The 56749-nt window shown below is 59.8% G+C and carries 52 protein-coding genes and 1 other RNA gene (2 of these 53 running past the window's edge); 28 read left to right on the top strand and 25 right to left on the bottom strand.

Annotated elements, in window-relative coordinates; all coding sequences use genetic code 11:
• A protein-coding gene (nthA, locus tag ACSV9I_RS01565) for a nitrile hydratase subunit alpha (protein ID WP_054159445.1) crosses the window boundary here: on the bottom strand, positions 1 to 139 show its beginning. 500 nt of this gene lie to the left of the window's left edge; only the first 139 of its 639 coding nucleotides appear in the window; it begins with the start codon at positions 137 to 139; the stop codon falls past the left edge of the window.
• A gap of 9 nt (positions 140 to 148) precedes the next feature.
• A complete protein-coding gene (locus ACSV9I_RS01560) occupies positions 149 to 742 on the bottom strand; it encodes a LysE family translocator (RefSeq protein ID WP_438326704.1) in 594 nt (197 codons plus the stop codon).
• Between the two features lie 167 nt (positions 743 to 909).
• Between ACSV9I_RS01560 and ACSV9I_RS01555 the strand changes: the two genes are divergently transcribed.
• The 4 genes from ACSV9I_RS01555 to ACSV9I_RS01540 all read left to right on the top strand — a co-directional run bounded on the left by ACSV9I_RS01555 (position 910) and on the right by ACSV9I_RS01540 (position 4231).
• On the top strand, positions 910 to 1755 hold the full coding sequence (locus ACSV9I_RS01555) for an aldo/keto reductase (RefSeq protein ID WP_438326702.1): 846 nt from the start codon (positions 910 to 912) through the stop codon (positions 1753 to 1755).
• 31 nt (positions 1756 to 1786) lie between these two features.
• Entirely contained in the window at positions 1787 to 3085 is a 1299-nt protein-coding gene (locus ACSV9I_RS01550) for an SDR family oxidoreductase (protein ID WP_438326700.1), read from the top strand.
• 3 nt (positions 3086 to 3088) lie between these two features.
• The gene (locus tag ACSV9I_RS01545) at positions 3089 to 3568 is read left to right on the top strand and encodes a DUF2269 family protein (RefSeq protein WP_438326699.1); all 480 of its coding nucleotides are present in this window, start codon (positions 3089 to 3091) and stop codon (positions 3566 to 3568) included.
• A gap of 132 nt (positions 3569 to 3700) precedes the next feature.
• The gene (locus ACSV9I_RS01540; protein ID WP_438326697.1) at positions 3701 to 4231 is read left to right on the top strand and encodes a metalloregulator ArsR/SmtB family transcription factor; all 531 of its coding nucleotides are present in this window, start codon (positions 3701 to 3703) and stop codon (positions 4229 to 4231) included.
• 64 nt (positions 4232 to 4295) lie between these two features.
• Here ACSV9I_RS01540 and ilvN read toward each other — a convergent pair whose 3' ends face one another.
• Together ilvN and ACSV9I_RS01530 are read right to left on the bottom strand one after the other, a co-directional pair.
• Positions 4296 to 4868 (bottom strand): acetolactate synthase small subunit, encoded by a 573-nt coding sequence (gene ilvN, locus ACSV9I_RS01535; protein ID WP_054159451.1) that lies wholly within the window; start codon positions 4866 to 4868, stop codon positions 4296 to 4298.
• A gap of 16 nt (positions 4869 to 4884) precedes the next feature.
• Positions 4885 to 6663: an acetolactate synthase 3 large subunit gene (locus ACSV9I_RS01530; protein WP_438326694.1), complete on the bottom strand. Its 1779-nt coding sequence runs from the start codon at positions 6661 to 6663 to the stop codon at positions 4885 to 4887.
• Positions 6664 to 7006: 343 nt separating this feature from the next.
• On the opposite strand from ACSV9I_RS01530, the gene ACSV9I_RS01525 reads away from it, so the two are divergent.
• Positions 7007 to 9049, top strand: a complete 2043-nt coding sequence (locus tag ACSV9I_RS01525; RefSeq protein ID WP_438326693.1) for an ATP-binding protein — start codon at positions 7007 to 7009, stop codon at positions 9047 to 9049.
• A gap of 4 nt (positions 9050 to 9053) precedes the next feature.
• Here the strand turns inward: ACSV9I_RS01525 and miaA are convergent, their stop codons facing one another.
• Positions 9054 to 9968, bottom strand: coding sequence for a tRNA (adenosine(37)-N6)-dimethylallyltransferase MiaA (miaA, locus tag ACSV9I_RS01520; protein WP_438327657.1), 915 nt, complete (start codon positions 9966 to 9968; stop codon positions 9054 to 9056).
• Between miaA and serB the strand changes: the two genes are divergently transcribed.
• The 3 genes from serB to ACSV9I_RS01505 all read left to right on the top strand — a co-directional run bounded on the left by serB (position 9967) and on the right by ACSV9I_RS01505 (position 13874).
• Positions 9967 to 10857 carry a phosphoserine phosphatase SerB gene (gene serB / locus ACSV9I_RS01515; protein WP_438326691.1) on the top strand — a complete coding sequence of 297 codons (891 nt, stop codon included), beginning with the start codon at positions 9967 to 9969 and terminating at the stop codon, positions 10855 to 10857. The two genes, miaA and serB, sit on opposite strands and share 2 nt — an antisense overlap.
• 8 nt (positions 10858 to 10865) lie before the next feature.
• The gene (locus ACSV9I_RS01510; protein WP_438326689.1) at positions 10866 to 11411 is read left to right on the top strand and encodes a GNAT family N-acetyltransferase; all 546 of its coding nucleotides are present in this window, start codon (positions 10866 to 10868) and stop codon (positions 11409 to 11411) included.
• A gap of 87 nt (positions 11412 to 11498) precedes the next feature.
• Entirely contained in the window at positions 11499 to 13874 is a 2376-nt protein-coding gene (locus tag ACSV9I_RS01505; RefSeq protein WP_438326688.1) for a putative bifunctional diguanylate cyclase/phosphodiesterase, read from the top strand.
• A 3-nt stretch (positions 13875 to 13877) separates the two neighbouring features.
• Here ACSV9I_RS01505 and ACSV9I_RS01500 read toward each other — a convergent pair whose 3' ends face one another.
• The 5 genes from ACSV9I_RS01500 to ACSV9I_RS01480 form a co-directional block, all read right to left on the bottom strand.
• The gene (locus ACSV9I_RS01500) at positions 13878 to 15488 is read right to left on the bottom strand and encodes a Do family serine endopeptidase (protein ID WP_054159458.1); all 1611 of its coding nucleotides are present in this window, start codon (positions 15486 to 15488) and stop codon (positions 13878 to 13880) included.
• Positions 15489 to 15790: 302 nt separating this feature from the next.
• Positions 15791 to 16744 carry a protease modulator HflC gene (gene hflC / locus ACSV9I_RS01495; RefSeq protein WP_438326685.1) on the bottom strand — a complete coding sequence of 318 codons (954 nt, stop codon included), beginning with the start codon at positions 16742 to 16744 and terminating at the stop codon, positions 15791 to 15793.
• 1 nt (position 16745) lies between these two features.
• Positions 16746 to 17870 carry an FtsH protease activity modulator HflK gene (gene hflK / locus ACSV9I_RS01490; RefSeq protein ID WP_054159460.1) on the bottom strand — a complete coding sequence of 375 codons (1125 nt, stop codon included), beginning with the start codon at positions 17868 to 17870 and terminating at the stop codon, positions 16746 to 16748.
• Positions 17871 to 18027: 157 nt separating this feature from the next.
• The gene (locus tag ACSV9I_RS01485) at positions 18028 to 18552 is read right to left on the bottom strand and encodes a dihydrofolate reductase (protein WP_438326684.1); all 525 of its coding nucleotides are present in this window, start codon (positions 18550 to 18552) and stop codon (positions 18028 to 18030) included.
• A 22-nt stretch (positions 18553 to 18574) separates the two neighbouring features.
• Positions 18575 to 19369, bottom strand: coding sequence for a thymidylate synthase (locus ACSV9I_RS01480; protein ID WP_054159462.1), 795 nt, complete (start codon positions 19367 to 19369; stop codon positions 18575 to 18577).
• Between the two features lie 115 nt (positions 19370 to 19484).
• Between ACSV9I_RS01480 and ssrA the strand changes: the two genes are divergently transcribed.
• From ssrA to ACSV9I_RS01460, 4 genes are all read left to right on the top strand, one after another.
• Positions 19485 to 19861: a transfer-messenger RNA gene (gene ssrA / locus ACSV9I_RS01475) on the top strand.
• Between the two features lie 165 nt (positions 19862 to 20026).
• Positions 20027 to 20530 carry an SspB family protein gene (locus ACSV9I_RS01470; RefSeq protein WP_054159463.1) on the top strand — a complete coding sequence of 168 codons (504 nt, stop codon included), beginning with the start codon at positions 20027 to 20029 and terminating at the stop codon, positions 20528 to 20530.
• A 40-nt stretch (positions 20531 to 20570) separates the two neighbouring features.
• Positions 20571 to 20759: a DUF4169 family protein gene (locus tag ACSV9I_RS01465; protein ID WP_438326681.1), complete on the top strand. Its 189-nt coding sequence runs from the start codon at positions 20571 to 20573 to the stop codon at positions 20757 to 20759.
• A 52-nt stretch (positions 20760 to 20811) separates the two neighbouring features.
• On the top strand, positions 20812 to 21060 hold the full coding sequence (locus ACSV9I_RS01460) for a ribbon-helix-helix domain-containing protein (RefSeq protein WP_438326679.1): 249 nt from the start codon (positions 20812 to 20814) through the stop codon (positions 21058 to 21060).
• On the opposite strand, the gene ACSV9I_RS01455 is transcribed toward ACSV9I_RS01460, so the two are convergent.
• From ACSV9I_RS01455 to ACSV9I_RS01440, 4 genes are all read right to left on the bottom strand, one after another.
• The gene (locus tag ACSV9I_RS01455) at positions 21053 to 24784 is read right to left on the bottom strand and encodes an AsmA family protein (RefSeq protein ID WP_438326678.1); all 3732 of its coding nucleotides are present in this window, start codon (positions 24782 to 24784) and stop codon (positions 21053 to 21055) included. The two genes, ACSV9I_RS01460 and ACSV9I_RS01455, sit on opposite strands and share 8 nt — an antisense overlap.
• A gap of 74 nt (positions 24785 to 24858) precedes the next feature.
• The gene (locus ACSV9I_RS01450) at positions 24859 to 26268 is read right to left on the bottom strand and encodes an FAD-binding oxidoreductase (RefSeq protein ID WP_438326677.1); all 1410 of its coding nucleotides are present in this window, start codon (positions 26266 to 26268) and stop codon (positions 24859 to 24861) included.
• 112 nt (positions 26269 to 26380) lie between these two features.
• Positions 26381 to 29530, bottom strand: a complete 3150-nt coding sequence (locus ACSV9I_RS01445) for an efflux RND transporter permease subunit (RefSeq protein ID WP_438326675.1) — start codon at positions 29528 to 29530, stop codon at positions 26381 to 26383.
• Positions 29527 to 30783: an efflux RND transporter periplasmic adaptor subunit gene (locus tag ACSV9I_RS01440; RefSeq protein ID WP_438326674.1), complete on the bottom strand. Its 1257-nt coding sequence runs from the start codon at positions 30781 to 30783 to the stop codon at positions 29527 to 29529. Before ACSV9I_RS01440 ends, ACSV9I_RS01445 begins: the two co-directional genes overlap by 4 nt.
• A 279-nt stretch (positions 30784 to 31062) precedes the next feature.
• Between ACSV9I_RS01440 and ACSV9I_RS01435 the strand changes: the two genes are divergently transcribed.
• Positions 31063 to 33537 carry an ATP-dependent helicase gene (locus tag ACSV9I_RS01435; RefSeq protein WP_438326673.1) on the top strand — a complete coding sequence of 825 codons (2475 nt, stop codon included), beginning with the start codon at positions 31063 to 31065 and terminating at the stop codon, positions 33535 to 33537.
• 29 nt (positions 33538 to 33566) lie between these two features.
• On the opposite strand, the gene ACSV9I_RS01430 is transcribed toward ACSV9I_RS01435, so the two are convergent.
• The 3 genes from ACSV9I_RS01430 to ACSV9I_RS01420 form a co-directional block, all read right to left on the bottom strand.
• Positions 33567 to 34166 (bottom strand): thymidine kinase, encoded by a 600-nt coding sequence (locus ACSV9I_RS01430; protein WP_054159470.1) that lies wholly within the window; start codon positions 34164 to 34166, stop codon positions 33567 to 33569.
• A gap of 166 nt (positions 34167 to 34332) precedes the next feature.
• Positions 34333 to 34611, bottom strand: a complete 279-nt coding sequence (locus tag ACSV9I_RS01425; RefSeq protein ID WP_054159471.1) for a DUF6074 family protein — start codon at positions 34609 to 34611, stop codon at positions 34333 to 34335.
• A 142-nt stretch (positions 34612 to 34753) separates the two neighbouring features.
• Positions 34754 to 37093 carry a glucose/quinate/shikimate family membrane-bound PQQ-dependent dehydrogenase gene (locus ACSV9I_RS01420; RefSeq protein ID WP_438326671.1) on the bottom strand — a complete coding sequence of 780 codons (2340 nt, stop codon included), beginning with the start codon at positions 37091 to 37093 and terminating at the stop codon, positions 34754 to 34756.
• Between the two features lie 200 nt (positions 37094 to 37293).
• Here ACSV9I_RS01420 and pncA point away from each other — a divergent pair, with 200 nt between their 5' ends.
• The 3 genes from pncA to panB all read left to right on the top strand — a co-directional run bounded on the left by pncA (position 37294) and on the right by panB (position 39712).
• On the top strand, positions 37294 to 37914 hold the full coding sequence (pncA, locus tag ACSV9I_RS01415; RefSeq protein ID WP_438326670.1) for a bifunctional nicotinamidase/pyrazinamidase: 621 nt from the start codon (positions 37294 to 37296) through the stop codon (positions 37912 to 37914).
• A 95-nt stretch (positions 37915 to 38009) separates the two neighbouring features.
• Entirely contained in the window at positions 38010 to 38882 is an 873-nt protein-coding gene (panC, locus tag ACSV9I_RS01410; RefSeq protein WP_438326668.1) for a pantoate--beta-alanine ligase, read from the top strand.
• A gap of 2 nt (positions 38883 to 38884) precedes the next feature.
• Positions 38885 to 39712: a 3-methyl-2-oxobutanoate hydroxymethyltransferase gene (gene panB / locus ACSV9I_RS01405; RefSeq protein WP_438326666.1), complete on the top strand. Its 828-nt coding sequence runs from the start codon at positions 38885 to 38887 to the stop codon at positions 39710 to 39712.
• Positions 39713 to 39727: 15 nt separating this feature from the next.
• Here the strand turns inward: panB and ACSV9I_RS01400 are convergent, their stop codons facing one another.
• On the bottom strand, positions 39728 to 39988 hold the full coding sequence (locus ACSV9I_RS01400) for a DUF2164 domain-containing protein (protein WP_438326664.1): 261 nt from the start codon (positions 39986 to 39988) through the stop codon (positions 39728 to 39730).
• Positions 39989 to 40126: 138 nt separating this feature from the next.
• Here ACSV9I_RS01400 and ACSV9I_RS01395 point away from each other — a divergent pair, with 138 nt between their 5' ends.
• Positions 40127 to 40831 carry an AzlC family ABC transporter permease gene (locus ACSV9I_RS01395; protein WP_438326662.1) on the top strand — a complete coding sequence of 235 codons (705 nt, stop codon included), beginning with the start codon at positions 40127 to 40129 and terminating at the stop codon, positions 40829 to 40831.
• Positions 40828 to 41139: an AzlD family protein gene (locus ACSV9I_RS01390; RefSeq protein ID WP_438326660.1), complete on the top strand. Its 312-nt coding sequence runs from the start codon at positions 40828 to 40830 to the stop codon at positions 41137 to 41139. The genes ACSV9I_RS01395 and ACSV9I_RS01390 overlap by 4 nt, the downstream gene beginning before the upstream one ends.
• A gap of 29 nt (positions 41140 to 41168) precedes the next feature.
• On the opposite strand, the gene ACSV9I_RS01385 is transcribed toward ACSV9I_RS01390, so the two are convergent.
• Positions 41169 to 43004 carry an aminopeptidase P family protein gene (locus ACSV9I_RS01385; RefSeq protein ID WP_438326659.1) on the bottom strand — a complete coding sequence of 612 codons (1836 nt, stop codon included), beginning with the start codon at positions 43002 to 43004 and terminating at the stop codon, positions 41169 to 41171.
• Positions 43005 to 43264: 260 nt separating this feature from the next.
• On the opposite strand from ACSV9I_RS01385, the gene ACSV9I_RS01380 reads away from it, so the two are divergent.
• Positions 43265 to 43438: a hypothetical protein gene (locus ACSV9I_RS01380; RefSeq protein WP_054159546.1), complete on the top strand. Its 174-nt coding sequence runs from the start codon at positions 43265 to 43267 to the stop codon at positions 43436 to 43438.
• A 157-nt stretch (positions 43439 to 43595) separates the two neighbouring features.
• On the opposite strand, the gene ACSV9I_RS01375 is transcribed toward ACSV9I_RS01380, so the two are convergent.
• The 3 genes from ACSV9I_RS01375 to ACSV9I_RS01365 form a co-directional block, all read right to left on the bottom strand.
• A complete protein-coding gene (locus ACSV9I_RS01375; protein ID WP_438326658.1) occupies positions 43596 to 44480 on the bottom strand; it encodes a 50S ribosomal protein L11 methyltransferase in 885 nt (294 codons plus the stop codon).
• Positions 44481 to 44625: 145 nt separating this feature from the next.
• Positions 44626 to 45225: an SCO family protein gene (locus tag ACSV9I_RS01370; protein ID WP_054159480.1), complete on the bottom strand. Its 600-nt coding sequence runs from the start codon at positions 45223 to 45225 to the stop codon at positions 44626 to 44628.
• A gap of 136 nt (positions 45226 to 45361) precedes the next feature.
• Positions 45362 to 45517 carry a hypothetical protein gene (locus ACSV9I_RS01365; RefSeq protein WP_438326657.1) on the bottom strand — a complete coding sequence of 52 codons (156 nt, stop codon included), beginning with the start codon at positions 45515 to 45517 and terminating at the stop codon, positions 45362 to 45364.
• A 133-nt stretch (positions 45518 to 45650) separates the two neighbouring features.
• Between ACSV9I_RS01365 and ACSV9I_RS01360 the strand changes: the two genes are divergently transcribed.
• The 4 genes from ACSV9I_RS01360 (at position 45651) to ACSV9I_RS01345 (ending at position 49675) form a co-directional block, all read left to right on the top strand.
• Positions 45651 to 46442: a DUF2189 domain-containing protein gene (locus ACSV9I_RS01360; RefSeq protein WP_438326656.1), complete on the top strand. Its 792-nt coding sequence runs from the start codon at positions 45651 to 45653 to the stop codon at positions 46440 to 46442.
• 190 nt (positions 46443 to 46632) lie between these two features.
• Positions 46633 to 48597 carry a methyl-accepting chemotaxis protein gene (locus ACSV9I_RS01355; RefSeq protein ID WP_438326655.1) on the top strand — a complete coding sequence of 655 codons (1965 nt, stop codon included), beginning with the start codon at positions 46633 to 46635 and terminating at the stop codon, positions 48595 to 48597.
• A 1-nt stretch (position 48598) separates the two neighbouring features.
• Positions 48599 to 49063 (top strand): chemotaxis protein CheW, encoded by a 465-nt coding sequence (locus ACSV9I_RS01350; protein WP_006725961.1) that lies wholly within the window; start codon positions 48599 to 48601, stop codon positions 49061 to 49063.
• Between the two features lie 243 nt (positions 49064 to 49306).
• Entirely contained in the window at positions 49307 to 49675 is a 369-nt protein-coding gene (locus tag ACSV9I_RS01345; protein WP_054159482.1) for a hypothetical protein, read from the top strand.
• A gap of 66 nt (positions 49676 to 49741) precedes the next feature.
• On the opposite strand, the gene ACSV9I_RS01340 is transcribed toward ACSV9I_RS01345, so the two are convergent.
• Together ACSV9I_RS01340 and ACSV9I_RS01335 are read right to left on the bottom strand one after the other, a co-directional pair.
• Entirely contained in the window at positions 49742 to 50197 is a 456-nt protein-coding gene (locus tag ACSV9I_RS01340) for a CreA family protein (RefSeq protein ID WP_438327655.1), read from the bottom strand.
• An 89-nt stretch (positions 50198 to 50286) separates the two neighbouring features.
• Complete coding sequence (locus tag ACSV9I_RS01335; RefSeq protein WP_054159484.1) at positions 50287 to 50916, bottom strand: 3'-5' exonuclease; 630 nt, start codon at positions 50914 to 50916, stop codon at positions 50287 to 50289.
• 278 nt (positions 50917 to 51194) lie between these two features.
• On the opposite strand from ACSV9I_RS01335, the gene ACSV9I_RS01330 reads away from it, so the two are divergent.
• The 5 genes from ACSV9I_RS01330 (at position 51195) to ACSV9I_RS01310 (ending at position 56488) form a co-directional block, all read left to right on the top strand.
• Positions 51195 to 51737 carry a GNAT family N-acetyltransferase gene (locus ACSV9I_RS01330; RefSeq protein ID WP_438326654.1) on the top strand — a complete coding sequence of 181 codons (543 nt, stop codon included), beginning with the start codon at positions 51195 to 51197 and terminating at the stop codon, positions 51735 to 51737.
• 184 nt (positions 51738 to 51921) lie between these two features.
• A complete protein-coding gene (locus ACSV9I_RS01325; RefSeq protein WP_438326653.1) occupies positions 51922 to 53967 on the top strand; it encodes a DEAD/DEAH box helicase in 2046 nt (681 codons plus the stop codon).
• Positions 53968 to 54105: 138 nt separating this feature from the next.
• Positions 54106 to 54972 (top strand): TIGR02587 family membrane protein, encoded by an 867-nt coding sequence (locus tag ACSV9I_RS01320; RefSeq protein WP_438326652.1) that lies wholly within the window; start codon positions 54106 to 54108, stop codon positions 54970 to 54972.
• An 8-nt stretch (positions 54973 to 54980) separates the two neighbouring features.
• Positions 54981 to 55391: a TIGR02588 family protein gene (locus tag ACSV9I_RS01315; RefSeq protein ID WP_438326651.1), complete on the top strand. Its 411-nt coding sequence runs from the start codon at positions 54981 to 54983 to the stop codon at positions 55389 to 55391.
• Between the two features lie 239 nt (positions 55392 to 55630).
• The gene (locus tag ACSV9I_RS01310) at positions 55631 to 56488 is read left to right on the top strand and encodes a GGDEF domain-containing protein (RefSeq protein ID WP_438326650.1); all 858 of its coding nucleotides are present in this window, start codon (positions 55631 to 55633) and stop codon (positions 56486 to 56488) included.
• Between the two features lies 1 nt (position 56489).
• On the opposite strand, the gene ligA is transcribed toward ACSV9I_RS01310, so the two are convergent.
• A protein-coding gene (gene ligA / locus ACSV9I_RS01305) for an NAD-dependent DNA ligase LigA (protein WP_438326649.1) crosses the window boundary here: on the bottom strand, positions 56490 to 56749 show its end. The gene runs 1897 nt beyond the window's last position; only the last 260 of its 2157 coding nucleotides appear in the window; its start codon lies off the right edge, out of view; it ends in the stop codon at positions 56490 to 56492.

The following is a 56749-nucleotide window of genomic DNA, read 5'->3' as shown; positions in this document are numbered from 1 at the left end:
CGTCAATGGCCGCCGGATCGATCAGCCCCTTTTCCGTCAGCAGGGTTTCAAGCGCCCTCACCCGGGCCTGCATATCGGAATAGTGGTTGTCATGGTGATGATCGTGATCGTGATCATGGTCATGATGATGGCCTGACATGAGAAGCTCCTATTTCAGCATGGGCCAGAGGCTGAGGACCAGCAAAACCGCCATGGTGATGTTGAACCATTTCAACCGCACCGGCACGGACAGCCAGTCTCTCAGAACCGAGCCGAAGCCCGCCCAGGTCGACACGCTCGGAAGATTAACAGCGGCAAAGACAAGGGCAACGATAGCCACTGTCAAAGCATATTGCTCCGGATTCGGATAGACAGCCATGGCGGTCACCGCCATCACCCAGGCTTTCGGGTTGACCCATTGGAAGGCTGCAGCACCGAAGAAGGACATCGGTTCGGCCTTTGCCTCACCGTCGCTCATCTGGCGCGACGAACCGATCTTCCAGGCAATCCAGAGAAGATAGGCACCGCCGGCAATCTTGAGGCCGATAAAAGCTGGTGGATAGGCAGCAAGCACCGCGCCCAGCCCGAGGCCAACCCCAAGCAGCAGCGACAGAAAGCCTGCGCCGATCCCGACCATGTGGGGAATGGTCCGACGGAAACCGAAATTCACGCCGGAGGCGAACAGCATCATGTTGTTCGGTCCCGGCGTAATCGAGGTGGTGAAGGCGAAAAGAACGAGGGCCAGCATGGTATCCGCCGACATGGATGCAGTCTCCCACAGATTTTGCGGTACCGTAGCTGACCTGTCGCCGGGCGCCAGTGGCATTGTTGTCTTCGTGACAGATTGCACCGCATGGGACGCGAAGCTTTGGCTTGCCTCGACATCAGTGGTCGTTATCCTCGAACCGCAACCACGCCGAGGAGCTTGCCATGCATGATGCGATCCCGACCGTTACGTTTCCGGACGGCAAGACAGTTCCGGCACTTGGCTGCGGCACATGGATGATGGGAGAGCAGCAGGTTGACGCCAAGGCCGAGGTCGCGGCCGTGCGCCGTGCGCTCGATCTCGGCATTGGTGTCATCGACACGGCCGAAATGTATGGGGACGGCGGCGCCGAGCGGATCGTCGGCGAGGCCCTCAGGGATCGACGTCAGGACGCCTTCCTTGTGTCCAAAGTCCTGCCCTGGAATGCGAGCTTCGACGGAACGATCAAGGCCTGCCACAACAGCCTGGACAGGTTGAAGACCGACTATCTCGACCTCTACCTCCTGCACTGGCGGGGCGAACATCCGCTCGCAGACACGGTTGCGGCCCTGGAAGCGTTGAAGGCAGACGGGCAGATCCGCGCCTGGGGTGTTTCGAATTTCGATGTCGAAGACATGGAGGAACTGGTTTCTGTGCCGGGCGGATCGAACTGCGCTACAAACCAGGTCCTGTACAACCTCTCTCGCCGGGGCGTGGAATTCGATCTTCTTCCCTGGTGCCAGCAGCGGGGTATGCCTGTCATGGCCTATTCGCCAATCGAGCAGGGCCGGATCCTCGATCACCCCGAACTCATCCATATCGCCAAGGCCTATCAGGCCACGCCTGCCCAGGTGGCGCTTGCTTTCCTGCTGGAACGCGATGGCGTCATGCCCATTCCGAAGACTTCCAATCTGCAACGCCTGCAGGAAAATCGCGAGGCTGTCGATCTGGACATATCCGACGAAGACTGGGAAAGGCTCGACCTGGCATTCCCACCACCTCAAGCCAAACAGCCGTTGGCGATGCTTTGATCCGACACGCGCAAGACTGGAATTCCCCGCAATGACAATCCTCGTTCTCGGCGCGACCGGCTTTATCGGCCAGGAAGTTGTGCTGTCCCTTCAGTCGGCTGGACACCAGACCATCGGCCTTGGCCGCGATATCCGCCAGGTCAAGGCGCGTTTCCCGAAGGCAGCCTTCCCCAAGGCGGATTGGCAAGCTCGCGACCTCAAATCTCTGCGTGACGCCGCCAGCTGGCTTCCGCTGCTCAAGAGTGTGACTGCGGTGATCAATTGCGCCGGCGCCCTGCAGGATGGATTGCGCGATGATCTCGCAGCCGTACAGACAGAGGCCATGCTGGCCCTTCAGGCTGCCGCAAATACGCTGCCGATAAAGCCGCTGATCGTCCAGATATCGGCACCTGCAAATCTTGCCACCGCGGGCACGCGCTTCATGGAAACCAAGCTGGAAGCCGACCGCGCGCTGAAAGCGTCCGGCCTGCCGCATGTCATCCTGCGCCCGACGGTAGTGGTTGGCCGCAATGCCTATGGCGGTACAGCGCTCCTGCGTGCCATAGCCTCCTGTCCCGGCATCCTGCCCTTGGTCGACGGGGAAACCAGCCTGAACGCCGTCCACGTTACCGACGTCGCCAAGGCCGTCGTCGATGCCGTGGAGGGGCGACTGGATGATGGCTCGGATCTTGTGGTGGCCGGTCAGCCAACACGAACGCTCAAGGAGATGGCGCGCTTCTACCGTGGCTGGCTAGGCCTGCCCGAGGCACCGGTTGTCAACATACCAACACGCCTGACGCGCCCGCTGTCGTGGCTCGCGGACATGGCCGGACGTCTCGGCTGGCGCTCTCCGCTGCGCAGCACCGCGACCCGTATCAGCGGCATTGGCGTGGCACCGGCACCGGATGTGCCGACACGCTGGGCACCGGACCCGATCGTCAGGCTCTCGTCAGAGCCGGCAGCCGTTCAGGACCTCTGGTTCGCCAGGCTCTATCTTCTGAAGCCGCTCATGATCCTGACGGTTTCCCTCTTCTGGATTACCTCCGGCGTGGTGCCTCTCTTTGATCCCGTCCAGACATCGCTCCGCTTCGGCTCCAGCCTCCCGCAGACACCCGCCCTTGCCGTCACCATCCTCACCTCGCTGCTCGACATCGCGCTCGGACTTGCCATCCTCGTCCAACCCTGGGCAAGGCGCGCCCTGCAAGGCATGATCCTCGTCTCGCTGTCTTACCTCCTCGGCGGCACGCTCATCGAGCCCGCGCTTTGGCTCGATCCGCTCGGGCCCCTCGTCAAGGTCTTTCCCTCCATCCTGCTGGCCGTTGCGACACTCGCCGTGTTGGAGGAGCGCTGAGAGATGCTCGAAGAAATCCTCCGCTTCGTCCACGTCATCGGCGCAACCGTGCTTTTCGGCACCGGCGCTGGCATCGCCTTCTTCATGCTGATGGCCCATCGCACGGGAAACCCATCCCATATCGCCCATGTCGCCGGCACCGTGGTGATTGCCGATACGGTATTCACGGCGACCGCGGCGATCCTCCAGCCGATCACCGGGGCATGGCTCGCCCATGAAATCGGCTGGGACCTCACCTCGGGCTGGGTCTTCCTATCGCTCATCTTTTATGTCGTCGTCGGCCTCTTTTGGCTGCCGGTCGTCTGGATCCAGATCCAGCTGCGCGATCTCGCCCGTCAAGCTGCGGCTTCCGGCACAGCGCTCCCGCCGCGCTATGTGAGGCTTTTCCGGATCTGGTTCGCCTGTGGTTTCCCGGCCTTCCTCTCTGTCATGGCCATCCTTTGGCTGATGCTGACCAAGCCGAACATCGCAATCGGCCTCTAAGGTACAGAAAACAGCAAACAGCCCGCAGCCTCTGGATGACAGGCCCTTTACCTCAGTCGCTGAGAAAATTAGGAGTTTAACGAAATCCGGAATAGGGGCCGGATGGATTCGCGATTTCATGCAGGGGGCTACATGGCAAAGCGCAACAAGGGTGGCATCCACCCGATCTTGGACAAATCGACATCACGCGTGTTTCACGCACTGGCATCCGATCCGCGCCGGATGATGCTCGCACATCTCGCGCAATCATCGCTGACCGCAGGTGAAATTGCCGCGCGCTTCGACATGGCCAAGCCATCAATCTCGCAGCATCTCTCGATTCTGGAAAATGCCGAGCTCATCGAAGGCCGGAAAAAGGGCCAGTTTATTCACTACCGCCTGAAGCCGCAGTCTCTGCGCCACGCGCTCGAAGCCATGCTGTCGACGCTTGAGCCAGCGGATGCCGCAGACGTTGTCGGAGAAGACGACGTCGTAGCCGCAGAGCCTGTCATCGGATCAGCCAAGCGCCCTCGCCCGGACAAGTCCAGCAAAAAGCAGGCGCACCCAGAGAGCGCAGGACAGCCAGCGAAACGCGCCAAAGAGAAGGCCGCAAAAGCGGACGTCACCACGCCGACTCCACCGCGACAGATGGGATTGCTCGACCTCCTCGGCATGGAGGCCTGAAAACCAAAGAGAAAGGGCGACCCCGCAGGATCGCCCTTTCACGTTTCGGCAATAACCGAATTCTTTACATGCCTTGTGCGCCACGATTCATCGCGGCGATGCCGGTGCGGCAGACTTCGTTCAGACCAAGCGGCTTCATGATTGAGACGAACTGGTCGATCTTGGAGGATTTGCCGGTGATCTCGAAGATGAAGTGATCGACCGTCGCATCCACCACCTTGGCGTGGAAGGCATCGGCCAGACGCAGTGTTTCGGCCCGCATTTCGCCTGATGCAACAACCTTCACCAGAGCCACTTCACGTTCGATCGGCCGCTCCTGGCCCTGCTCGCGGGCGCGGACTGTGAGGTCAACGACGCGATGCACCGGCACGATCCGCTCAAGCTGCGCCTTGATCTGCTCGAGAACCGACGGCGTGCCGCGGGTCACGATGGTGATGCGCGACAGATGCGCCTCATGCTCCGTCTCGGAAACCGTAAGACTTTCAATGTTGTAGCCGCGACCTGAGAACAGGCCGATGACCCGGGCAAGCACGCCCGGCTCGTTGTCGACAAGCACAGAGAGCGTATGGCTCTCGATGGCTGCGGTTTCCTTCGCGATGAAATAGGCCGAACCGGTCGGTTGAAGATGTGCGTTCATGGTGTTTTCCTCCCGGTCAGACGAGCTGACGACCCTTGGCATCGATGGCATTGGCGACGGCTTCGTCGGTCGCTTCATCCGGCAAAAGCATCTCGTTATGCGCCTTGCCCGATGGGATCATCGGGAAGCAGTTGGCGAGATTGGCGACACGGCAATCGAAGATGACGGGCTTGTTCACGTCGATCATCTCCTGGATAGCCCCATCGAGATCCTCGGGCTTTTCACAGCGCAGGCCAACGGCACCATACGCTTCGGCCAGCTTGACGAAATCAGGCATGGCTTCCGTGTAGGAGTTCGACAGGCGGTTGCCGTGCAGAAGCTGCTGCCACTGCCGAACCATGCCCATGTACTGGTTGTTCAGAATGAAGATCTTGATCGGCGCATTATACTGGATGGCCGCCGACATTTCCTGAATGCACATCTGGATCGAGGCGTCGCCGGCAATGTCGATGACCAGGCTTTCCGGATGCGCGATCTGCACGCCGAGTGCCGCCGGCAGGCCGTAACCCATTGTGCCGAGGCCGCCCGAGGTCATCCAGCGGTTCGGCTGCTCGAAACCGTAGAACTGGGCTGCCCACATCTGGTGCTGACCGACTTCCGTCGTGATGTAGGTGTCGCGGTCCTTGGTCAGCTCATAGAGCCTCTGCAAGGCGTATTGAGGCATGATGACGTCCTTGGACGGCGAATAGGCGAAGGAATTGCGGGCGCGCCATTTGGTGATGCTCGCATTCCAGTCAGCGGTCTGGTTCGCTTCCGGCTTCTTCGGCAGGGCGCGCCACGCTCGAACCATATCTTCGAGAACACGGCCGATATCGCCGAGGATCGGCACGTCGACGCGGACATTCTTGTTGATCGACGACGGATCAATATCGATGTGGATCTTCTTCGAATTCGGTGAGAACGCATTGAGGCGGCCGGTAATGCGGTCGTCGAAACGCGCGCCGATGCAGACCATCACGTCGCAATCATGCATCGCCATATTCGCTTCGTAGGAACCATGCATGCCAAGCATGCCGAGCCAGTTCTTGCCCGAAGCCGGATAGCAGCCAAGACCCATCAGGGTCGAGGTGATCGGAAAATCGGTGAGCGAAACAAGCTCGCGCAGCAGCTTGGTCGCCTCAGGGCCGGAATTGACGACACCGCCACCGGAATAGATGATCGGTCGACGGGCACCCGCCATCAGTTGCACGGCAGCGGCGATAGCGCCTGCATCACCCGACAGCTTCGGCTGGTAGCTCTTGGCCGGCTCGTGTGTTTCGGGCGGCGTATAGGTGCCCGTAGCGAACTGAATGTCCTTGGGGACATCGACGAGGACGGGACCTGGGCGCCCGGACTTTGCAATCCGGAATGCCTCATGAATGATGCCGGCAAGCTTGTTGACGTCCTTGACCAGCCAATTGTGCTTGGTGCAGGGCCGGGTAATGCCGACGGTGTCGCATTCCTGGAAGGCGTCAGAACCGATCAGCGCTGTGGGAACCTGACCCGAGATACAGACCAAGGGAACGCTATCCATCAGCGCATCCTGCAGCGGCGTCACCGCGTTTGTGGCACCGGGACCGGAAGTGACAAGCATAACCCCGACCTTGCCGGTCGAGCGCGCATAGCCTTCTGCGGCATGGCCCGCACCCTGTTCGTGCCGCACGAGAATATGCTGGATATCGTCCTGCTGGAAGATTTCGTCATAGATCGGAAGGACCGCACCGCCGGGATAGCCGAAGATGTGCTCGACGCCGTTGTCCTTCAGCGCCCGCAGAACGATCTCGGCGCCCGTCATCTGATTGTCTTTGCCCGTCATGCTGTGTTTCCGTCCGCCTTTGTGGATTTGGGGCACGAAGCCCGGTTTTAGGCATAAAAAAAGGCCCCTTGAGGAGCCTGTCTTCTAGCGCATGGGTGGCTGTCGCCGGATGGTCACACCATCCTGCCCATGCGCTTTCCCACCACGATAAGTACCATCGAGTTTTTCATGCGCGAAGTGTTAGACAGAAAGCGCCCAAGCGTCAACGCATGTTTCAGGATTATTTTCGCCCTTTTGCGCAGTTTTCTTTCTTCCCCTCCCCTGGGTCCGCCTCCAGCTCACACCGGCTACACAAAATCTTAAACGGCTTCTTTCATCATGAGGCGAGCAGGGAGAATGATAAGTGCCGAACAACGAACTTCACGACTCCGCCGCGGTCAGCGATCAGGATCGCCGCGATGGCATGCGCCCGGGCAACCGGATGCTCGGCCGTGTCGTCGCCTGCAGCGGCTCGCGCGCAACGATTGCAGCCGTCGCCGAGCGAGGCGGCACCGACCTCACGGAGTTGTGGTCCGTCGGGCGCCTGATCTCGATCGATGTGGGTCGCAACCGGGTCGTTGCCCTCGCCTATTCCATGCAGACAGAAGGCAAGGATTGGGGTGAGACAGCCGACAACCAGTTCCTCATCGAAGTCGAGCTCCTTGGTGAAGTGAACGTCGGAGATAACGGCTCCGAACGCTTTTCGACGGGTATTTCCCGCTATCCCTATCTCGGCGCCGTAGCCCACCGCATCCGTGCCTCCGATCTCGTCCGCATCTATGATTCCGGCCAGAGCGACACCTGCGTCATAGGAAAGCTCACCCAGGACGAAAGCATCGATGCCACGATCCACATTCCATCCATGCTGTCGAAGCACTTCGCCGTTGTCGGCTCGACCGGCGTCGGCAAATCGACAGCCGTTTCTCTCCTGCTGCGCAAGGCGATCGAAAGCGATCCGAAACTGCGCATCCTGATTCTGGATCCGCACAACGAGTTTGCCGCCGCCTTTCCAGACCTCGCGGTCGTCGTCGACACCGACACGCTGGACCTCCCCTTCTGGCTGATGCGGCTCGACGAGTTTGCCGAGGTTCTCTTTCGCGGCCGACCACCGGTCCCCGAAGAGCTCGATGCGCTCCGCGACCTTTTGCCTGAAGCGAAGCGCAGCTTCCGCGGCAATGAAAACGCCTTGATGCGGCGCATGGCCGATCGCAATGCGATGACCGCCGACACCCCCGTGCCCTATCGAATGGCAGACCTTCTGGCCCTGATCGATGAACGCATCGGGCGCCTCGAAGGCCGGGACGAGAAGCCGCATCTGCGCTCGCTGAAGATGCGCATCATGTCGGCGATCAACGATCCCCGTTATCATTTCATGTTCTCCAACAACACGATCAGCGACACGATCATGGAGACGATCGCCCATGTCTTCCGCATCCCCGGAGACGACCGGCCGATTTCGACGTTCCAGCTGGCCGGGATCCCTTCGGAAGTCGTGAATTCGGTTGCCTCGGTTCTGTGCCGCATGGCCTTCGAATTGGCGCTGTGGTCCAACGGTGCGGTGCATATGCTTGTGGTCTGCGAAGAAGCACACCGCTACGTGCCAGCAGATCCAAGCCTCGGCTTCTTCCCGACGAGACAGGCAATTGCCCGTATCGCGAAGGAAGGTCGTAAATACGGTGTATCCCTCGGCGTGATCACCCAGCGCCCGGGCGAGCTTGACCAAACCATCCTGTCGCAGTGCTCGACGCTGTTTGCCATGCGCCTTGCCAATGATCGCGACCAGGAAATCATCCGCTCGGCCATCCCTGACAGCTCGATCTCGACCACCAGCTTCATCTCTTCCATTGGCAATGGAGAGGCCATTGCCTTCGGGGAAGCCATTTCGGTGCCGATGCGCATGCGCTTCAGCCGGGTGGAGCAGTCACAATTGCCAAAGGCGAACGGCCTGACGGTCAAATCCAGCGACGAAACGCCGGATACCGTCGACCTCCGCTCGATTGTCGGACGCATGCGCTCGGTCGCGCAGCCGGACATTGCCGCATTCCAGCAGAGCGTCGAATCCACCTCTGCTGCGGGTCGAGGCGCCCGGAGCGGACCCTATGACGATGACGATGCGGATGATTACGGCTCCATGGCTGCCCCAACAGCACCGGCACCTCCGCCGCCGACCTATGGTGCTACGGCGCGAACCACATTCAGCGCCGCAGATACCCCGCCAATCGAACCCTATCGACCCGATATGCTGCCTCAGGTCGGCCAGCAGGACCTGCGCCCACGATCGGCGCTATCGGGATTGACGGGTGGCGAACCGGCTTTCGGCAGCGCTCCCGTGCGACGCGAGAACGGTCCGTCATTGCGGGAAAGCCTGCTCAAGAAGCCACTTTCGACGCTCTACAAACGGGATTGAGAAATCAATCGAGCGAGATGCTGGCGGGGTCCACGCGCCGCCAGCTGTCATCCATTTGATTTCGAAACCAGGTCATTTGCCGCTTGGCATACTGGCGTGTCGCCGTCGCGGCAGAGACAACGGCTTCCTCACGGGAGACCTCCCCCCTCAACATCGCCTGGATCTGGCTGACGCCGATGGCCCGCATTGCTGGCAGGTCAGGCGAAAGCCGCATGGCAAGCAGGGCTTTGACCTCATCAATCGCACCACTGTCCATCATGGCTGAAAAACGCCGGTCGATGCGTCCGTAGAGTGTCGCGCGGTCGGGCAGGACCACCAGCTTCTCGGCACGATCCGGATCGATCAGGCAAGGACCGGTCTTTGCCTGCAATTCGCGGATCGAAGACCCGGTCGCCTCTAGGATCTCCAATGCCCTGACGATCCTCTGGCCATCGCGGGCCTGAAGCTTTTCAGCAGTCCTCGGATCGCGTTCAATCAGGCACTGATAGAGCGCTTCCGGTCCCTCCTGCAGCAAACGGGTTCGGTATCGCTCGCGGATATCGGCCGGGATTGCCGGCATATCTGAAAGACCACCAGTCAGCGCCTTGAAATAGAGCCCGGTTCCACCGACGATGACAGGCAATCGCCCCACATCCCGCAACTCGTCGAGCAACACCGTGACATCCCGAAGCCACTCGCCTGTCGAGTAGGGCCTGGACGCCGGCACATGGCCGTACAGACGGTGATCAACGCCCTGCATTTCCGCGTCATCAGGGCGCGCAGTCACGACTTGCAGCGTATCATAGACCTGCATGCTGTCGGCATTGATGACCACACCGCCGGTGCGACGGGCGAAGGCCAGGGCAAGTGCAGACTTGCCGCTCGCGGTCGGCCCGGTTATCAGGATCGCATCTTTTTTGTCGTCAGGATCTTCCATCATGGCTCTCGTTGCCACGCTTATCGCCAATCCGTCAAATCCCATTCTGAGCGTCGCGCTGGCCGAAAAGGCAGCAGACGCAGTCGGGTCGCGCTACCTCTACTGGCTGGCCGACGGCGTGGCTTGCGATATTGCACTTCCCGATGGGACAGATGGAGAGCAGGCAGACAAAATCCTGCGTGAGATTGTTGCGGGCCTGCCCGTCGATATCGCTGTCCAGGTCGCAGAAGACCGGCGCAAGTCTTTCCTGATTGCCGACATGGATTCCACTATGATCGGCCAGGAATGCATCGATGAACTCGCCGCAGAAGTTGGCTTGAAGGATAAAGTCTCTGACATCACCGCCAGGGCCATGAATGGCGAGATTGCCTTCGAACCGGCACTTCGCGAACGCGTTGCACTCCTGAAGGGCTTGCCGATCGGCGTGGTCGACGAGGTCATCGCCAATCGCATCACATTGACGCCAGGCGGCATGGAACTGATCGCAACCATGCGCGCCCGGGGATACCATACCGCCCTCGTCTCAGGCGGGTTTACGGTCTTCACCTCACGCATCGCCGCAACGCTCGGCTTCCACGAAAATCGAGCCAATGTGTTGATCGAGGAAAACGGTGTTCTCACCGGTGAAGTCGCCGAGCCAATCCTCGGACGCCAGGCCAAGGTCGACGCCCTGCTCGAGATCAGCGAACGCCTCGGCATTACGCCGGCAGACGTCATCGCGGTTGGCGACGGTGCGAATGACCTCGGAATGCTGGGCGTGGCAGGATCCGGCGTCGCGCTCCACGCCAAACCAGCCGTCGCCGCAGAGGCGAAGATCCGCATCGACCACGGCGACCTCACAGCCCTCCTTTACCTGCAAGGCTATCGTAAGTCCGAATTCGTCTCCGGCTGAGACATTCCATGGAGATCGTCACGGAACGTCTTGTCCTTCGAAACTGGCAGGAGGAAGACCGGAACCTGTTCCGCGAGATCAACCGGGACAGCAAAGTGATGGAGTTCTTTCCATATCGCCGGACGCATGGCGAGGCCGACATGATGATGGACAGGATTCGAGACCAGATTGCGCAATCCGGCCTCGGCCTTTTTGCGTTAGCCGACCGCCATACCAATGAAGCGATGGGTTTTTGCGGGGTGAGCCCCGTCGATCTTCCGGGTATCCTCCCAGCCGATGCCTGCGAGATCGGCTGGCGCACAGCCACCCGTTTCTGGGGCAAGGGTTTTGTCACGGAAGCAGCGTTGGCTGTTCTTGACCACGCCTTCAGCAATCACCGGCTGAAGGAGATTTTTGCTTTCGCCGTTGCGCATAATCGCCGTTCGATTGCCGTCATGGAACGGATCGGGATGCAGCGACTGGAGGACAGGGATTTCGATCATCCCCTTGTGCCAGTTTCCCATCCGCAACTGAAACCCCACATTCTCTACAGGGCCACCCCCAATAATGCGTGAAATATCCGAAAAGCCGACAACGCTAACGGAAGAATTCAGACGCATTTAAGCATTCCCTCCTATAGTTGCCCCATGCAAACACCGACAATGAACGCTCGGCCAGGCACCATGGCGAATTGGTATCAGCGCTTCCTCCATCTGGGGGAAGAAGGTCAGTCGCGGGACGAGGCTCCGCGTGTCCGGGCGATTCGCATGGCGATCGTTGCTGGAAATACGCGTTGGATGATGGCCGCAAACCTCCTGAATGCGGTCGTCACGATGGGGGCCTTCTGGGATAGTCCCGCAGCACTTCGTGTGAATATTGTCTGCTCCATCCTTGTTGCATTTGCCCTTCTGGCAATCTGGTCGTCACATCGCCGCCGTCATCTGCCGCCAAGAGACACCGCAAGCATTCGCGGAACACGGCGTGCCGTGATGCATGCCGCCCTTCTCAGCGGGTTGTGGGCCGCCATCGACGTGGTCGCTTACGCGCAAGCAGACGAGACGCAAAGATTGATTCTGATGGCGCTGACAGTGGGTATGGCTGGCGGCGGCGGCTTCGCTCTCGCCACGATCCCGCCAGCGTCGATCGTCTTCTGCGTGACGATCGGGGTCGGTGCCGTCCTTGCACTCGCCAGCTCGCCATCGGTATTCAACATCTACCTTGTCGCACTGTACGTCATCTTTGCCGCCATCATCATCAGGTCTTCCCTCAGCGTCTGCCACAGCCTGACCGAACGCGTCCGCGCCAAGATGGCAGCAGATGAACAGCGAGACGTGATTGGGCTGCTCCTCAACGACTTTGAGGAAAACGCCGCCGACTGGCTCTGGGAGACAGACGACAACCTGCATCTCGCACGGATTTCTAACAGACTGAGCCAGCAGCTCGACGTGCCGGAAAACCTCCTCCTCGGCAAGCGACTGCAAGATATCATGCCGTTCGCGACTTCGAGCCTGAACGGTATGGAAGGCATGGACTGTCGCGAGCAGTTCATCATTCGCCTGGAAGCGCGTCAGTCGTTCCGCGATATCGACATCTGCATCGAGATTAACGGTGAACTGGCCATATGGTCGATGACCGGCAAGGCGGTCACGAATGCAGAAGGGCGGTTCCTGGGGTATCGCGGGGTTGGCCGCGATGTGACGGCAAACCGTGAGGCAAGGATGCGCATAGAGCATCTCGCCAGACACGATTCGCTGACGGAACTCGGTAATCGTGTCCTTCTCGGAGAAGATCTCTCGCGCGCAGTCACGAGACTTGAACGTTTTGGCGACAGCTTTTCAGTGTTCCTGCTCGATCTCGATCGGTTCAAACAGGTCAACGATACCCACGGGCATGCCGGTGGCGATGAACTCCTGCGCGAGATCGCCAAGACGCTCAGGCAACTGTGTGGAGAAGACTGCACGCTCGCACGCCTTGGCGGCGACGAATTCGCCATACTGCAGATGTCGATCAACGATGCGCGCACCTCAAGTCTTCTGGCGTCTCGCATCATAGAGCGCCTCGAGAAGCCCTTCCACCTGAGCACGGGCACAGCAATGATCGGCGTCAGTATCGGCATTGCCTTTGCGCCCACTGATGGCACGAGCGGCGACCAGCTGATGCGTCACGCCGACCTCGCTCTTTATCGCGCAAAGGAGGACGGTCGAAACAGATATCACTTCTTCGACCAGTCGCTTGACGCAGCGTCCCGCCGCCGCAACTTGATCGAAAACGAGCTCGCGCTCGCCGTTTCCCAAGGCACACTCGAACTCAGGTTCCAGCCGCTCGTATCCACACAAAGCGGGCAAGTGGTCGGTGCGGAGGCACTGCTGCGTTGGCGTCACTCGCAACTTGGACCGATCAGCCCGGCGGAATTCATACCGATTGCCGAGGAAACCGGTATGATCACCAGCATCGGCGCCTGGGTCCTTCGGGAAGCCTGCAAACTTGCCGCACGCTGGCCATCCCATCTTCGTGTCGCCGTCAATCTGTCCTCCCGGCAGTTCCTGAGCCCCGGGCTTTTGCCACTGGTCGAGAGCGCCCTGAAAAACAGCCAGCTTCCACCCGAACGCCTCGAACTGGAAGTGACCGAAAGCCTGTTGATGGACTCGACTCTTGGTCTTGAGCATACGATCAAGGCGCTGCGCGGCTTGGGGCTAAAGATCGCCCTGGACGATTTCGGGACCGGTTATTCCTCGCTCAGCTATCTGCGACGCTACACCTTCGACAAGCTGAAGATTGACCAGTCCTTCATCTCCGATATCGAGACCAATCGGGAAGGACGGGCAATCGTCGAATCGATCATCCGGCTGGCCCGAGATCTGAATATGGTGGTGGTGGCGGAAGGCATCGAAACCGAGGGCCAGCGCGAACAACTTCGCACGCTCGGTTGCGAACAGCTCCAGGGTTACCTTCTCGGAAAACCGATGCCGGTATCAGAATTCGAAGCCCATGTCGCAAACCAGCTGGCTCTGGCACCGGTCAAGCGGCTGACCGCCTGAACGCTATTCCAGCGGCACTGCGACAAGCTTCAGATTGCCGGATTTATCGGCAATCATCAGATATCCGCTCCGACGGCCCTCGCCTTTGATGGAGGTCAGCTTCTCGGCAACCTGCTGGGGCGTCCGCATGAACTCCTGCGCCACTTCAACAATCACGTCACCGACCTTGAGGCCTTTGCCCTCGGCCTTGGAACCGGGCAGAACGCGGGTGATCAACACACCTTCAACGCCCTCGGAGATCCCGAAAGCCGTCCGCTTGGCGTCATCAAGGATCGAGATCTCGACACCTATCAGACCCTCCGTGACGGGTGCTGCGTTGGCAGCGTCGGGCGCTTGCGGCTCAGTGACCTCCTGTTCAGTCTCGTCACCAGGAACCTGTTCGCCATCAGGCTCTACACCGGGATCGGCATTGGGATCTGTGCCCTGATCGGCATCCGGATTGGAGCCGTCAGTCTCGGGTTCGGCAGGCGTCGATGGCTCGTCACTGGCATTGGTGGCAGCGTCGTCTTTCAGTTCGCCGAGCGTGACCTTGAGAGACTGCTCCTTGCCGTCGCGCAGCACGACCACATCCAGCGCCTCGCCGATCGGACTTTCGGCCACGATCCGGGTCAGGTCGCGGGTCTCGCCGATATCGCGGCCGTTGAAGCGGATGATGACGTCACCGACGACGATCGGCCCCTTCTCGACCGGACCGCCCTCAACTACGCCACTGATCAATGCCCCCTTGGGGCGCGGCAGGTCAAGGCTGCGGGCCAACTCGTCGGAGACAGGCTGGATGCGGACGCCGAGCCAACCGCGGCGCGTCTCGCCGAACTCGATCAGCTGCTTGACGATGTTTTCGGCAAGCTCTGTCGGCACGGCAAAGCCAATGCCGATCGATCCACCGCTTGGCGAGATAATCGCCGTATTGATGCCGATGACTTCGCCGTCCATGTTGAACAGCGGGCCGCCGGAATTGCCCTTGTTGATGGCTGCATCGGTCTGAATGAAGTTGTCGTAAGGGCCGGCATTGATGTTGCGACCGCTAGCAGAAATGATGCCGACTGTGACCGAGCCTCCGAGACCGAAGGGATTGCCGATGGCCATGACCCAGTCACCAATGCGCATCTTGCGGGAATCCCCGAACTTGACGGCAGTCAGCGGCTGCGGCGGCTCGACCTTGAGCACGGACAGGTCGGTCTTCGTGTCGGTCCCGATCAGTTTCGCCTTCAGTTTTGAACCGTCGGAAAAGATCACCTCGATATCATCGGCGCCCTCGATGACGTGATTGTTGGTGACGACGAACCCGGCCGGATCGATGACAAAGCCGGAACCGAGCGAATTCACTCGGCTGTCGCTGTCGCCCTCTTCCCGGTTTCGGTAGAAGTCCTCGAACAATTCTTCGAAAGGCGACCCTTCCGGCACTTTCGGCACCGGTCCCTCGCCCTCTTCCTTGACGCTCTGCGAGGTCGAAATATTGACCACCGCGCCGAGAAGGCCGGATGCCAGGTCCGCGACAGACTCGGGACCTTTCGCCTCAACGGCGGTTGGCACAGTAACGGTACCCCCACCCAGCACACTGCCGAGGATCAGAGCCGGCAGAATGATTCGCGACGTACGGGCGGAGTAAAACATCGGCGTCCTCGTTGAATTGTCAGACTTCATTGCGAACATAAGGCGGAAAGAGCAATGGCAAAATCACAATTGCCGGAAGACGCTACAACCCGCTTGCGACCAGATCTTGTCATTTGCCCGGAACGATGAAAATCGTCGGAGGCGTGTAGGCGTCAAGGACGGTAGCGATTTCTGAAAGCGAATCCCCACGTCCTGACAATCCGCAGACCCCAGAACGAAACAAGGGGCTGGCGGCAGGGCCAGCCCCTCGATGTTTTGAATGATAGCTCCTGCCCCATGGCAAGAGCCGCACCGGTCAAAGTTTAATTGCTGGCCGGCGCTGCCGGTGCACCAGGAGCGGCTGGAGCAACCGGAGCCGCACCACCCGTCGTCCCGCTCGAACCTGCACCGCTATTGAAGTAGCGGAAGAAGTCCGAATCGGGCGACAGCACCATGGTCGTGCCCTGATTGCTCATGGAGCCGACATAGGCACGCATCGAACGGTAGAATGCGAAGAAATCCGGGTCGCGCTGGAAGGCATCGGCAAAGATGCGGTTCCGCTCAGCATCGCCCTCACCGCGCAGGATTTCCGAATCGCGCTGCGCATCCGCCTGCAATTCGACGACCTGACGGTCGGCGATCGCGCGACGGCGCTGGCTTTCCTCATTACCGCGGGCGCGGATGAATTCTGCCTCAGCCAGACGCTCGGCCTTCATGCGCTGGAAGGTCTGCTGCGACACTTCCTGCGTCAGATCGGTCCGGCGAATGCGCACGTCGGTCACCGCAAGCCCGAGGCTCTCGGCAGCCGCCTGTAGATCATTGCGGACATCCGACATCATCGAGCCGCGTTCTTCCGAAAGCGCAGCATCGAAGTTGCGCAGGCCGTAGACCCGTCGCAGAGCCGCATCGAGGCGGGTACGAAGGCGCGATTCTGCGGCCTCCCGGTCTCCCGATACCGTTTCGCGGAAGCGACGGGCATCGGTGATGCGGTAGACGGCGAATGCGTCGACTTCATAGAACGCGCCGCCGCGAACCTGGACACGAATATCCGGAAGATCGAAGCGCAGTGCACGGTCCTCGACATACTGGACCCGATCCGCGTCCATGAAGGCAAACGGCAGCTTGAAGTAGATACCCGGCTCTGCCTTGACGTCCTGGATCTGGCCGAAACGCAGAACGATGGCCTGTTCACGCTCGTTGACCACGAAGATCGAGGAATAGGCGAAGAACAGAACGGCGCCGAGCGCAATGATGAAATAGGGAAGGCGGTTCGACATGTCAGTTGCCTCCCGTGGTGGTCTGGCCGGCGGGCTGGTTGCCCGGCTGGCGCGTGATCTCATTGAGGGGCAGATAAGGCACGACGCCCTGCTTCTCGTCGATGATCACCTTGTTGGAGTTGCGCAGCACGTTTTCCATGGTTTCGAGATAGATGCGCTGACGGGTGACATCAGGCGCCTTGCGATATTCGTCGTAGATCGAGACGAACCGCTGGGCCTCACCTTCCGCTTCCTTCACCACCTGATCCTTGTAGGCGGCGGCTTCTTCCCGGATCTGGGCTGCCTGACCACGAGCCTGACCGAGGCGCTGGTTGGAATACTGGTTGGATTCTTCGACGAAACGGTCTTCGTCCTGCTGCGCACGCTGTACTTCTTCGAAGGCCTCGGCCACTTCACGCGGCGGCGCGGCGTCTTCAATCGGAACCGCGTTGATCGCGATGCCGGCACCGTAATTGTCCATGGTGCCCTGGATGATGGCACGAACCTGGGTCGAAATCTCTTCGCGATTGTCGCGGAAGACGTCCTGTGCCGGACGACGGCCAACCACTTCACGCATGGCGCTTTCGGAGACCTGCTGAAGCGTCTGGGCCGGATCTTCGAGGTTGAACAGATAGGCCTGCGGATCAGAAACCGTGAACAGAACCGAGAACTGGACGCTGACGATGTTCTGGTCGCCGCTGAGCATTAGGCCTGCGCCCGGATTGCTCGACGTGGCGCGGCTCCCGACATTCTGCTGCTGCTCGGTGACCTTGACGATCTCGACCTGCTCGACAGGCCAGAGATGGAAGTGCAGGCCCGGCATGGCAAGCTCTTCCTTCGGCTTGCCGAATTGAAGTTCGACGCCGCGCTCATCAGGCTGGACGGTATAGATCGACTGAACGACCCAGAAAGCGACCAGCACGAGACCTACGATCACAAAGGCGCCGCCGTTGAAGCCACCCGGGACGACGTTCTTCAGCCGATCCTGACCCCGGCGGATCAGATCTTCGAGGTCTGGCGGCTGATTGCCGCCACCACCGCCACCGCCGCGCGGGCGGTTCGGCCCCTGCCCCCAGGGACCCTGATTATTGCCGCCACCGCCGCCCCATGGACCGCCGCCGCCGCCGTTCTGATTGCTCCAGGGCATTCATACCTCTTTGTGTGAAAAATTCGCTCCCGAGTCCTCGAGCCGCCCGGCATCATCGAAACGCGCCATGCGGAAGGTTGAAGAGGTTATAGGTATACGGCATCGCGCTTTCAACGCGAGCCGCTCAACTTCTTGCAGTCACAAGGCAAAATTTGCGTTATCGGGGCATTCTGCGACGGTATATCGCGTATCTCGTCGGGTAATTGTCGACTGGGCCGGCCGGAATTTGCATTTCACTAACCATTTCGAAGACAGCGTCATCTATCGCTGGGAAATGCGTATCTCCCTCGAGATCGGCTTCGACATGGGTGACGCAAAGCACATCAGCCAGCGGCAAGGTTTGGCGATAGATCTCCCCCCCGCCAATGACACAGATCTCGTCAACACCTGCGGCCCGGGCCAGCTCACGCCCGCGCTCCACCCCTTCTTCCACGCTCCGCACCGTCTCGACGCCCGGCATGGCGAAGGTCGCATTGCGGCTGACAATCACATGCGGCCGACCCGGCAGCGGCTTGGACCCGAAGCTCTCGAAGGTCTTCCGCCCCATGATCAGGGGCTTGCCCATGCTGAGTGCCTTGAAGCGCTTGAGATCGGTAGACAAGCGCCACGGCATGTCCCCGTCACGCCCGATCACACCGCTCTTGGCAACCGCGACGATGATGGCCGTCTTGATCGTGGTCATGCTTTCACCCCCCGTCGCCGCATCAAACAGCGATCGGCGCCTTGATGCTTGAATCAGATTCATAACCGACGAGCGTAAAGTCCTGATATTTGAAGGAAAATATATCCTTCACATCAGGGTTGATCTGCATGACAGGCAGTGTTTTCGGCGTGCGGGTCAATTGCAGCTGAGCCTGCTCGAAATGATTGGCATAGAGATGCGCATCGCCGAGCGTATGGACAAAATCGCCCGGCTTCAGCCCCGTGACCTGAGCGATCATCATCGTCAGCAAAGCATAGGAGGCAATGTTGAAGGGCACGCCGAGGAAGATGTCAGCAGATCGTTGATATAGCTGGCACGAAAGCTTTCCATCGGCGACATAAAACTGGAACAGGCAATGGCATGGCGGCAGCGCCATGTCATCGACGAGGGCCGGATTCCAGGCGGACACGATATGCCGGCGCGAATTCGGATTGGTCTTCAGCCCCTCGATAAGCTGGGCGATCTGGTCGATATGCCCCCCGTCATAATCAGGCCAGGACCGCCATTGCGCGCCATAGACCGGTCCAAGGTCACCGTTCTCATCGGCCCACTCGTCCCAGATGCTGACCCCGTTCTCACGCAGATAGGCAATATTGGTCTCGCCCTTCAGGAACCACAGGAGTTCGTGAATGATCGACTTCAGATGCAGCCGCTTCGTCGTGATGACGGGAAACCCTTCAGACAGATCGAAGCGCATCTGGTGCCCAAAGATCGACCGCGTACCGGTCCCAGTCCGATCGCCGCGATCGGTACCCGTTTCGAGCACGTGTTTGAGAAGGTCGTGATACTGCTGCATGAGCCCGTCCGGATTCGTTTTCGGCCCCTACCATACCGCCAAGCGCCGGTGAGACCAAGCTGCAGCAGGACTTATCCCCGGCCACCGCTAGGCCCATGCGCGAAGTTTTCGCAGCCCTCTTTTCATCGCCGCGTGAAACACCTATATCACTCGTGCCGGGGCTTGCTCCGGCTATGGCAATAAACGGTCGGTGTAATAAACCTATTGGACCCGGGGGCGGTACCCGGCGCCTCCACCAAAAACCGGTCGGATCTGATCTCTGATCAGGCCGGCTTTTGATGGGGGCGAAATAGGATCGACAAGGGCGTAAAGATCGAACTTTTGCTCGGCATGATACCGCCGTTATCGGGTCACAAGTGTAGTTGCAAACGACAACAACGCTAAGGGTTATGCTCTCGCTGCCTAATGGCGGTGCGGGAAATCCGAACCAAGTCCTCTAGGTTAGCCCCTTGAGGCGGGGTCCGAAGGCACCTGGCAACAGAAGCCTTCACCTTTCCCGACTTTCACTCCGTCATTTTCTCCATGCCGCCCCGCCTATCAGCGGTTCGGAAAATGGTGTATCCTGTCTCGACGCAATCCTCTCGGCGGGGCTTTTCCAGCATCGTCCGCCGTGGCATATAGCCCGCAAACAGGCATGACAGAGAAAGACAGATTCTGATGGGGCACGACCACATTCGCTACGACATTCTGGCCCAGGACGCGCTTCGCGGCGTCATTCGCAAGGTCTTGAGCGAGGTGTCTGCCACCGGCCGGTTGCCGGGTGATCATCACTTCTTCATCACCTTCCTCACGGGCGCGCCCGGTGTGCGTATTTCCCAACACCTGAAGTCGAAATATGCCGAGCAGATGACAATCGTGATCCAGCACCAGTTCTGGGAGCTGAAGGTCACCGACAGTCTCTTCGAAGTCGGCCTCTCCTTCTCGGACACGCCCGAAAAGCTCGTTATCCCGTTCAATGCGATCCGTGGCTTCTATGACCCGTCGGTGAATTTCGAACTGGAATTCGACGTGCCGCTGGTTGAGGAAGAAGAAGACAGCGCAGAGATCACCGCCTACCCTGTCGATGCCGTGGCCAAGACGGAAGAAGGTGAAGCGCCCAAGTCTGAAGAAAAGAAGGAAGGCTCCGTCGTATCACTCGACGCCTTCCGCAAGAAGCAATAGCCGTACGGACGCGCAGCGGCTGAGGATCGGGAGAGCCTTTATGGCAGACGTGGTCAATCTCCGACAGTTTCGCAAGGCAAAGGCCCGTGACGAAAAGCAGGCGCTTGCCGAGCAGAACCGCATAACCTTCGGCCGGACCAAAGACGAAAAGACGCTGACCCGGACGCTGAATGAAAAGGCTGCCCGGGATCATGCGCAAGGGCGGCTCGAAAAGCCCTCGGACGATTGAGCGTCAGGCCCACGCAGACGTGCGCGACAGGATCTCCCACAAGGGCTGAGCAATGCCTCGGAAGCAGTCCATCACCCTTCATGGCCACCGCACCAGCTTCTCGATCGAGGGTCCGTTTCTCGATGAGCTTCGCGCAATCGCCGCTGAGCGCGATCTAAGCTTTGCAGCGCTTGTGGCCGAGGTCGATGAAAACCGCCCAGACGGCGCCAATCTTTCATCGGCCTTGAGGCTTTATGTCCTCAATGCCGTCAAAGCCCGCGCTGCAGCACCTAACCAGCCATTCCCCACCCCGGTCAGTTGACGCCGGGAAGCCCCTCGAAACGCACATCCGGCAATGGCTGCCGCACCACACGCTCTGCAGGCGGCGTCGGCAGTGCAGGTGCGGGTACCACGCTCTGTGTCGTTGGCTCGGCAGCAGGCGGCACTGGCTGAGCCTGCCCCTGGTTTGCTTGTTGCTGCTGGGCAGCGGCAGCCTCCTCGGCTGCCTGCTTCTCGGCTGCGGCCTTTGCTTCTTCTTCCCGCTTCGCGCGCTCGGCATCCAGACGCGCTCGCTCTTCAACGCGTGACCGCGTGAGCGCCGCCTCGCGCCTCAAGCGCTGCTTCTCCAAGACGCTGGATTGAAGCGCCTCGACACGACGACGTTCGGCCTCAAAGGCCCGCAGAGATAGAAAATTGGTAAGTTCCGTAACATCGAAACCAACGGCGGGATTGACGGCCTGGCCTGTGACGAAGAGACGGAGGGCAGGTTCCGCCCCCTCCATGGCCGCATCGCCTGCCGCAAGTGCCGCCCGCAATGCGGCTTCAACTTCACCTTTCGACAGATCGATCCGGAGGTCACCGGCGAGCTTGGCGGCCTCAGTCTCGAACGACGCGTTCTGCACGCGAAGAACTCGATCCGACAAGGCGACAGACAGCTGCAGGCCATCCAGATTGCTTCCGCCCTGCGTAGCTGACGCTTCAACCAGTCCCTGCACGGCGGTCTGGTCGATCTTGGTTCCGAGCGCATCCGCCTGTTTGATGATCTCAGGCATAATGGCGAAATTTACACCGGACAGTTCAAGGCGCGGGAATTGTAGTTGGCCTGATCCATTGGCCGCACCGATCAATTCACTGACACTGGCGCCGGCGCCTTCCGCATTGAAGGTAAGGTCTGCCCGGCCAACCAGAGCAGATGAACGCTCCAAGCCACGCTCTGTGCGCAAACTGTCAATGGTGCGCGCCACGTCCGCACCCTTCACGTCGAGCCGCATTTGCATAAGCCCTGCGCCATCTGCATTGGAAAGTGCCACCCGTCCGGCCACAGCACCGCCCAGCCATTCACCCTTGGCGGCCTGCAAAACGAGCTCCCCCGACTTAAGGCTGAGGGAACCGGAAAAATTCGCCACCGCCTCAAGCATCCCGATCCAGAGACGGCCGGCGGTCAGCTCAACGGCAACGTCGACTGGCGGCAAGGATCGCCCGAGCGGCGCGCCGGACAATGCGCCAGTTTGGGGATCGCGCAGTGGGCCGATGATGGTTTCAGCCAGCCAGTCCAAATCAATCTGGTCGGCGGCGAGCGTTCCGGTCAGCATCGGACGGGGCTGGGTGAGGTCGACCTGCAACTTGCCCTTCACCGGCTGGTCGGCGATCGTCGCGGTAAAATCATCCAGCACGATTTTGCCCGCATCGAAACGCAAGGCGACATTCCCCTTGACCGGCAGTCCAACTTCCAGCGCGGGAAGATTGCTCTTGAGCGCCATCAGATAAGGAGCAAAATCGGTGCTGTCGACACCGATGGTCCAGTTGCCGGACGTGGGCAGTGCGCCGTCAAACCCAGCCGCTTCGCCATTCAGCGCAACACGCGTTTCACGCCCCGCATACGAGAGTGTAACCGCGGCAAGCTTTGGATCTGTCGAATCGACCTTGAGCGTCAACGTTCCGCCGTCCCCGATTGGATATGGTAATGGGTCTAGACCCATCTGACCGAGAAGGATCAATCCGTCGTCATTCTGAAGGCTAACATCCAGCACTCGCTCCGCAGCATCAGGCTGGCGGAAATTGCTGTTGCTATAGCGCAAGGAAACCTGACTTGCGTTCGCTCGGCCATTGCCCGTCACCGTCAGTGACGATGCCTCGTCCACCGCCACGTCGAAGGTGACATCCGCGTCTGCATAAAATGGTGCGGCAGCGGACAGTCTCCCCAACACCGTCGTTTCCGGGAAGCGCTGCTTGACGAACTCTAGGAACCGGCTCGGATCAGCTGCCGTGAACGTTGCTCTGGCCTTACCCTTGGGCTGCGCACGACTGCCCTCAAAACTGCCCGTTACTCTTAGGGCAGCACCTTCAACATTCCCGATGTTCAGGCGTTCCACATCGAGACGACCGCCTGCATAACGCAGGATGGCATCGACCTTGCCAGCCGTGACGCCCAGGGCAACCATCTGATCGATTTCGAGCCGTGCTGCGACCTTCTTCGCCAGGATCTGCTCGGCATCGTCTTGACCGGTTACGAGGGCGGCAATCGCCCGTGCCGCATCGAGATCGAGCATCTTGCCGGCCAGATCAAGCGACAGGCTGCTTTCGCCATTCTTTGGCGATTCCCGTTCAAGACGACCTTTCAAAGGATCCGCACCGACCGCCAATTCAAGATTTTCGAACCGCTGCAATTCCGTCGTCAGGTTGACCTTGGCCGAAAGGCCGGCCGACTTCAGCTGACGGATAGCGGGATCGACTTGGCCCGAGAGCCATGTCGCGAGTCCGGAAGGCTGGGTCGAGGCAATCAGCAGATCCCCTTCGAACGAAGGCGAACCCGCAAGCATCAACCGACCCTTCGCCTCCACCTGCGTGCGTCCGGGCAATACGGCAACTGCATTCTCCACCGTCCAGCCCTGCCCATCCGGGCGGACATCGAGCTGGATGTCGCGAAAGACGGAATCCCCGGCAACGATCGCCGGCAGGCGTAAACGCGCCTGCCCCGGCACTTTCGGGATCGGGATCTCGGCTGCTGTCTTGAGCAGGATGTCGAGCCTGCGCTGCAGCGACATTGTGCCGACCCGCGAGGTTTTCGCGCGGGTTCCTTCAGCCGCAAGCTTTGCGACATCGACCTGCTGCCCTTCCGCGACCAGGCGAAATTCGGGTTTTGCACCGGTATCGAGTTTAGCCTCCCCGGTAATCACGTAAGGGTCTTTCGTATCGCCGATTTCCATGCGGTACGAGGCGATGGAAATGCTTTCATTCGTCAATTCGACATCACCGCGGATGCGCGGCTCCGGAACCTGAGGATCACCCTTTTCGGCTGTCTCACCAACGGATGTCCGCAGCTGTGCGTCGAACCGGCCCTGATAGACAGGGCGCTCCTCCCTCAAGGCCAGCGAACCATCAACCTGCACGCTGAAGGGACGGGCGTCTGGCTCGAGGCGCAGTCTGAGGGGCAAGGCGTCACTGGCGATCTCGGCGGTGTTGAGCGTGAAATGACTCGCCTCGCCGTCCATGACGGCGCGCCCGTCAATCGCCCATGGGCCAGCGAGCGACCGTGCAGAGACATTCGCGTCGAGACCGGTGATCAAGCGGTTGCGACCAGTCTGCTGGTCGATGAATTCAATCTGACCACCGGTGACGGTGACCTTTTCCAGAACGACGATGCGGGCCGGCATGCTCGGCTTGCTGCCGCGCAACCAGTCGAGCGTACCATCCTGCAGAAGGCGGATCCGAGCCTTTGGCTCATCGATGCGCATGTCGAAAATCCGCACCTCACCCGAAAGCAAGGGGGCCAGTTCTGCGTCGAGCGAAAATCGCGCGACATGGACGAGCGGCGAACCGTCGACATCCGTACCCACGGTCACGTCTTCCATCGTCAGGGACGGAAATGGCAGCAACCGCGCGCTGACCGCACCGTGAACTGTAACCTTCTTGCCGAGAATTTGGCTCGAACGATCCTCGAACTCCTGGCGGAAACTCGTCCAGTCCACGAAAAAAGGCGCGAAAAGGGCCACGAAGAGTGCAATGACGAGAAGGCCGCCAAGCGTAACCAGAATGCGTCCAAGCACCGAATGCAGCTCCCTTGTCTGTCCCGCGCAGGGTAACGAAATTCACCTGCCGGGCAACCTGCGAACTTTCGCAGTCAGGTGTGAAAGATTTTTCCCGGATTGAAAATTGAGTCCGGATCGAGCGCCTTTTTAACCGAGCGCATGACCGGCAAGGCAGATCCGAGTTCCTCGGCCAAATAGCTCATCTTCCCCTGACCGATGCCATGTTCGCCGGTACAGGTCCCGTCCATCGCCAAAGCTCTCGCATTCAGTCTTCCGATAAACGCCTCCGCTCTCTCAACATCTGCCGCATCCTTGTCATCGAACAGCAGCAATACATGGAAATTGCCATCGCCCGCATGACCCACGATCGGCGCGAGCAGTCCTTCGGCACGAATGTCGGCCTGTGTTTCTGCCACGCACTCGGCCAGCCGCGAAATCGGCACGCAGACATCCGTCGACAGCGCGGCCAGAGCCGGCTGAAGTGCACGGCTCGCCCAATAGGCGTTGTGCCTTGCCTTCCAGAGTTGCGCCCGTTCCTCGGCATTGGTCGTGTAATGAAACGCTTTGCACCCAAAATCCGCCGCGATTGCGGCAAACTGCTGGGATTGCAGCGCTACCGTCTCCTCCGTCCCGTGAAATTCGAGGAACAAGGTCGGTTGTTCGGGGTAGCTTAGATTGGAATAGGCATTGCAGGCCCGCATCTGCATTTCGTCGAGCAACTCAATCCTTGCGACGGGAATGCCGAGTTGGATGGTCATGATCACGGCATTGCAGGCGTCCTCGAGCGAGGGAAAGGCGCAGACGCCACCGCTGATTTTTTCCGGGATGCCCTGCAGCCTGAGCGTAATCGAGGTGATCAGACCAAGCGTGCCTTCAGAGCCAACGAAAAGGCGGGTGAGATCATACCCGGCCGAGGATTTGCGCGCCCGGTGCGCGGTGCGGATTTCCTCACCATTGGCCGTGACGACTGTGAGCGCCAGAACATTGTCCTTCATCGTGCCATACCGCACGGCATTGGTGCCGGAGGCCCGCGTGGCCGTCATCCCGCCAAGCGAGGCATTGGCACCCGGATCAATCGGAAAGAACAATCCGGTATCGCGCAGGTAGGTGTTGAGCTGCTCGCGCGTCACGCCGGGTTCGACGGTACAATCGAGATCTTCCGGATTGACACTCAGGATCGCGTTCATGCGGCTGAAATCAACCGAAATCCCGCCGGAGGGTGCATTGACCTGCCCTTCCAGCGACGTGCCTGTGCCGAAGGCGACGATCGGCACGCGATGTTTGGCGCAAAGCCGGACGACCGCCTGAACGTCTTCGGTGCTTTCAACGAAGACAACGCCGTCCGGCAACTGGGACGAGAGATAGGTCGTGGTGTGGCTATGCTGCTCGCGAAACGACTGGCCTGCCTGAAATCGCGAACCGAACAAGGAAGCCAGCGCGTCCAGAACGGCGGCGATCCCTTCTTCATTGCGCGGTCCCTGGATCACGTCCTTTCGGGCCATGATTCGATACTCCCACATTCATGCTTGGCAGCTGCCCGCTCGGGCATGCGCCAAGCTATGGGATAGGCATACCGATTCGTCCACCCGCATCCAACCGATAGGACGGCAGCTATCACTCGGCCGCCGCGCGCGCCGGCAGACCGGGATCGTTCGCCCCAAGCAAGGTCGCATCCTGCAGCTCGGAATGGAACTTCGCTTCCTCATCCGCATGCGGCTTCGAAAACCGCGCCAGAAGCAGATAGGCCACAGGAGTAATGAACAACGTCACGACCGTCGCGAGGCCCAGGCCGCCGACGATAACCCATCCAAGCGCGATACGCGCCTCGGCACCAGCGCCCTGCGCCAGCACCAACGGGAAACCGCCCAGCACAGTGGCGATCATCGTCATCATTACCGGTCGCAGGCGGATCGCGCAGGCGCTTTCGATTGCTTCACGCACCCCTGCCCCGCGATCACGCAGCTGATTGGCGAATTCGACGATCAGGATCCCGTTCTTCGCCATGACGCCGACCAGGAGCACGAGACCGATCTGGCTGTAGACGTTGAGGCTCGAGCCCGTGACAAGCAATGCAAAGACAGCACAGGCGAGACCAAGCGGCACCGTGGCCATGATGATCAGTGCAGAGATCACGCTTTCAAATTGCGCGGCCAGCACGAGGAAAATGATGGCAATGGCGAAGCCGAAAGTCAGCGCCATGCCAGAGGCATTCTCCTGCAGCGTTGCCGCCTCGGACAGTGGCATCAAACGGGAGCCTGGCGGCAGAAGAGGTTCGGCAATCTGCTCCAGTGCCTCAACAGCCTGCCCAAGTGAGACGCCTTCCGGCAAACCGGCGGAAAACGACACTGCAGCCAACTGCTGTTCGCGGGAGAGCTGGGGGGCGACCGCCCGCTCCTCAAGCTTGGCGATGGTCGACATCGGCACCACCCGCCCGTCAGAAGTTGTCAGGAAGATGTTTTCAAGATCAGTCGGATCATTGATTGGCTGGGTGCTGGAGACGAGCCGAACGGGGATTGATTTGCCGTCGACGAAGACATCAGTGACCGAGCGGCCTTCGAGAAGCGCTTGGAGCGAAGTTCCGATTGCATCAATGTCCACGCCAAGATCAGAGGCGCGCTCACGATCGATGGTCACCGAGATCTGCGCCTGGTTCGGTTCGTTATCGAGCCGCGGCGTGTCGAACGTCGGATTGTCGCGCATGGCTTCGACAACCTTGATCGCAGCTTCGGTCAGGCGCTCATGACTGCTGCCAACCATCGCCATCTGCAGCCCGTTGCCGCCACCGCGAATGCGCAAGCTGTTTGCCTGGATCGCATTGCCGCGGAGCGCCGGCACGCTGGCGGCGGCGGCATTGACGTCCTGAACGATCTGATCCTGCGAACGCTCGCGGTCTTCCCATGGAGCGAGCGTCAGAATGAGGAGAGCACTGTTGGTCGCCCCCTGCCCCGAAATCGAGAATACGTTGGCGATTTCGCCGGCCTCCACCAGCGGCTGCAGGTTTTCCTCAACCCTCTGCAACTGGTCACGGGTGTAAGCAAGGCTGGACCCCTGCGGCGTCGAGAGGCGCATGGTCACCATGGACCGGTCTTCGCGCGGCGTCAGCTCGTTCGGAATGGTCTGGAACGTCATGAAAGCGGCGGCAGAAAATATCGCGGCCACCACCACAACGATCAGCGGATTGCGCAGGCAGGCGCCAAGCGTCCGGCGATACAGGTTGGCGAAACCATCACCAAAGCGCGTCAACAAACCCGGCTTTGGCGCATGGGCACGAGTGAGCATGCGAGACGCCATCATTGGGCAGAGCGTGAGCGCCGTAACGGATGACAGAAGCACGGCCAGCGCCAGCACGAAGCCGAATTCTCGAAAGAGGCCGCCCAGCTGACCGGGCAGGAAAGACAAAGGCACGAAGACAGCCGCAAGGGTCGCGGTCGTGGCCAAGACGGCGAAGAACACTTCCTGCGTGCCAATCACGGCCGCTGCCCGTGGTCCCATGCCTTCAGCCCGTCTTCGCACAATGTTTTCCAGAACGACAATCGCATCGTCGACGACGAGGCCCGTCGCCAAAACGATCGCCAGCAATGTCAGGATATTGATCGAGAAGCCGGCGACATGGATCGCCGCCAATGTACCGATCAGCGCAACAGGCATGGTAAGGGCCGGGATCAGCGTGGCGCGCCAATCGCGCAGGAAAAGATAGAGAACCACGACGACGATGGCAGCCGACAGCAAAAGCGCAAGTTCGACTTCGTGCAGTGCCCCTTGGATAAACACGGCATCATCGCTGCTGATGACGATGCGGGTGCCCTCGGGCAGCACGCCTTTTAACTCCTCGACGGCGGCGGTCACACCCGCAGAGATGCTGAGCGTGTTTGACTGCGCCTGGCGCAAAATGCCGAGGCCAACACCCTGAACGGAGTTGGACCGAAGCGACGTCGACCCATCGTCCGGGCCAAGTGTGATCGTGGCAACGTCGCGCAAACGCACGCGATCGCCGATCAGTACGTTTTCGAAATCCTCGATCGTGGAAAGGCTTGCGGTGGCACGCACCACAATGTCCTGCGTCATCGATTCGAGGGAGCCAGCCGGCACATCGAGCGATGCAGATTGCAAAGCATCGGAGAGGTCCGCGACATTCAAGCCGCGGCTTGCAAGCGCCGCCTGATTGACGTCGATGCGGAAGACCTTCTCCTGGTCGCCGTAGATCTGGACGTCTGCCACCCCCTCGACGGCAGCAAAGCGGTCTGCAATCTCGTTGTCGACAAAATCAGTCAGGTCTTCCATGCTCAGCGACGAGGAGGTCACCGACAGACGCATGATCGGCTGCGCATCGGAGTCGGCCTTCACAATGCGCGGTTCCTCGGCATCGTCAGGCAAGCTGTTGGTTACCCTGCCAAGCGCATCGCGCACATCGTTTGCAGCAACGGCGAGATCGACACTGTCGTTGAATTCGAGCGTGGTCCGACTTGAGCCGAACTGCGAACGCGACGACATCGACTTCAACCCGCTGACACGGGCGAGTGCACCTTCGATGACGGTTGTCACCTCCTGGTCCATGGTTTGGGCCGAGGCGCCGTCATAATCGACACTGACCGAAATCACCGGCTGGTCGACATCCGGCAATTCGCGGACTTCGACGCCGGCAAGCGCCGCCAGACCGGCAACGACCAGAAGCGTGTTGAGCACCGCCGCCAGCACCGGCCGGCGAATGAAGGTCGCAGTAAAACTGCGCGATCCGTCAGACGGGGGCAATTCGCTCGTGCTCATCGGACGGCAACCTCCGCAGTAGATTTCAGCTCTTCAGCATTGGCGACGTTGACTGGGCCGTTTTCGCGCACGCGCTGCAGGCCTTCCACCGCCACCAGATCGCCTTCTTTCAGCGGCGCATCGACAAGAACCTGGTCTGAATTGCGCTGGATAATCCGAACGCGCGTCTTCACCGACTTTTCCTCGACGACCTGCCAGACGAAGGCGCCCTCACCGTCCCACTGCACAGCCAGAGGATTAACGGACGGGTAGCGATCCCCCTCGAAGCGCATGCTGACACCAAACGACATGCCGGCCCGCAACATGTCATCGGCGTTGTCGATCCGTGCCCTGACGCGCATGGTGCGGCTTGCCGGATCGACACGGCTGTCGACGGCGTCAATTGCACCGGAGAACACCTGCCCGGGACGCGAAACCGACGTGGCCTCCACCTGGAGACCCGGTCGCAGTGCCGTGGCGAACCGTTCCGGCGCCCAGAAATCGACGAGCAACTGCGAGCGGTCATCTAGGGATACGATGGAGGTTGAAGTGGTAACATTGTCACCGACATTGACCGCGACAATCCCGATGACACCGTCGATCGGCGCTGCAATCTGACGACGCTTGAGGTTCAACTCGGCCGTGGTCAGCTGCAGTTGCGCTTGCTCCTCGGCAATCTCGGCGTCCAGCACCTCAAGGCGCGAAAAGCTCCGCAGGTTGCGATAGGATTCCGCGCGTTCCGTGGCGCTGCGCAGGGCAACGGCCGCCTGATCACGCAAGATCACCTGCTCTTCACTGTCCAGTCGGGCGATCACGTCGCCCTTTGCCACCCGCTTGCCGGAACCGACCAAAATCTCCGAAATGGTGCCCGAAGCCTGCGGCATGACCGTCACGGCGGCCATCGCCACACCGTCACCGATCGCACTCAGTCGGTCATTGACCACCCCCATGGAAACACGTTCGGCAGCAATCAGGATCGACTGATTGCCGCGCCGCTGCCCTCCACCTTGGCCTGCTCCTTGACCTGCCCCTTGCCCAGCACCGCGGGCCTGGCCCTGTCCATCACCCTGGGCACCTGCAGGGGCACCAGCCCCACGCTTGGGCTGCGCATCACTGCCCTCGGCATTCAACGGACCAGACAGCATCGACACGACACGCTCCGGCGCGCCCATCTGAACAAGCGTCCGGGCCGCTTCGGGGGAAAGCCAGATCCATCCGGCAAGGGCAACCAGCAGAAGAAGACAGGTCGTGGCAAGTTGCTTCCAGAAGGGCATGCTGGGCTCCGGTCGGTCATAAAACGTTTGGAGACAAGTATTGTGCGTTGCACCTCAAAGGCAATGTATGGAATGCAAGCTTACTGATTTGTAATATCACGCGATTTCACGCCGCCGTGATCAACAGCCTCATACCTTCCCAAGGTCGCAAGTGGGAGACGGCAAACGATAGCATGCGGCCAGCAAGGTCGCGAGAAAAATGGCACATCAGCAGTGGACGGGAATAAAACCAGAACGCCCGCACTGGCCTTTCCGACCCGAATCACTACATTGGGCCGCATGAGTAACGGTTTTGACGACATTCCCTTCTTCGACGAAGAGCCGGCACCACGCAAGAAGAGCATCGAACCTGCGCCTGCCCCACCGGCAGCAGGGGGTGGTCTTGGAATTGCGGCGCGCGCCATGGCGGCTCGCGATCAGGCACGCGCACCCGACTATCTGTCCGGCCTGAACCCCGAGCAACGTGAGGCCGTGGAGACCGTCGACGGTCCCGTCCTCGTGCTGGCAGGCGCCGGCACAGGCAAGACACGCGTTCTCACCACCCGCATCGCGCATATTTTGGCAACCAACAGCGCCTTCCCGAGTCAGATCCTCGCCGTCACCTTCACCAACAAGGCGGCACGCGAGATGAAGGAGCGCATTGGCCTCCTCGTCGGCGGACAGGTGGAGGGCATGCCCTGGCTCGGCACATTCCACTCGATCGGCGTCAAGCTGCTGCGCCGCCATGCAGAACTGGTCGGCCTGTCGTCGGATTTTACGATTCTCGATACGGATGACGTTGTCCGGCTGATCAAACAGTTGATCCAGGCCGAAGGCATCGACGACAAGCGCTGGCCGGCCAAGCAGTTCGCCGGCATGATCGACGGGTGGAAGAACAAGGGCCTGGACCCGGCGCAAATCCCCGAGGGTGATGCCCGTGCCTTCGCAAACGGCAAGGGACGCGAACTCTATGCCGCTTACCAGAACCGATTGAAGACGCTGAATGCCTGTGATTTCGGTGACCTTCTTCTGCATCCGATCCGCATGTTCAAGGCCAATCCGGATCTCCTGAAGGAATATCACCAGCGGTTCAAATACATCCTGGTCGACGAGTATCAGGACACCAACACCGCTCAGTACATGTGGCTGCGGCTGCTTGCCCAGCGTCCGCCGGGCGTCGCACAGAATGTCTGCTGCGTCGGCGACGACGACCAGTCGATCTATGGCTGGCGTGGCGCGGAAGTCGACAACATCCTGCGTTTCGACAAGGACTTCCCCGGCGCAAGGGTCATCAAACTCGAGCGCAATTATCGCTCGACCGAACATATCCTCGGCGCTGCCGGCCATCTGATTGCCCATAATGAAGGCCGCCTCGGCAAAACGCTTTTCACCGACCGTGTCGACCCGAATGACGAGAAGGTCGTGGTTCACGCCGCTTGGGATTCGGAAGAGGAAGCCCGTGCCGTCGGCGAGGAAATCGAGCAGCTGCAGCGCAACCAGCATCCGCTAAACAACATGGCGATCCTTGTGCGCGCCTCCTTCCAGATGCGCGAGTTCGAAGATCGCTTTGTCACGCTTGGCCTGAACTACCGCGTCATCGGCGGCCCGCGCTTCTATGAGCGGCTCGAAATCCGCGACGCCATGGCTTATTTCCGGCTCGTCTGTCAGCCAGCCGACGACCTCGCTTTCGAGCGCATCGTCAACACGCCGAAGCGCGGCCTCGGCGACACGACGATCCGCAATCTGCACGACTATGCCCGGGCGCGCGACATCCCGATGCTCGCGGCAGCGGGCGACATCATCGAGACCGACGAATTGAAGCCGAAAGCCCGCAAGGCGCTTTTCGATGTCGTCACCGATTTCCGTCGCTGGCAATCCCTGCTGGAGAACACACCGCATACCGAACTTGCCGAGCAGATTCTCGATGAGAGCGGCTACACCGCGATGTGGCAGAATGACAAATCCGCAGAAGCGCCGGGGCGGCTTGAGAACCTGAAGGAACTCATCCGCTCGATGGAAGCCTTCGAAAGCCTGCGCGGCTTCCTCGAACACGTCTCGCTCGTGATGGATGCCGAGACCAACGAGAACCTCGACGCCGTCTCGATCATGACACTGCATTCCGCCAAGGGTCTGGAATTCGAAACAGTTTTCCTACCCGGTTGGGAAGAAGGCCTGTTTCCGCATCAGCGCGCGCTCGACGAAGGCGGCCGGTCTGGCCTCGAAGAGGAACGCCGCCTCGCCTATGTCGGCATCACCCGCGCCAAGCGCCGCTGCCATATCTGGTTTGTCTCGAACCGCCGCATCCACGGCCTGTGGCAGTCAACCATGCCGTCGCGCTTCCTCGACGAATTGCCGCCCGCCCATGTCGAGGTAGCCGAAACCGAGACCAGCTATGGCGGCTATGGCCGAAACCCCTATGGCCAGTCGCGCTTCGACAAGCAGGAACCGTTCCAGAACAGCTATTCCACGCCGGGCTGGAAGCGAGCTCAAGCCAACAAGACCGACGCCACTCGCGATAATTGGGGGAGCCGTTCCGGTCACGCCGTCGAGCGCATCGGCTATGGCGAAAGCGGACCACGGGCAAAAACCATCGATGGCGAACTGGTGGCGAAGTCGACCACATCCGAGCCGTCACGCTATTCAGTCGGCGACCGTGTCTTCCACATAAAATTCGGCAACGGAAACATCGCATCGATCGAAGGCAACAAGCTGACGATCGATTTTGATCGCGCCGGCCAGAAGCGGGTTCTGGACGGGTTCGTCGCACCGGTCTGAGACGACATGCACGCAGGCTGAGGAGCGCTTCAAGCGCTCTTCAGCACTTCCTCGGCCGCAAACGCCGCCTGCCAGTGGCGGCGGCAGAGCGACATATAGGTCTCGTTGCCACCAATCATCACCTGGGCGCCATCCTTGAGCGCCTTGCCGTCCTCCCCCATGCGCACGACCATGGTCGCCTTTCGTCCGCAATGGCAGATGGACCGCGCTTCGGTCAATTCGTCAGCGATGGCCAGCAGCCCCTGGGAACCGGGAAAGAGTTCACCGCGAAAATCGGTGCGCAATCCATAGGCCATGACCGGAATGTCCAACGCATCAACGATCTGCGCCAATTGCCAGACCTGATCCGCTGTCAGGAACTGCGCTTCATCAACAAAGACGCAGGACAAAGGCGATGCCATGTGATCGGCCTTTACGGCAGCGAACAGGTCGTCTTCAGGCCCGAAGGCATCGGCTTCGGCCTTCAACCCGATGCGGGATCCGATCCAGCCTTTACCGACGCGATTATCGATTGCGCTGATGAAGGTCGCGACCCGCATGCCGCGCTCCTTATAGTTGTAGGCCGCCTGAAGAAGAAGCGTCGATTTGCCAGCATTCATGGTGGCATAGATGAAATGGAGCTTGGCCAAATGCGGGTTCGCTGTCTGTGAGGTTTCCGTCTGGCCCCAATAAAGGAGGTCGCCCGCGTGGCGCAAGCGCGACACCGGGTTGCCAACAGCAACTGCACACAAGATTCAAACGAAAGCCCCCTCGACGCGTCGAAGGGGGCTCATACTTGGCGACGAAGAGAGAATATCAGCCTTGCGCGGCTTCATCCCGGTGCAGCCACATCAGCTCGATCTGAACTGCTGCCTGAAAGTCCATAACCTCGGCGCGCATTTCGTCGTCCGGGCAGCCGAGAGCCAGCAGTTCCTGACCGAGCCCGCGGCAGGTCGCCTTCCAGAATTGTTCGGCTGCATGGCCATTCAGCTTGTCGAGTTCGACGGCCGAACGCCGGACCAGGTCCCGACGGCTCGCGAGTGGAAAGAAGGCGATGGTCGAAACAGTCTGGCCAGTCATGGCGGATACACCCATGCAAAACATCCTCAGGTAACAGCATGGGTTTAGAATCAGATGGTTAACGTTCCGTTTCGAGGCGAACCCAATCCTTTGGAGGTGTTCCGAATACAGACACGCCCGGCATGGCCGGGCGTGTCGAAAGTCAGGTTTTGAAGGCTTAATCAGCCAGCGTATAAGCGATCACATAGTCTCCTGGCTTGGTGCCAACGGAGCCATGACCGCCCGCGACCATGACGACATACTGCTTGCCGTTATCGAGCGCATAGGTCATCGGCGTTGCCTGACCGCCGGCGGGCAACCGGGCTTCCCACAACTGGTCGCCAGTCGTCAGATCGTAGGCGCGCAGATAGTCGTCAACTGCTGCACCGAGGAACGCCACGCCCCCCTTGGTGATCATGGGGCCGCCGATCCCGGGTACCCCGACCTTGAAGGGCAGCGGCAGCGGCGTCATGTCGTAAACCGTGCCATTGCGATGCTGATAGGCGATCTTGCCGGTACGAAGGTCAGCACCTGCAACAGTGCCCCATGGCGGCGCCTGGCAGGGAATGCCGAGCGGCGACAGGAACGGCCCCATGACAACACCATAGGATGCACCCTCGTTGCGATTGAGCCCCTGCTCCGAACCCGTTGCCCCTTCCACCTTTGGCGGAATGTCCGCACGCGGAACCAGCTTGGACGTGAAAGCGAGATAGGTCGGCATGCCAAACATCACCTGACGCTCAGGATCCACCGCAACCGAGCCCCAGTTGAAGGTGCCGAAATTACCGGGATAGACGAGCGTGCCCTCAAGCGATGGCGGCGTATACTGACCCTCGTAACGCAGTTGCCGGAAGGCAATGCGGCACATCATCTGGTCGACGATGCTAAGGCCCCACATGTTGCGCTCTTCGAGCGTTGGCGGGCGGAAGGTCAAACCGGAGATCGGCTGGGTCGGGGCGGCAAAATCATCCGCGATGGCGCCGCCAGGTGCCGGTAGTTCGGTAACAGGAATGATCGGCTCGCCGCTGCGTCGGTCAAGCACATAGATATCCCCCTGCTTCGTCGGCCCGACGAGAGCGGGAACCACTTGACCTTCAGCATTGGTGATGTCCAGAAGGACTGGCTGTGCGGGTACATCCATATCCCAGAGATCGTGGTGGACGGTCTGGCGCACCCAGCGATCCCGACCCGTATTCACGTCGAGGGCCACGATCGACGAGGAATGCCGCTCCACCGCCTCGGTCCGTCCCATGCCAAGTTGGTCGGGCGTGCGATTGCCAAGCGGGATGTAGACAAGCCCGAGTTCTTCATCGACCGAAAAGACCGACCAGCTGTTCGGCGAGTTCGCCGTATAGGTTTCGCCTGGCGCCAGCGGTTCGGTCCGCTCAGGATTGCCGCTGTCCCAGTTCCACAAAAGCTCGCCAGTGTTGACATCGAAGGCGCGAATGACGCCCGAGGGAGACTGGATTGAGTAGTTGTCGTTGACGGCGCCACCGACGATGATCTTGTTGCCGACGATGACCGGTGGCGACGTCGAATAATAATAGCCTGCAGGATTGAAAGGCATGTTTGCTTCGAGCTGCAGCATGCCCTTGTCGGCGAAACTTTCGCACACGGTCCCATTCGTCGCATCAAGTGCGATCAGTCGCGCATCTGACGTCGGCAGGTAGACACGGCTGGCGCAGGCGGCACCGGGTGTTGCCGTTGGATCAGCATAGTAGGTCACGCCCCGGCAGGTCTGGTGCTGACGATCCGGGTTTAGTCCGGCATTGGGATCGTATTTCCAGATCTCCTTGCCAGTTTCCGCATTGATGGCGATCGCCCAATTGTGCGGCGTGCAAAGATAGAGGGTATTGCCAACCTTGAGCGGCGTCACCTGATAGGTCGTCTCGCCCACATCCTGCGGCAGCTTGACGTCGCCGGTCTGATAGGTCCAGGCGACCTTGAGATCCTTGACGTTCTCCGTATTGATCTGCGTCAGAGGCGAATAGCGCTGACCGAACTGCGTGCGGCCATACTGATGCCAGTCCCCATCGGGAATGTCATTGCCGAGATTGGGCGCGGCCACGACCTGATCGGTTGGAAGCTGGCCTTGACGATCATAGGGGTCGCTCAGCAGTGAAATGCCCGCGACCACCACCGACAGCAACACAGGCAGGCCGAGCGCTAAAAATCCGACGTTCCAGCGACCAGTCTGCCGATCGGGGTGCAAACCTCGGCGCAGTGGCGGCAGCATCAACCAGAGACCAAGGACAACGACCAGGCCACCGCGCGGTCCAAGCTGCCACCAGTCAAAACCAACCTCGTAAACAGCCCAGATGAGGCTGCCAACGATGAAGGCGCCGTAGAGCCACAGCGCTTCAGCGCGCCGCCTGTACAGAAGCAATGCAGTGGCCAGAAACACCATACCGGCAATGAAGTAATAGGCGCTGCCACCAAGCAGCAGCAATTGTGCGCCGCCGCCGCCGAGCACAAGGCCCAGCAAGCCGAAGACGACCGCAGTAAGGGTCAGGAGCATGTTCAAGTCCAATCATATATCGAAATAAGACCATCCCCCGTTAAGCGATGGCGACGTGTGCCAAACGTGGCAAATCCGCAATTGTTCCTTTTTGGCCAACCTCAGGACAGGCCACGTTTTGGCAGCAAGAAATCAGGATGCCGGCCTTGATTGGAAGAGCGGCACTTGCCATCTTGCACCGCACACAGATGGAGCGCGACATGACCAAGGCCTTGCTGCTGATCGATATTCAGAACGGTTTCTGCCCGGGTGGAAACCTGCCGGTCGCAGAGGGAGCGGACATCGTGCCGATCGCCAACAGCCTGATGAACAGTGGCCACTATGATCTTGTCGTCGCTTCGCAGGACTGGCATCCGGCCAATCACGGCAGCTTTGCATCTCAGCATCCGGGCAAGGCACCCTTCGATATGGGCGAGCTTTCCGGCCAACCTCAGGTGATGTGGCCGGACCACTGCGTGCAGGGCACACCTGACGCCGAATTTCATCCAGAGCTGAACGTAAGCGCCATCGAATACGTCCAGCGCAAGGGAGAGAACCCGGCCGTCGACAGCTACTCCGCCTTCCGCGACAACGACCGATCCGCCCTGACCGGCCTTGCAGCGTATCTGCGCGACCGAAACGTCACGGAACTCGACATCATGGGGCTCGCCACAGACTACTGCGTCCAATTCTCGGCGCTTGATGCAGTCGACATGCTGCCAGGCGTGAAGATCCGCCTGATTGCGGATGGCTGCCGTGGCATCGATCCAAAGGGTGTTGACGATGCTCTCTCCGCCATGCACGCGGCGGGCGTCGAGATCATCCAGAGCAGCGACATCTGAGATTGTAGCCGGAAGCGCAAAGGATCTGTGCGATTGCCTTTTTTTGCGCCACGCGTTAGAGCCCAGCCGAAGACTTAAGAGGGAGGACGCCGCATATGGACGTCATCACCACGATCGCCGAATTGCGGGAAAGGCTGAAGCCGCACCGCCGCGCCGGCCAGACGATCGGCTTCGTACCGACCATGGGCTACCTGCATCAGGGCCATCTGACTCTGGTCGGGAATTCGAAGTCTGAAAACGACGTGACGGTGGTCTCGATCTTCGTCAATCCGTTGCAGTTCGGCCAGAACGAGGATCTGGAGAAATATCCGCGCGACCTGGAACGCGACAGGGCCTTGCTCGCAGAGGCCAACGTTGACATTCTCTTCGCTCCAACGGTCGCTGACATGTATCCGGAACCGATGCAGACCGTCGTAGACCTGCCGAAACTCGGCTCGGAACTCGAAGGCGAAGCCCGCCCCGGCCACTTTGCCGGCGTCGCCACCGTGGTGACGAAACTGTTCAACATCGTCCAGCCCGATGCCGCCTATTTCGGCGAAAAGGACTATCAGCAGGTCACAATCATCCAGAAAATGGTAGAGGATCTCGCCCAGCCCGTCAGGATCGTCCCGGTCGCGACCGTGCGCGAACCCGACGGTCTCGCCTGCTCGTCCCGCAACGTTTATCTTTCGGCGCAGGAACGCGCAGCAGCCGTAGTGGTGCCGAAGGCCCTTGCCGAGGCCGAGCGGCTCCTTCTGACCGGCATCCGCGACGCCTCGGTGCTCGAAGCAAAGATAACCGACTACTTGCGCCGCGAACCTCTGGCCAATCCCGAAGTTGTCGCGATCCGCAACCCACACACACTGGAGCGGATTGATACGATCGACGGACCGGCACTCGTGCTTCTCTATGTTCGCTTCGGAGCAACCAAACTTCTCGACAACCGCATCATCGGCCAGGCGGCCGCCACCGGCATGGAGGCCGCGTAACCATGAGCACTCCCCCGCGCCAAAAGCGCTTCACCCCCGCAGACATCCTTGCCCTCAAGGGCAACCGACCAATCGTTTCGCTAACGGCTTACACGACGCCAATCGCGCGGATTCTGGATAAGCATTGCGACCTGCTCTTGGTCGGCGACAGCCTTGGCATGGTGCTCTATGGCATGGACACGACGGTCGGCGTTACCATGGACATGATGGTCGCGCACGGTCAGGCGACCATGCGCGGCGCCTCGCGCGCCTGTGTCATTGTCGACCTGCCCTTCGGTTCCTACCAGGAAAGCAAGGAGCAGGCCTTCCGAAACTCCGTCCGCCTGATGAAGGAAACGGGCTGTGACGGCGTCAAGCTTGAGGGCGGCGAGGAAATGGCAGAAACTGTGGCCTTCCTGGTCAGCCGCGGTGTTCCTGTCTTCGGCCACATCGGACTGATGCCGCAGCAAGTTAACACATCCGGTGGCTATCGCTCCAAGGGTCACAGTGAAGCGGAGCAGGACAAGATCCGGCGCGACGCCCGCGCCATCGATGAAGCCGGCGCCTTTGCCATGGTCATCGAAGGCACGGTGGAGCCGCTGGCCCGCGAAATCACCGCCAATGTTGCAGCAGCCACGATCGGCATCGGGGCGTCACCTGCCTGTGATGGTCAGGTCCTCGTCTCCGACGACATGCTCGGCCTGTTCAACGAGTTCAAGCCGCGTTTCGTGAAGCACTTCTCAGAGCTGGCCAATGTCATCGACAAGGCCGTCGCTGACTATGCTGAGGAGGTGAAGGCACGCAGCTTTCCGGGGCCGGAACACACATTCCAGATCCGGACGAAGAAATAAGCGCTACCGGAGCGGTCAGCGATCCGTTGGCCGCTCCATCTCGAACAGCGCGTCGTTGATCTCATCAACTTGCCGCGCAAGAAGCGCCTGAGCATCTCTCAGACCCTCATTGTAAAAGTGCGGACCGATAAGCGCCGCCACCGCTTCGACAAGACCCTCGGCCTCAAAGCGGCCGATGTCGAGGGCCAGTTCGTCGCTCAAATGTGCCTTGATCTTCAGGGCGACCTTTTCCAGCGCCTGCCTGTCCAGCGTCTTGTCGATACCGTCTCGGGCCAATGCCGGATCTCCGTTCTGCCGCTATGAACGCGGTCGAGCCATGTCTGGGCATCAATCCTTCTGGCCGTTCCATCAAACCTATTGGTTTGCGGAGCACGGGCGAACAGGTTAGCTGAAGATGCGACACGAGAGAACAGCATGTCCCGTTCAGACTTTTTCGAGGGCGCCATCCGCGCCCTGCCCGTCATCATTTCCGCCGGCCCCTTCGCCATCCTCTTTGGCGCTGTTGCGGTCGCCAATGGCCAGACTGTCGCTGAGGCGACGCTGATGAGTGCGACCGTCTTTGCCGGTGCCAGCCAATTGGTCGGCATCGAGCTTTTCGGCCAAGCCGTGCCAATGTGGGTGATCGTGCTGTCGATCCTTGCGGTGAACTTTCGCCACATCCTTTACTCTGCAGCGATAACGCCCTTCATGGACCATTTCACCGGGCCACAAAAGGCGCTGAGCTTTTTTCTCCTCACCGATCCGCAATTTGCCGAAACGCTCTCGCGTGGCGAAGCCGGCAGGGCCGTGACCTTCTCCTGGTATTTCGGTTTCGGCGCGATGATCTATATGCCCTGGGTGATCCTGACCTCCGTAGGCGGGCTGGTCGGATCGATCATGGGAGACCCGGCATCGTGGGGGATCGACATCCTCCTTCCGCTCTATTTCATGGGACTGGTGCTCAGTTTTCGCCGGCGTGACAATTACCTAGCCATCGTCGTGGTCAGTGCCGCCGTTTCCATTCTCGCACAGCATCTGGTCGGCTCGCCCTGGCACATCAGCATCGGAGCACTTGCCGGCATAGCGCTCGCAGCGCTTTTGCCGCCACCACGCCGCGAGCAGAAGGAAGCTGCGCCATGAGCACCCTTCTCACCCCTTACATGACAATGCTGATTGCAGTGGCGGCAGCCGCAACCTTCCTCACCAGGATCGGCGGTTATTTTCTCGTCAAGCGGTTGGAAGTCATGCCGCCACGGCTGGAAGCCGCGCTGAACGCCGTGCCGGCAGCCGTTCTGACCACGCTCGTCGCGCCGGCCTTCTTTTCTGGCGGCCTCGATGTAAAGGCCGCGATGCTCGCGGCCCTCCTGGTCGGTTTTCGTTTTTCCGCAATCCCGATCCTGATCACCGGCTGGGCCGTGGTAATGCTGGCCCGCCAGTTTCTCGGCTAGTCGCGCACGGGGTTGCGCCAAGCCTCCGGTCAGCGCCCGAAAGGCTCTGTCGCCTGCTCGAGCCAGGCTTTGACCGAGGCATCCTCGATCAACGGCAGCAGCGCCGCGCGTGTCTGGGCGTGATAGTCGTCGAGCCAGCGCAGTTCGTCCCGCGTCAACAGATCTTCGACAATCAGCTGACGATCGATTGGCACGAAGGTTAGGGTCTCGAAGCCGAGCATCGGCTGATCCCCGCCGTCGATCGCCTCAGTCTCCCGCACATAGATCAGGTTTTCAATCCGGATGCCGAAGCTACCGGGGCGATAATAACCCGGCTCGTTAGACAGGATCATACCGGGCAGCAGTTCCTGCGTCGACAGACGCGCAATCCGCTGTGGCCCTTCGTGAACGGAGAGATAGGAACCGACGCCGTGGCCCGTGCCATGGGCAAAGTCGGCTCCAGCCTTCCACAGCGCTATACGAGCGAGCGGATCGAGATCGCAGCCACGCGTTCCCTTTGGAAAACGGGCCGTGCTGATCGCAATCATGCCCTTCAGCGCCAGCGTGAAGAAACGCCGCTGCTCGTCTGAGACCGAGCCGACTGCGACCGTCCGGGTAATGTCGGTCGTGCCGTTCACATATTGCGCACCGGAATCGATCAGGAACATCTCGCCATCGTTGATGCTCCGATCGCTATCCGTCGTCACACGGTAGTGCATGATCGCGGCATGTTCGCCGGCACCGGCAATGGTTTCAAAGGACAGATCCTTGAGCGGGTTTTGCATCCGCTCGCCGACCCGCAATCGGCTCCCTTCGAGTGCCTTTGCAGCCGCAATTTCGGTCAGGCTGCCAGGCGGCTGCGCACCGAACCAGTGCAAGAACTCGACGACGGCCACCCCGTCCTGAAGATGTGCGGCAGCGGACCCGTTGAGCTCCGTCTTGTTCTTCACCGCCCGGCCAAGCTTTGCCGGATCATCGCCTTCGATGACCTCTCCACCAAAGGTGCGGATCATGAAGATGAGGGCAAACGAGGTCAGGTCGGGATCCACAAGGATACGGCAGCCGCCCGTAGCAAGCTCTTCAAGACGTTTGGCAAGGAGGCTTGGTTCGACCAGTTCGCAGAGGTCGCCGAGATAGGAGCCGACATCCGAGTTGATCTTGCGGCCGTCGACAAAGAGTTGGGCCTTGCCGTTGGCGGTGATGATCGCGCGCGAAAGCGGATGCGGCGTGTGCGGAACGTCGGCACCGCGAATATTGAAGATCCATGCGACAGACGAGGGGTCTGTCACCAGCACCGCGTCGAGCTTCTTGTCCGAAAGTTCGCGTGCGATGCGCGATAGCTTTTCCCCGGCCGGCATCCCGGCGAGCGATTCTCTCTGTATGGACACAGGTCCAAGCGGCTCGGCCGGGCGATCTGTCCACAAACGATCGACAGGATTAAACGGCAGAAGCACGAGCGTGCCCCCCTTGTCCGCCAGCGCCCTTTCGATACGGCGCACTTCGGCGCCTGTATGCATCCAGGGATCGAGACCGAGGCGAAAGCCAGCATTGGCATGCGTCAGGATCCACTTATGCGGTGGCTCGCCGACAAGATCCCCACGCGTAAAGACGGTGGTATCGACCTGCTGGTCAAGTTGGGTCACATAACGGCCGTCGACAAAGACGATTGCCGAGCTCTCGGTGACCAACAACTGGCCTGCAGAACCGGTAAAGCCCGTTGCCCACAAAAGCCGCTCGGCAGAGGCTGGAACATACTCACCAAGGAATTCGTCAGAGCGCGGCACGAGAATGGCGTCGACCGCCAATTCGGCAAAAAGACCTCTCAGCGCAGCGATCCGCGCCTTGCCGTGCTCGGGTGTGGATTTGACGTCGAATGACTGAAACATGACATGCCTGCACAATGAATGGGAATCCTGCGTCGCTTATAGCAACTCGCTACCTGCCTGCCCATCCACCTCATGGGATGGACCTGCCGTCCGTCGGGCTGCCCCGCGCCCTTGTCCAAATTTTCAACATCGCTCATGTTGCTATGCAGCATACGCAGGCCTCCCGTGAGGGAAGCCCTCTGCCTCGACGCCCGCATTTCCTCTATATCAGGGTCATCACCGGCGCTGTTGATGCGCTGCAACCGAAAAGGATCAGAGAGATGGCACAGTCTTTCCTGCGCACTGCCTTCAACAATCTAGTCGAAGCACGTCAACGCCGCGCCGACCTCTATGCCACCGGAGCCTTGCTCTCGCTCGACGACGCCTCCTTGAAGGCCATCGGCGTCACCCGCGAAGAACTCCGCCGTCGTCCGGCCCAGCGCGCTATTTTCTAAAACTTGCCGCGCTCCTGGCGCGCAGACGAGTAGTATCCGCTTGAGCCGCTGTCGTTGGGCTCGCGGAATGGCACCCGACATGTGGTGCCCAAGGCGGCTCAGCGATGAGCCGCCTATTTTTTTGTCTGATGCAAGCTTTGCGAACTGACGTAAGGGATCAACCCTTGCCTTGCGTGAAGTGGATGGTCACCCAGCCACTGCGCCAAATTGTCCGCACATGAGAAAGGCCAGCGCCGCTATAGGCCGAAATCACCTTCCAGCGCTGCGCCGCCAGGATGCCCGACAGGATCACCGAACCGTCCTTGGCTAGGTGCTGCACGAGTTGCGGCGCCATCTTGATCAGAGGTCGCGCCAGAATATTGGCAATGATCAGATCAAAGGGCCCGTGCTGGGCGAAAGCGGTGGAATGGAAGCCAGGCGCAGTTCGAAAATCGATCCCCTCGACGACCTTGTTGCGTCTCGCGTTGTCGCGCGCGACACGCACCGCGATCGGATCGATATCCGTCGCCAGCACCGGCACCTTGACCATCTTGCGCACCGCGATGGCCAGAACACCGCTGCCGGTGCCCAGATCCAGCGCATTACGGACTTTGCGCGAGCGCACCACGGTCTCAATCACTTCGAGGCAACCGGCCGTCGTGCCGTGATGGCCCGTCCCGAAGGCCTGACCGGCATCGATTTCGATCGCAAGATCATGCGGCTGCACCTTGTCGCGGTCGTGCGAACCATGCACCAGGAAGCGCCCTGCCCGCACCGGCTTCAAGCCTTCAAGCGACTTGGCGATCCAGTCAATGTCGGGAATGATCTCGCGCACCACGATAGCGTCGGGAAAATCCTCCTTGATGCAGCCCTCGAAGCGCGGCCGGACCTCATCCTCGTCCTCGGCCATCATATAGATGGACGCCTCCCAGATATCGGCCTTTTCATCGACCTCGGTCGTTGCGATCGCAAAATCCTCTTCCCCGAAAGCCAGGCTCATCAGGTCGAGAATACGGTTTGCACCATCTTCTGTCGTGGAGACGTAAAGGCGGATTTCACTCAAGCGCGCAGTCCTCAAAGTTCAATGGTCCGCCATGCGGTACAACGCCGGCACCGGCAAGGCAACCGCTAGCGCATCGCCGCGAAAATCGGAACGAATTTAAGCGGGCGCCAATGCTCCATTTTTCGGAAAAGCCCAGCCGCCGCCCTCAACCCTTTTTCAGGTTCTCAAGCTTCTTGATCGCCGTTTCAGGATTCTCACCATAGGCGATCGTACCTTTGAAACGCCCATCAGCGTCAAGCAGGAAGACAGATGCGGTGTGATCCATGGTGTAGTCGCCGTCGGGCTGCTTCTCATCAAGTGGGATCTTCTTGGCATAGACCCGGAAGCCCTTCACAACCTCCGCGACCTTGGCCGGGTCGCCTCCGATTCCCGTGACCCGGTCGGTAACGTTGGAGATGTAGGTTCCCAGCAGTTCCGGCGTATCGCGCTCCGGATCCACCGTAATGAAATAGGCCTGCAGACCCGTTTTGTCAGGGTCGACCTGCTTCAGCCAGCTGTCGAGTTCAAACAGCGTCGTCGGGCAGACTTCCGGGCAATGGGTGAAGCCGAAGAAAAGCGCTGTCGGCTTGCCGCGAAACGCCTGCTCGGTAATCGGCTGACCGCGCTGGTCAACCAATTGGAACGGCACGCCGAACGGCCCCTCCGCGATCTGCTCGCTGGAGCGCGTGACGGAAAATGTCAGCCATGCGAGCAGTCCGGCCATGGCCAGGACGCCTGCCCAGAGAATGATCCTTACCGTTTTCATTAGGCGAGCCTCGTATCTGTTATGCTTCGCCTCGCGGATACCCTCGCCAGGATGTCTGCGCAACAATTACCCGACGCGGACCACGAGACGGCGCGCATTTGTCACGCCCAAGGAAAGAAAAGGCGCAGCCAGCCTTTTACAAACAGTAAGCCAGGCCGCTATCGATCAGCGAAATGAAGATAGCCGAACCATGCTGCATCCAGCCAATGAAGGCCAAGGCACAGACAAGAAATGTCGCCGTGGTAACCAGGGCGATCGTCAGGATCTTGTCACGCTGAAGAGTTCTGAACATGCGTCATATTACAAGATTTAGGCTTGGAGAAAAGGCAAACAAGCGCAACGGCAACGAGATTTGACTGATATCAAGGAATAGAATGCGCTTTTGTAGCCAAGTATGATGCGCATCCGAGTCTTGGGAGGGACAAATGGAACAGCAGGCTTTAAACGGCGCCGTACTTCGCAAACCTCAGATCCATCGGATCAGGGTGTCCGACGTGTTCGCGAGTTTTGCCGCAGGCTGGCAGGACTTTCGCGCCTACCCCCTGTTCGGCATATTCTTCGGCAGCATCTATGCCCTCGGCGGACTGTTTATAGCCGTAGTGCTAACGCGCTATCATATGCCGTGGATGATCATCCCGGTCGCCATCGGCTTCCCCCTTGTCGGGCCTTTTATCGCTGTTGGCCTTTACGAGATCAGTCGAAAGAGGAACCAAGGAGAGGCGATCACCTGGCGCGGTGTTCTCGCCGAAGTGTTCCGCCAGCGCGAACGCCAGATGTCGTGGATGGCCTTTGTCGTGCTGTTCATCTTCTGGATCTGGATCTACCAGGTCCGCCTGCTCATGGCCCTCTTCCTTGGCTTTCGCATTCCATCGACGCTCGAAGGTTTTGCACATGTCGTGACCCAGACACCGGAAGGCATTCTGTTCCTTCTGGTCGGCACCATCGTCGGCGCGGTCCTCGCGACCGTCCTGTTCAGCGTGACTGTCGTCTCCATGCCGCTTCTCTTGGAGCACGAGTTGGACTTCATCACGGCGATGCTGACCAGCATTCGTTGCGTGATCGAGAACCCGATACCCATGCTTCTCTTCGGTGCAATCGTAGCCGGAGCCGCCATCGGGGCGCTGGTCCCGGCATTCCTCGGTTTGCTGGTGGTACTGCCGATCGCTGGTCACGCAACATGGCATCTATACCGAAAAGCCGTCACCACAGCCCCGTGACGATGGGACTGAAGAGCTACTCTGGGAGGCACTAGGCTACCCCAAGAACAACCGTTAGCTCCGATTTAACCAATATAAGCGATTCTTTACGTAGCCGGGAATCGCTGCGAACACGCACGCCTTCTCGCCAGATCTGGAACTTGGGCGTATGCGGCGCCGCCTCGAGATGCCGCAGCTTGATGGGGACGTAATGCCACAGATCAAATCCGGTCACGGAATGTCGGTGAAGCAACGCATACTGACTCTGGCAGCAGCTGCAATCCTGGGCATAGGTACCATGCTGGGGATTGGTTGGTACCAGAACACGAAGCTTGATTCAGCACTCAATCACTCCATCCAGATCCAGAACGAGGTCGAGCGGATCAATGAAATGAGGTTGGCAAACGCCAACATGGTGCTGGCAGCAATGGACAGCATTATCGACCGTGGTGAAGGCAAGATCCAACCTGATCGCGTGACAATCATCGATGGTGCCTTGACCCTGCTGCGGGACAATTTGCCATCCCTCAAGGCGATTGCTGCGGAAACAAATGCCAGCGCACTCCTCGACAACTATGACGCCGACATCGCTGAACTGAGGAAGGCAGTTCAGGTCGACCTTCCGCGCCTTATCGAGACCGGCGCACCCGAAACAGAATTCGGCGCTATCGATGACGCCATTGACGGAGCCGGAGAGCGCGTATCCAACGCACTGAACCAGTTGTCCAAAGAGGGCGGAAATCTCGTCGAGCAAAATGTGGCCGAAGCAACATCGCGCAGCAGCCAGTCCCTCATCTTCCAGCTTGTGACCGGCGCCATCGCGTTTCTGACTGTTATGCTTCTGCAATTGCTTCACGGCAATTCCATCGTCAACGGCATCCGAGCCGTGCGCTCGAGCATGCAGCGCATCGTTGACGGCGATTATCAAACCGATGTCGACGGGAGCGAACGGCAAGACGAGATCGGCGACATGGCTCGTTCGGCGGAAATCTTCCGACAGGCAGCGATCGAAAAGCAATCTCTTGAGAGCCGGACATCCGCCGAGCGCCTTCTCACGGAACAGCAGCGCGAAAGCCGTGCGGCAGCCCTCGATGCAGACACCCGCGCCTTGCGGGCGGCTGTAGACGCGCTCGCTACAGGCCTCATGCGTCTTTCTGATGGTGATCTGACGACGGAGATCGTAACACCCTTCCCGACAGACCTGGAGCGCCTGCGCCACGACTTCAATGCCGTCAGCATCAAGCTTCGCGCGGTCATGCAGGAGATCACGGTCAACAGCAGCTCGATTCGGGCGAACAGCTTGCAGATGCGTGCGGCAGCCGATGACCTCGCCAAGCGCACCGAACAACAAGCCTCGTCGCTGGAAGAAAGTTCAGCCGCACTCGCGCAGCTGACTGCAACCGTACATAGTGCGGCAGAGCGTGCAGAAGAGGCATCACGTCTCGTGGCACAGGCCAAGGACAGAGCCGAGGAATCCGGCGCTGTGGTCAATGATGCCACGTCTGCAATGGGACGCATCCAGGATGCGTCGAGCGAGATCGGCAAGATCATCAACGTCATCGATGAAATCGCCTTCCAGACAAATCTCCTCGCCTTGAATGCGGGCGTCGAGGCCGCAAGGGCGGGAGAAGCCGGTAAGGGCTTCGCGGTCGTGGCTCAGGAAGTCCGGGCTCTGGCAGGCCGCGCAACGGACGCGGCGCGGGACATCAAGGCCCTGGTGAACAGATCGACACTCGAAGTGCGCTCCGGGGTCGAATTGGTGACCGCCGCTGGACAAGCATTGAGCGGAATCGGCGAAGAAGTTCTGAGAATCAACGATCTCGTTAAGGCAATCGTTACCAGCGCACGTGAACAATCAACGGGACTGAGCGAGATCAATTCAGCCGTCGGGCAAATGGATCAGGTCACGCAACAGAATGCCGCGATGGTGGAGCAGACCAATGCGGCAAGCCATACCCTGGCGAGCGACGCAGAAGGTCTCACGCGCCTTGTCGGGCAGTTCAAGATGAACGGGACTGACCCTGCTCATGCAGAAAGAGCACAGCCGGCGAGAGCGGATGTGAGACCTGAAGCACCTCGTCCCCGCGCTGCTATTGGCGCGGTACCGAGATACAACCGTAGCGCCATGGCATCGGCCAACCATGCCCCGGCGCAAGAACACTGGGAAGAGTTCTGAAATGAGCAATGCAATCAAGCAATCCGGCGCCTATCTGGAAATCGTATCCTTCCATCTCGGCGACCAGGAATTCTGTATCGACATCATGGCGATCCGCGAAATTCGTGGCTGGGCGCCCGTGACGCCGATGCCCCATACGCCGCCTTACGTCCTCGGCCTCATCAACCTTCGTGGCGCGGTGATCCCGGTAATCGACATGGCGTGCCGCCTGGGCATGAAGATGACCGAACCCTCAGAGCGCGCTGCCATCATCGTCACCGACATTGCCGGCAAGCTGGTTGGCCTCCTGGTCGAACAGGTTTCCGACATGATGACGATCAAAAGCGAAGACCTGCAGCCGGCACCGGAGATCATTCCGGAAGCCCAGCGCGCCTTCTGCCGCGGCATTGTCGCCCTCGAAAAGTCGATGGTTTGCTTCCTGAACCTCGACACTGTCATTGCAGACGAACTGGCTCAGGCAGCCTGATATCATCCGATGCTCTTCCCGGAACACCAGCCTCGCCCAAAGCGGGGCTGGTGTTTCGTTCTGCGTAACGCACCGTAAGCGCAAAGCATCACATCGCCCCGGCGATCAAATATATCAATAAATCAAGATTAGTTATTATCAATAAATATCTTAAGGTGAAGTGGAACTCGAAAGGCAGACGCACGTTTCTCCGTAGCTTCAGACGAAGCGAAAGTTTTTGTACGGAACCCAAGGAGAAATACCATGAATTCTGCTGTTAAACTCGCTCTCGCCGGCGCCATGTCGATCACTTCGCTCTCGGGCGTAGCCATGGCCCAGACCACTGCTCCGGCAGCGCCAATGGTCGACTCGACAACCACCACTGGTTCCACCACCATGACGGATGGCGTTAGCATCATCCGCCTTGACAGTCTGGACAATGACCAGGGCCGCCAGGAGCATACGCGCCTCGAGCAGCTCACCAAGGATCAGGCCGCTATGGCTGAAGCCCAGTCCGAAGTTGGCGCCGATCCGGCCCTGATGCAGGCCCTGCAGGCCCAGAGCGTCGAAGCCACCAATGTCATTGACGTTGAAACGGCGGCAAACGGCGGCAAGATCGTCTACGTCAAGTAACGATGAACATTTCCCCATCGAAGCCCTGGAGCCCATCGGCTCCGGGGTTTCTTTTGCTACTCCGACTTAGGGCTTCCCCTTGGTCCAAACGACCTTCTGATCGAACAGGGGTACAGTCGAAATCGCCATTTTCGCTGAACCGTCGACAACCTGGCGCGAATGAATGAGATAGATCAGCGTGTCGTTGGTCTTGTCGTAGATCCTGTTCACATACAGTGATTTCCAGATGATCGAGCGGCCCTCGCGAAAGACCTCCTCACCCTCTTCCGAAAGATCGATATCACCAATCTCGATCGGACCGGTCTGGCGGCAGGCGATCGAGTTGTTGGAGGGGTCCTCAAACCAATTGCCCTTGCTGAGCCGGTCAATGATCGACCGGTCGAAATAGGTGACGTGGCAGGTGACGCCCTTCACCTCGGGATCGCTCACGGCCTCGATGATGATGTCGTTGCCGACCCAGTCAACACCAACCTGGCCCACCACTTCGGCAGTCGCCAAAGCGGGGGCAAGAGCGAACAGCATGACCAGTCCGGATTTCAGCAGGCGATTGTTCACAGCCATTCAGGCCTCCATGGAATTGCACTATGAAGACGTAGGCACTCACGACTTCGTTACAAGGCTCGGCGGAGCGGCTTCGAAACGGAGCAAGCCTGATAGCCGGTTGGGTGCAACCTTCCCGGTGTTAAACTGATAACGCGCGCCAGATCCAACACATGATCAACGCCCTTTTCGCGAGCCATGGCGATGGACGCTGCCGCACAGACAACGGCATCCTCAGCGGCATTGTGATGGACGAAGCGCAGACCGAGATGACCGGCTAGAATATTGAGTTTGTGGGAAGGCAAGTGCGGCCAAACCTTTTGGGCCATCTTGACCGAACAGAGATAGCTGAAACTCGGATAAGCCAGCCGATAGACGTCCAGTGATGCTCGCCAGACGGAAAAATCGAAGGCCGCATTGTGGGCAATCATGGTCGCCCCGGCGAAGTCATCAGCGAACTCGTCCATGACCTCCGGAAATTCAGCAGCATCTTCGACATGCTCGGGTCGGATGCCATGAATCGCGATGTTGAACGACGAAAACCGCATCGATTTCGGACGGATCAGACGCTCTTCGACGCGCGTCACCGCCCCGCCTTCAATCCAGGCAAGCCCGACCGAACAGGCACTACCCCGTTCCTCATTGGCCGTTTCAAAATCGATGGCAATCGTTTTGCCGGAGGGAATAGAGATATTCGACATGACCTCGACTTAAACCTTCACCAGGATTCGGACAACAACCGTGGTGAAAAGGCGGACCGCGCAACACAGTTGACACGGCATGGAAGCCAGACAATGATCACGCCATGATTGAAAACCGCTCGGCACACGTGACGCTTCACCTGACCACCGTTCTCATGGGAAAACGGTGCAGGAAGCGCGCGTCTGAGAGCTGAATTGCCTTCATAGCCCGCCAACCCTGCCCAATCGAGCAGGGTCGCAAATTGCCTCTGCTCCTGTCCCATTCAAGAAGAGTAGAGATGAACGACATGCCATCCCCCAATCCGATTGCCCCTGACGCCCGATGGCCCGCAGATTTGCGCATAAGGGCTATCCGTCCTGAAGACGCTGACGAAATGGCCGCCTTGCAGAGCCTTCCCGGCTTTCGCCTTGGGACCCTTCGGATGCCATACCCTTCCGCGCCGAATGTGAAGAAACATATCGAAGGCATGGCCCCGAATGCCGTTTCACTTGTTGGCTTCATGGGCGACGTCATGGTCGGCAATGCCGGACTAAACCAGATGACTGGACGGCGAAGCCACACAGCTAGCATAGGCATGGGAGTTCACGATCTCTACCAACGGCGCGGCATCGGTAGAGCCTTGCTGGGCGAGCTCGTGGCGATTGCCGAAAACTGGCTCAATCTCCACCGTCTGGAGTTGACCGTTTACACCGACAACCTGGCCGCGATCGCGCTCTATGAAAGCTTCGGATTTGAGCGGGAGGGCATTCACCGAGCTTACGCATATCGCGACGGCGCTTTTGTCGATGCTCTGGCGATGGCCAGACTTCGAAAGCTGTGAGGATCGCAAATCACCCCAGGCTGGAGACCGGTTCGCGGCTCTCCAGCCTTCACCATAGTCTCCCTTTTGCGTCCTGCCCCCTATACTTTCGAGGCGTCTGCGAGTAGGAACGGCCCAACATACCCGCAATCGGCGGGCGCGGTGCCTTGGCCCGCTCTGGTGACCCATTTCGAAAGACGAACCGATGACTGATTTTGACGGCATCGTCCCGGCGATTGCCGAGGCCTTGCGCAAACGTGGCTACGACACCCTGACGCCCGTGCAGCAGGCGATGATTGATCCCGAACTTGAAACGCGCGATGCACTCGTGTCGGCGCAGACAGGTTCCGGCAAGACCGTAGCCTTCGGGCTTGCCATGGCGCCGACTTTGCTTGGCTCGGATCAGCGTTTCGGACGCGCTGGTGCACCTCTCGCTCTGGCCATCGCCCCGACGCGCGAACTTGCAATGCAGGTCAAGCGCGAACTCGAATGGCTCTATGCCGAAGCCGGCGCCATCATCGGCTCCTGTGTTGGCGGCATGGATGTGCGCACCGAGCGCCGCGCCCTTGAACGCGGTGCCCATATCATTGTCGGCACGCCGGGTCGCTTGCGCGACCACATCACCCGCAAGGCCCTCGACCTGTCGCAGCTGCGCGTTGCCGTGCTCGACGAAGCCGATGAGATGCTCGATCTCGGCTTCCGCGAAGATCTCGAATTCATCCTCGAAGAGGCGCCCGCCGATCGCCGCACGCTGATGTTCTCGGCGACGGTTCCCCGTTCGATCGCAGATCTGGCCAAAAGCTATCAGCGGGATGCCCGCCGCATCGAGACGGTTTCTGAAAAGAAGCAGCATGTCGACATCGAATACCGCGCGCTCGTCGTCGCCAATCCGGACAAGGAAAATGCGATCATCAACGCGCTGCGCTTCTACGAGGCGCGCAACGCCATCGTGTTCTGTTCGACCCGCGCTGCGGTGAATCACCTGACGGCCCGCCTGCATAATCGCGGCTTCTCCGTCGTGGCCCTCTCGGGCGAGCTGTCGCAGAACGAGCGCACCCATGCCCTGCAGGCCATGCGTGACGGTCGCGCCCGCGTCTGTATCGCAACCGATGTTGCCGCCCGCGGGATCGACTTGCCGGGTCTCGAGCTCGTCATCCATGCCGACCTGCCGACCAATTCCGAAACGCTGCTGCACCGCTCCGGCCGAACCGGTCGTGCTGGCAACAAGGGCGTGTCGGCTCTTATCGTTCCGGTCGGCGCACGCCGTAAGGCAGAGCGTTTGCTCGGCGGTGCCAATGTCAGCCCGACCTGGGCTCTGCCGCCTTCGGCCGACGAAGTGCAGGCCCGCGACGACGAGCGTCTGCTCGCAGACCCGTCGCTGCAAGACGCACCGGCAGAAGACGAAGCCGCAATGGTTGCGACCCTGCTCGAAACCCACGGCGCCGACAAGGTTGCTGCCGCCTATCTGCGCCTGCAGCGCGGCCATCGCTCACCGCCGGAAGACCTCATCCCGGTCAATATGGAGCAGCAGCGCAAGTCCCGCGAGATGGACGACCCGTCCAAGGCACCGCCGCGTCCGCGCGCTGAACTCGGCCGCAGCCAGTGGTTCTCCGTTTCCGTCGGTCGCCGCCAGAGCGCCGAGCCTCGCTGGTTGATCCCGATGCTTTGCCGCAATGGCGGCATCACCAAGAATGAGATCGGCGCGATCCGCATCCAGCAGGAAGAAACCTTCATCGAAATCGCTGAAGACGGCGTTGAGACCTTCACCAATACGCTCGGCCAGAACATGACGCTGGAACGAGGCGTGCGCGTGTCAAAGGTGGAAGGCGTGCCGGACTTCAATGCACCGCAGAAGGATCGCCCTGCCCGTCCGCCGCGCGACGAAAACTTCAAGCCACGGGATGACAAGCCCTATGCGGCCAAGAAGTCCTTCGGCGACAAGAAGCCCTATGGCGACCGGAATGCCGGTGGCGACAAGAAGCCCTACGACAAGAAGCCGTTTGCAGACAAACCGTTTGCAGACAAGCGCCGCGATCCGCTCGCCGCCAAGGATGCTGAAGTCTGGGGCGATGCACCGGCCCGCGCGCCGCGCGAGGACTGGGCCTCGCGCAAGCCCGCCGGCCGTGACGACCGTCCTGCTTATGCTGGCAAGAAGCCCGGCGGCCCGGGCGCTCCGCGTGACCGCGCCAAGCCCGGCCGCCCCGACAAGCCAGGCGGCTTCTCGAAGAAGGGCCCCAAGCCCCGCGGCTAATCGGTCGCGAGGCTGAGACAACGGGCCGGACCGACATGGCAATGCCATGATCGGGCGGTCCACGATCTCACCTTCAAATGGAATGGAACAATAAGGTGGCTCCCGCATTGTGCGACATCGGCACGAGCGGGGACCGTCTTGACACAAAATATATTGCGCGATCAGGCGGCTTGTACCGACCGCTTCGTGAAAGGGCTTGCTCGCGGACTGGCGGGCGCCCTTCTGTTTTCCCTGCCTATGCTGATGACCATGGAGATGTGGCATCTCGGGTTCTCCGTAGAGCGCGCGCGGCTTCTCCTTCTTCTCCTCATCAACCTCCCTCTGCTTCTGTTGCTATCCCACCGTATTGGCTTTGAGCGAACGAGCGGCTGGGCGGAATCCGCTCGAGATGCGATCGTGGCCTATGCCATGGGTATCCTCGCCAGCGCCTTCATCCTGATCATCCTCGGGGTCATGACGCCGGACATGCCGCCAAACCAGTGGATTGGCATGATCGGCATCCAGGCCGTCCCGGCAAGCATTGGCGCCTTGCTCGGACGCAGCCAGCTCAGCATGTCGTCAGACGAGGATAAGGAAGACGAAGAGCAAGGCAATGAAGAGGCGGACCGGGGCACGAGCTATGCAACAGAACTCTTCATGATGGCCGTCGGTGCGCTCTTCCTCTCGCTTAACCTTGCGCCGACCGAAGAGATCATGCTGATCGCCTACAAGATGAGCCACCTGCACGCACTGGCATTGGTCGTCCTGTCCTTGTCGGTCATGCACGGCTTCGTCTATTCGCTCGCCTTTCGTGGCGGTCACAGCGTGGAAGAAGGCGCGGACAGATGGCACGCTTTCATTCGCTTCACCTTGCCCGGCTACGTCGTCGCATTTGCCGTCAGTTACTACAGCCTTTGGACCTTTCAGGGGCTGGACGATCTGGCAGCGATCGAGATCGTACTCGCTGTTATCGTCCTCACTTTTCCAGCAGCTATCGGCGCTGCTGCTGCCCGGCTCATCCTCTAGGAGTTTCCATGACACTTGATCGCAAAGGGAAGAATGCGGAAACTTCCAATCCCCTGTGGATCGAGTGGGGCACTGGCATCGTTTCGCTTGTTCTCGTCGCCGGTCTGATTGGCTGGGTCGCAGTCGATCTGGTCTTTGCCAAAGACAGTCCACCGGACCTCGCAGTGGGTGTCACCGCAGTCGACAAAGTTGCATCCGGCTGGCTTGTGCTATTCGAAATCGCGAACATGGGCTCGCAAACCGCTGCGGAAGTCCAGGTTGAAGGCAATCTTGAAGCCAGTGGAGAAACTGTTGAAGAAGCATCAGCCACAGTCGACTACGTCCCCGGACAATCTAAGGCACGGGGCGGCCTGATCTTTTCCCAAAATCCGGATGAGATGCAACTTACCTTACGCGCTGTCGGCTATCGACAGCCATGAGAAAGCGCTGGCGGAAATGCAATCTGAAGTTTTAAATTTACGAAGTATTAATCGATGCCGCACTAAAAATCATCGAAGAGTATTTCAGGTTGGCTTCGACTCCCATGACAGCCAGACCAGTCAAAACTCGTCGGGTGATAAGGCATAAATTGCAAAGCGATTGATCACTAACCAGACGGTGCGGCAGGGGCAAGGGCCGACCGAATGGGTTGACGAACTTCATTGCGCGAAGAAGATCGATGCTCAAAAATCGTATCGAAGAATGGATCATTCGGGATATTGGCCCGACCGAGTTCGACAACTGGGACAATGTCATGCGCTTTGCGCTACGCTTGTCCGTCAGGATCGCGCTCGTTGCCTGTGGCATGGTTGCCGGCATTCTTGCGCTGATGCATCACTTCGAGCTTCTCCTCAATCCCCTGTGGCGCGATCTTGCGATCGGTTGCTGTATCGCAGCATTGGTCGGGTTCAATCTGACGATGATCGCATCAATGTATATGGGCTATGCCGTCATCCATCTGGCCAAGACACGCCTGGAATTCCAGCAATTGAGCCGGACGGATATGCTCTCTGGACTCCTCAATCGGCGGGCTTTCATTGAAGAGATGTCAGGTATCGACCGCGGTCAACTTCTCGTGCTCGACATAGATCGTTTCAAGCAGATCAACGACAAATTTGGCCACATGGCGGGAGACGACGTGATCGTCGCCGTTGCCACGATGTTGCGGGAAATGATCGACACGCCGCACAAGGTCGCCCGGATCGGCGGCGAGGAATTCGCAGTCCTTTTTGTCGGCATCGATGGTTCAGAAGCCTTGTCCCGCGCTGAAAAGATCCGCCGCATCGTGGAATCCAACACAACCCAGCTGGTACAGCAGACCATCGCTGTCACCGTCTCTGGCGGCCTGGCGGATTTGACGCCCCTTCGGGATTTCTCGGCCGCCTATGCGGCAGCCGACAAGGCGCTCTATTTGGCAAAGACCAGCGGTCGCAACCAGATGGTGCATGAAAGCGATATCAGACATCTGGATATCGATCCCGATCCAGACCCGAAAGAGCCTTTCTTTACGGGCAGCCAGACCCTAAGACTGGTCTGAATTAAGGTTCGATAAGTTCAAGCCATTCGTCTTCGGTCATCACTGTGACTCCGAGTTCGCGCGCCTTGTCGAGCTTGGATCCTGCACCCGGACCCGCCACCACATAATCCGTCTTCTTCGACACAGAGCCAGCCACCTTCGCTCCAAGCGACTCTGCCCGTGCCTTGGCCTCGTCACGCGTAAAACGCTCGAGAGAGCCTGTGAAGACGACAGTCTTCCCCGTGACGGGACTGACTTGCACCGGACCGCTTTCGACCGCCT

The sequence above is a fragment of the Rhizobium sp. G187 genome, from assembly GCF_051549525.1.
In the GTDB taxonomy this organism is placed as follows: domain Bacteria; phylum Pseudomonadota; class Alphaproteobacteria; order Rhizobiales; family Rhizobiaceae; genus Allorhizobium.
Note: the sequence above shows the minus strand (reverse complement) of the source record. Positions and strands in the feature narration are given on the sequence as shown.

Coding starts and splice junctions, on each gene's coding strand:
- ACSV9I_RS01560 (WP_438326704.1), bottom strand. CDS start 742: ATGTCGGCGGATACCATGCTGGCCCTCGTTCTTTTCGCCTTCACCACC.
- ACSV9I_RS01555 (WP_438326702.1), top strand. CDS start 910: ATGCATGATGCGATCCCGACCGTTACGTTTCCGGACGGCAAGACAGTT.
- ACSV9I_RS01550 (WP_438326700.1), top strand. CDS start 1,787: ATGACAATCCTCGTTCTCGGCGCGACCGGCTTTATCGGCCAGGAAGTT.
- ACSV9I_RS01545 (WP_438326699.1), top strand. CDS start 3,089: ATGCTCGAAGAAATCCTCCGCTTCGTCCACGTCATCGGCGCAACCGTG.
- ACSV9I_RS01540 (WP_438326697.1), top strand. CDS start 3,701: ATGGCAAAGCGCAACAAGGGTGGCATCCACCCGATCTTGGACAAATCG.
- ilvN (WP_054159451.1), bottom strand. CDS start 4,868: ATGAACGCACATCTTCAACCGACCGGTTCGGCCTATTTCATCGCGAAG.
- ACSV9I_RS01530 (WP_438326694.1), bottom strand. CDS start 6,663: ATGACGGGCAAAGACAATCAGATGACGGGCGCCGAGATCGTTCTGCGG.
- serB (WP_438326691.1), top strand. CDS start 9,967: ATGGCTCTCGTTGCCACGCTTATCGCCAATCCGTCAAATCCCATTCTG.
- miaA (WP_438327657.1), bottom strand. CDS start 9,968: ATGATGGAAGATCCTGACGACAAAAAAGATGCGATCCTGATAACCGGG.
- ACSV9I_RS01510 (WP_438326689.1), top strand. CDS start 10,866: ATGGAGATCGTCACGGAACGTCTTGTCCTTCGAAACTGGCAGGAGGAA.
- ACSV9I_RS01505 (WP_438326688.1), top strand. CDS start 11,499: ATGAACGCTCGGCCAGGCACCATGGCGAATTGGTATCAGCGCTTCCTC.
- ACSV9I_RS01500 (WP_054159458.1), bottom strand. CDS start 15,488: ATGTTTTACTCCGCCCGTACGTCGCGAATCATTCTGCCGGCTCTGATC.
- hflC (WP_438326685.1), bottom strand. CDS start 16,744: ATGTCGAACCGCCTTCCCTATTTCATCATTGCGCTCGGCGCCGTTCTG.
- hflK (WP_054159460.1), bottom strand. CDS start 17,870: ATGCCCTGGAGCAATCAGAACGGCGGCGGCGGCGGTCCATGGGGCGGC.
- ACSV9I_RS01485 (WP_438326684.1), bottom strand. CDS start 18,552: ATGACCACGATCAAGACGGCCATCATCGTCGCGGTTGCCAAGAGCGGT.
- ACSV9I_RS01480 (WP_054159462.1), bottom strand. CDS start 19,369: ATGCAGCAGTATCACGACCTTCTCAAACACGTGCTCGAAACGGGTACC.
- ACSV9I_RS01470 (WP_054159463.1), top strand. CDS start 20,027: ATGGGGCACGACCACATTCGCTACGACATTCTGGCCCAGGACGCGCTT.
- ACSV9I_RS01465 (WP_438326681.1), top strand. CDS start 20,571: ATGGCAGACGTGGTCAATCTCCGACAGTTTCGCAAGGCAAAGGCCCGT.
- ACSV9I_RS01460 (WP_438326679.1), top strand. CDS start 20,812: ATGCCTCGGAAGCAGTCCATCACCCTTCATGGCCACCGCACCAGCTTC.
- ACSV9I_RS01450 (WP_438326677.1), bottom strand. CDS start 26,268: ATGGCCCGAAAGGACGTGATCCAGGGACCGCGCAATGAAGAAGGGATC.
- ACSV9I_RS01445 (WP_438326675.1), bottom strand. CDS start 29,530: ATGAGCACGAGCGAATTGCCCCCGTCTGACGGATCGCGCAGTTTTACT.
- ACSV9I_RS01440 (WP_438326674.1), bottom strand. CDS start 30,783: ATGCCCTTCTGGAAGCAACTTGCCACGACCTGTCTTCTTCTGCTGGTT.
- ACSV9I_RS01435 (WP_438326673.1), top strand. CDS start 31,063: ATGAGTAACGGTTTTGACGACATTCCCTTCTTCGACGAAGAGCCGGCA.
- ACSV9I_RS01425 (WP_054159471.1), bottom strand. CDS start 34,611: ATGGGTGTATCCGCCATGACTGGCCAGACTGTTTCGACCATCGCCTTC.
- ACSV9I_RS01420 (WP_438326671.1), bottom strand. CDS start 37,093: ATGCTCCTGACCCTTACTGCGGTCGTCTTCGGCTTGCTGGGCCTTGTG.
- pncA (WP_438326670.1), top strand. CDS start 37,294: ATGACCAAGGCCTTGCTGCTGATCGATATTCAGAACGGTTTCTGCCCG.
- panC (WP_438326668.1), top strand. CDS start 38,010: ATGGACGTCATCACCACGATCGCCGAATTGCGGGAAAGGCTGAAGCCG.
- panB (WP_438326666.1), top strand. CDS start 38,885: ATGAGCACTCCCCCGCGCCAAAAGCGCTTCACCCCCGCAGACATCCTT.
- ACSV9I_RS01395 (WP_438326662.1), top strand. CDS start 40,127: ATGTCCCGTTCAGACTTTTTCGAGGGCGCCATCCGCGCCCTGCCCGTC.
- ACSV9I_RS01390 (WP_438326660.1), top strand. CDS start 40,828: ATGAGCACCCTTCTCACCCCTTACATGACAATGCTGATTGCAGTGGCG.
- ACSV9I_RS01385 (WP_438326659.1), bottom strand. CDS start 43,004: ATGTTTCAGTCATTCGACGTCAAATCCACACCCGAGCACGGCAAGGCG.
- ACSV9I_RS01380 (WP_054159546.1), top strand. CDS start 43,265: ATGGCACAGTCTTTCCTGCGCACTGCCTTCAACAATCTAGTCGAAGCA.
- ACSV9I_RS01370 (WP_054159480.1), bottom strand. CDS start 45,225: ATGAAAACGGTAAGGATCATTCTCTGGGCAGGCGTCCTGGCCATGGCC.
- ACSV9I_RS01365 (WP_438326657.1), bottom strand. CDS start 45,517: ATGTTCAGAACTCTTCAGCGTGACAAGATCCTGACGATCGCCCTGGTT.
- ACSV9I_RS01360 (WP_438326656.1), top strand. CDS start 45,651: ATGGAACAGCAGGCTTTAAACGGCGCCGTACTTCGCAAACCTCAGATC.
- ACSV9I_RS01355 (WP_438326655.1), top strand. CDS start 46,633: ATGCCACAGATCAAATCCGGTCACGGAATGTCGGTGAAGCAACGCATA.
- ACSV9I_RS01350 (WP_006725961.1), top strand. CDS start 48,599: ATGAGCAATGCAATCAAGCAATCCGGCGCCTATCTGGAAATCGTATCC.
- ACSV9I_RS01345 (WP_054159482.1), top strand. CDS start 49,307: ATGAATTCTGCTGTTAAACTCGCTCTCGCCGGCGCCATGTCGATCACT.
- ACSV9I_RS01340 (WP_438327655.1), bottom strand. CDS start 50,197: ATGCTGTTCGCTCTTGCCCCCGCTTTGGCGACTGCCGAAGTGGTGGGC.
- ACSV9I_RS01335 (WP_054159484.1), bottom strand. CDS start 50,916: ATGTCGAATATCTCTATTCCCTCCGGCAAAACGATTGCCATCGATTTT.
- ACSV9I_RS01330 (WP_438326654.1), top strand. CDS start 51,195: ATGAACGACATGCCATCCCCCAATCCGATTGCCCCTGACGCCCGATGG.
- ACSV9I_RS01325 (WP_438326653.1), top strand. CDS start 51,922: ATGACTGATTTTGACGGCATCGTCCCGGCGATTGCCGAGGCCTTGCGC.
- ACSV9I_RS01315 (WP_438326651.1), top strand. CDS start 54,981: ATGACACTTGATCGCAAAGGGAAGAATGCGGAAACTTCCAATCCCCTG.
- ACSV9I_RS01310 (WP_438326650.1), top strand. CDS start 55,631: ATGCTCAAAAATCGTATCGAAGAATGGATCATTCGGGATATTGGCCCG.